Source organism: Endozoicomonas sp. SESOKO2 (assembly GCF_024606245.1).
Lineage (GTDB): Bacteria > Pseudomonadota > Gammaproteobacteria > Pseudomonadales > Endozoicomonadaceae > Endozoicomonas_A.
Genome location: NZ_JAHHPQ010000109.1, coordinates 1 through 57,671 on the forward strand (window position 1 = coordinate 1; position 57,671 = coordinate 57,671).

The following is a 57,671-nucleotide window of genomic DNA, read 5'->3' on the forward strand; positions in this document are numbered from 1 at the left end:
TCAAATAGCTGACTGAGGCTGGTCTGTTCATTGACCTGAATCACCAAAGGTGCTTCGAGATCATTGATCCAATGACTGGCCTGGGCTTGTTGCTGATACGTGATGGTCTTAAAGGCGGTCTGATCGCTCATTGAGTGCTCATCGTGTTCTGTCAATCCCAGTGCTTTTGGCTGCCGTTTTGAATGAGCCATCTGAAGTTGGGGCTCCAGGCCAGTGGTCTCGCGTATCGTCTGCAGTGAACCCAGCAAACGAAACCAGAGTGCCTCTGTAAGGGGAGAAGTGACGGTGACGACACCACCTGCCCGAACCTGTTCCAACAGAGAGTTGTTGGGAACTGCATAGCCCTCCGGGGCAATGGCAATCGGGTTCAGCCATTCGGCAATATTACTCTGGTTGATGATGATCGGGTTTCGTGGTGCGTTACCAGAGTGAGAAATGCTCCGGAAGAGTGAATGAAGCTCGTTCTTCCCTACCGGCATTTGATAAAACTGAACATCGTCGGGTAACTGACAGATCTTGCCATTACTCTCAAAACACTTTTGAACCAGCATCTGCCGAATCGTCTGTTCAAAGGCCAGATCCTGCCAGTTAGCTCCTTTCAGAATGACCCTCTGACCGGCTCTCAACGACTCAAGCCTGCCGGGAATATGCCGGATTCGCCCTTGTTTATCCACTCCGGGGCCACCCAGTAGCAAATGTCGCCAATTACTATGCCAGTGACAATCAATAAGAACAGTATCACTTTCATCCATAGCACTTTCCGTAGCACTTTCGGTGCTGGGGAATTCAGCCAATACAGGAGGGACTTTGTTGAAGTCCATCGCTTGGTCATTGCCAGTCTGTGGGTCGAACTGCCAGGTATTTCCCGGCCGATTAATTCTCCGCCAGAAATCAGCACCGGGAGCAACGGCTCCCGGAGCGACGGCTCCCGGGGAGTCTTCAGTTTGGCCAACCGATGCCAATTGTTTAGGGTCTGCCACGACCAGCAGAGAAACATGCTCGGCCAGGGGGCGTTTCTTCTGGCTGACTTTGTCGTACAGACAGGGGGTAGCCGGGTCCAGCAGATCGTTAAATTTGGGCAGATCCTCGCTGGTGAGCTTGCGGATATCGATCACCAGGGTTAATGGCTGTGGACTTTCAAACAGCTTGCCCGCTAGCAGAGTGTGGCGACCATCGTCAGCAATGTTCAACCGGCTCACCAGATTAGCCTGTGAGAGGTCATCGGGGTGGGAGATAAGTGTGACATCACGATTTTCGTCGATGGTCTGGGTCACTAGCAGCTGTCGAACCTCATCATCGCTGGCGACAAAACGAAAATCGAAGGAATTAGAGGTCTTACGGAACGAGGTATCTGTTGGGGATACGGTTCTCGCTTTGTCGGGAAAGGTAATCTGAGGAAACGATCTATTGAATTCGGTAGTGACATCAGAGCAGATGTCTACCTTTGACAATGAATCCAGCTTTGCTCTCTTCCTCGCTGGCACGTTATTATTTAGCTGTCCACTATCAAGAACGCGTTTGCTTTTTTCCACACCAATATGACCATCCATAGTCAATCTCTCTCCTTACATTCGAAAAACTGCATTAAAACTGCTTGATCGTTTGACCTTAAAATCAGGTTGAAGTTCCTTTTAGACATAGGTTGCTAGGGGGCTAGTTGGTTAGTTAGATACTTATTGCCGAAAGAGTATTTCTCAGTACGCTTGATTAATAGCTAATCCATTACTACTTTTGGAGGCAGTTAATTGAATAATTAAAGAATGCTGTGAATAACTTTTAGTACTGTAATGTGTACAAAAGTACCACTTATTAATAATTGGAGTGTTCAATTGTAGGTCTTGAGCATGCTCTTTAACAGACATAGCGACAGGGATTACTGAAGAGGCATTATACGAATTATTAAATTTTAAAAAATGACTAAAAATGGAACTTTCTTACTATGAAATTATTGATGTTTTTTTGCTGCTTGTTTCTGAATGCTTCGCACGTGCTAGCTTTTGGCTCACTTTCTCATGATAATCATCATAAAGTCTTAACTCCGGCGCTTAATGGGAAGTCTTTTTCTCAAATGGTTCCTATTGAAAAAAATAGTGCTGATAAAATGTTAGTTGATGCTTTTAAGGAAAAAGAAATAGCGATTTTTAAAGGCTGGAAAGACCCCTTTCTTGAAAGTAGAACAAACAAAGTGACAAAAGAGTTCCAGGAACTCGATTACAAAAAGAATACAGGTGTGTCTAAAAAAGAAAAGGATAATTTCTACCAGCCAGGCCATGAAAAAAATGAGGATGACAATAGCGCATCTGTCTTGAATGTTTTTTTACCTTTATTACTCGATACTGCTAACAATGTTTTTTTGAAAGTTGATACAAGTGACATACACGGAATTATCAGCCTCGGTAATTCAAAAAAAGAGGGAACAGCGAGTGAAAGAGGTGATCGGGTACCTGAACAAAATAGTGAACAGGCCAGGGGGCAAAACCAACAGGCATCATCGCGGGTGAAATCTGGAAAGCGCAAGAGAGATAAGGATGCAGAGCTTAACTTTGATGTATCGGACTTGTCACCTCAGGAGGCAGCCGGGCATTTTTTAGATACTGTTAATACACTGGCCAGGGAGCATGATTTATCCATCGAAAGAGTCATCGGACATAAGAAGTGGAAGAAAAAAGGTTTTTTGCGTATTTATACTGATTACGCCACTACCAAAAATAATGTTAAACAAATATTTGTAGATTTTATATTATTCACGGAAGGATTGTTAAGAGATCAGAAATTTATTTATAGTGACGAGGCAGATAAGTATCGTTCTGGCCAAACAATTAGTAAAGAACGAGTCGAAATAATAGATTCAGTATTGTCAGAGATATTTGCTCATCGACAAATTGAGGTGTCAAATAGATATGATAAAAATTATTATCTTGGAGAGTTATTGTCCGATTACCTTTATGAGAACTTCAAGGGCTATGACGATAGCAGGGACTATCGATTAGTTGGGCATAAGACATTTCAATTCTTTGAAAGGATTCTTTTTGGAGATGGCTATTTTTCAGAATATGATCAGTTTATGAGATTTATCGATCGCTACAAGAAAGAACTGTTTGATGAGATAAGAAAGAATACTGTTGAATGTAATGAGTGCAAGAATGCCATTATTGCTGCCCTGAGAATTAATGATGAACTTAGAATGACTTTTAATAAAGAAGTCATGGCATCGAAATTTGAAAGACGCTGGTTAGATGCTCTTCATGATATGTTTGAAGAAAAGCCAGATGCAGCTGGACAGAGTATTCCACTTAACAACTCTATTGATCTCAAATTTGGTGAAGAGTTGGAATATGATTTGATTTCTAAAGCTGAACAATGGGGTGGGCCAAGTTACTATTATCTTGAGATAGTAAGAGCTCATATGGAAAGATTAGGAGCAAATGAGGCAAGCTGTGATTCTGGAAGCTTTACTTTTGATGGACACTTCTATGTGACTCCTTTTTTAGATTATAGGAAATGGCTTGAGTTTAATTGTACGCCTTACCATGATGGTGACGCCGATGCGAACAATGCTTTAGAAAAAGTTTTTGAATTGGTTGACTCAATGATTAAAGATGAACTCATAGATCATGCTTCTGGCCACAAACATGTTGATGCGCTCTCTGCTACGCACGGTAACCCCGCTGTTCTTCTGGAATTACAGAGGGAGATTGAGAGCAATTCTTATCTACTCAGGGCATTCGGTAATAATGATCGAATTGTTAAGGATAATGAAAGTCAATGGTATAAATTGTTTTCTGATTATTCTGATATGAGAGAGTTAGCCATTGAACGGATAAATTGGATGATTGCCACGTATAACGAAAAGTTGGCTGCTTTCAATTATGAAGTCGTGAATGGCGATTGGCTAACGGACTCAGAAAAATTGGATAAGCTTAAACAGTTTGCAAAAATATATAGTCATTTTGTGCAAATGGCCCCTTTGCAACAGATGTTCGGTGAAGCGGGTAATATGATGTTAGAAAAATATATGGCTATATCTTTGATGCATATTCCGGGATCCGAGGTGATCGATCCTTATGCCACAATAGAGTTTCGCTTTTTCCGTTGTCCTGAAAATATGCAGGAATTGAAACTGATTAATCAGTTTTTACAAGCCTGGTTCGAATATATCCATGACCGTCGAATGCGAAATGAGCCGATTGAGGTTGTACCTCATGGCGTCAAAGCCAGTGAAGATTATACTGCTGAAGAAGTTGTTCATCATACTATTCAATACTTGCAGAAACTGGGACTGAACCCCGATGACTATCAGAGCTTCCTGAATAAAGTATCAAAAGGATTTAGCAAACTTTGAACACAGCAGGGGCTGCTGCTTCACCTGTGTTGTAGAGGCAGGATCATTTTTTCTTATATCAGATGCAGCTTCCCCTAACCCCGTTGTTTATTACGTGCAGGGAGCACAAAGCTCCTTTTACGCAGATCACGGATGGGCAAAGGCACTTCAGGAGGCTCTCTAAGAAAAGGGTAACCAAAAGGAACCCGAAGCTTGCTCGCCAGCTTCTGAGCCAGGGCATAAATGGACCGATTTTTGCCCTGCTCCCACTCAGCAGCTTTTCGGGCTTCTGTTTTAGCTTTCCCGCCAGATCCGCAGGAGCCATCCCGATACGTTCTCGCGCCCAGTGGACAATCTACAGATTGATCATGGCTTCGTTCATTATTGGCGTCTATCGTGTAATGTTCGGAATGGTATCATTGTCGGAACCGCACCAGAGCCATCTTAAGTACTATAGCCTCCCAGTATCTATATTAGGTATCTTTGAATGGGTCATGGGGTGGAAGTTGTTGAGTATAAAAACGGGTATACCTTTCTTATGGTTGGCCTGGCTATTTCTGGCCGTATTCTGTGCGTGTTCTACTGATTTGTCCGGCGATACCATTCCAGATAGCTCATCTTATTGTCCACAATTGTCTGTTCCCGGTGTCTCTGTCAGTTTTCCGTTAAACCTTGAAGATGTGGGGGCAGCGGCAGTTGTGCAGCTGGCAGTATCGTCTGCAATCGTGATATCAGCGTTAGTTTGTCAGGGTTCTGCCGCGTCGTGTAGTCCGGTTATCTATCCTGTTATGCAGGTTTACGGTATTTCGGCTGGTCTGCTGAACCGTTTTCTCTTGATTGATGCCTTACGGCAATGGGCTTCGTGGCTTGTATTTTCCGGTTCGCAGTGGAACCCCGTGAGAATACCCGATTCTGCCACTGCTGAGGCTGGAACCTTCAATCCGGTGCTTGGCTACCTGACTCTGGCAGAAGCTGATCCAAACTATCGGATACAGCAAGATGATTTTGCCAGCCTGCACAGTCTTGTGGCCTATGTTACTGAGCTTAATAAGCAGCTCGCACCCGGTCAGTCGGTCGTGAAAAGTCGTGATGGAAAAGCGGAACTGCAGGTTGTGCAACAGGATTCAACTACAACTGTATTCTCGGTCATTCTGCCAAACAGTGACAACACAACCAGCACTTACCAGGTGGGGAGTAATCGAGGCATTTTCTGGATAAAAAAAATCAATGACATTAACGTTGAGCGTTATCAACAGGTTGTCTGGAGCGAACCGAAAGAAGGCAGTACCACTACTTGTTTAACTGTCCAGCTTATTGCTCCAGAGAAAGCAAATGAGTCTGGGTTGCAAATTGCATTGACGGTGCCATCCTGGCTGACTCATCGGCTCCTGGCAGCCAGCTCTGCAAAGACCACAGCCGGGTTCAGCCGGTTGTTTCTGAATTGGTATTGGTCTGCTTATATCATGTCTGAACCGATGAAGGCTTTGATGCTCCGGCCATATCAAGAATTGGGCTTGCAAGGACTGACTCCTGTGGTTCCTGCCTGCTACTCTGACAATCAGCATTGTTTTGGTTGGATGACCATGCAAGCTTTCTCTGCTGGTCCTGTTCCACAGTCGTATATATTGGGTCCAGCTGCGGAGGAAAACAGGTTTTCCAGCAGCGGAGAAAGCTTCACTCTCAACAAAAGTGACGAAAGGGAGCCAGAGGGTTCCGGGGAGGATGAGGGCGAGGGGGCAGAAGGTGAAAAAGATAAGGACAAAGGTGCAGGCTCCCCATTTTCTGAAAAGTCCGGTTTGTCCCCTGTCGCATCAGCAGAGAGTCTACTGTGGCAGGCAACAAAGCAGTTTTTTTTAAACAGTGGATTGAGTGTGGGGCAGTCACCCGAAGCCGCTCTTCAGGATGCCTACGACTTAATGCGCAAGCTAAGCCATGCAGGCATGCTGCAGGTTTTGCCTGTTGAAGATCGTCAGCCGACGGAAGACTGGGCAATGGTTGTGAGTAACCGTCTTGCTCGTTATATCAATCACTCCATGAGCCCTGCAGGTGATACAGATCCACCTGCTTTTTCTGATCACTGTCGCAGCAGTGATGATGAGTACATTGTGCCCATGACGCAAGTTATGTTTAATCGTGTCGTTGATAGCTCTGATAAATATGGTCAGTTTGCTCAGACTATTATTAATTTGCGCGATGGCCTCAAGGATATTATCGAAGCCTTTTGTGTAGAGAAAAAAACGGGTAGCTGCCTGTATGGAGGAGAGTCTGTAAGAGCGTACATAACCAAACACGGGTTTGGACATCAGCTTAAATTCAAGGATAACGAGCCTGTGACGAATGATATTGATGTTCTGATGGCGTACGACAAAGTAGATGATTTAAAACAGTGGCTGGATACAAAACTGGATGGTTTTAAAGTATCAGAACCCCGCCAAAAAATGTTGTTTTCTTTCCCCGGGCAGGGGCCTGATCCTGAAGCCTATAACCTGTTTGTGTTTGATTTTACGGTTGAAGGCGGGTCAATAAACGCCTACCTCCCAAGCCTGGATGTCGCTATGGCGCTTACCGGGTCACAGGCCACTTTCCAGTCCGAGGAACTGGTTATTTATGAGAGCATCGTCAGGGGGCTAAACGGTGATGCGGCTAAGCGCGATACCTCTATTCGGAAGCAGGGCAAACATTGGCATCGTGCCCTCTATTTGAAAACGGTTTTCTCAAAGAATTATTTCTTCAGCATGCTTTTAGACGACATAGATCGGCGGTCAGGTGAATTACCATTACAGCCAAATCACAGAAGTACTCATTTCAAGTCAGCCAGGATTGAAGTGATGAAGGAGCGCATTGATGAACTGACCCGTGAATTAAATAATAAGGAACAAGAGTTAATGCTTTCGAAACAAAAAGTTTTGGATGCTTTAAAAGCTAATGAAATCAGCCTTGCCAAAAAGGAAGAGCAACGAAACCAATTTTTTCATGAATTTGAGAAAAAGCTGTCGAGGAAAGATAAAGAGATAGCTGACAGGCGGTCTGCTAATAAGAGAATGGGTGAAAAAATTGCGTCATTAAATAAGCTGGCTAAAAGCTATGAGGAAAAAAATGTAAGTCTTGATAAGGAACTAAAAAGTCTGGAGCAACAACTAAAAAAAATAAAGCAAGATCAAGCCCAAGATAAGAGTGAGGAAATTGATGGGTATAAAGAGAAAATTAGTCAGCTTGATCTTGAAGTACTCGATATTAAACGAAAATTGGAAGTATCAAATACCAAGTATACCGATTTGCAGGCAGATAATGAATGGCTTCAAAATGAAGTTTCAGAATATAAAAAACGGCATAAAAAACTCCTTGGAGACTATAATGAAGCCTCGAAAAATTTAAAAAAGTCGATTGAGGCTTTTAGCCACCGATTAGATGAAAATGATCAGTTAACCGGGAAAAAAACCAAGCGTAAAGCTAAATTAAAAGGCTCAGGAGGGTATGTGAATGAAGCGACTGGAAGGTTATTTTACAGAGGTTTTGTAGTAGGCATTGCAACTTATATAGGCTATAACCTACGAGGTATTCCTATGCAGGAATCCGCTAGTGATGGCATAGGGAGTCTTTGCCTTGATTTAGATGATTACACAGGACTAAATAGGGATATACTGAAGACAATGTGCGGTTTTGATAAAAGTTATAGAGTTGTTGATTATCAGATTTACTCGTTCATTCGTAAAAAATTAGCTCTTAATTTTATGAATAAAGAGACTTTTTTCGAGAACCAATGGGCACAAAAAATAAAGAAGGGAAGCAAGTTCTTATTAGCACATGCCAGACACTATCAGCTAAGTCAAATGACAAAAAAGCAACTGTTGCAGGTTGTCGGTGGCATCAGAGCTGGCAAGAAATCGGTCGGCGATAAACTTTCATTGAATGAAACCATCACTGGTGTCGTTGATTATTGTGGCTTGATGCCTGATATAAAATGGCAGTACGACTGTGGTCGTAAGGCAGTTCAAAGAATGCTTTCGAAGCAACTTGAGAATGAGTATTATGTTGTTGTCAATGGAAGAAGAGATATCAAGCTTGAAAATCCAGACCGGGTTATCAATTTCCTTCCTGTCTGGGACATAACTTCAGACCAACTGGGCTGGTACGATGTTTGGCCCTATCGTCTTGACAAAGAAGGATATACCATTCTGGGCAATTCAAATTCAAAACAAGATACCACATTGGTACTGCCAAAATGCCCAGGTGAACTCTATAAAGATATTCAGTTAAAAGTATTCACTGATTTTAAGTGGCACATCAAGGGTTTCATATGTTCTATGCCAACTGAAATAAAAGCGAAACATGATTCAGTCTATTGGTGGAATCATGATTACCCGGAGGCACATCGCAGTACAGCTGGGTCTAAGGATGAAAAGGGGCTGTACCATGGAGCGTGGAAAGATCCTGACAAGTAGTTACTCAAGGGGCTGTTGAGGTTTTAAGATAGGCTCAACAGCGCTGTTTTTTTATGAATGTCATCGTCAAGATTGGCAACACTTGTTGGAAACACCATAAGCTGGTGAGAAAACGATCCCAACTCATTGATTTTTGGCGTAAAGTGCATATGAAAACGAGGATGTTTTTCCAGCCACTCTCGCTTCTTCGGGTGTTTGTAAGTCGCATAGTTGTCGCAAATCAGGTGCAGCTCTTTGTCTTTTGCCGTTTCCCTATTTATCTGTTTAAGAAACTTCAGCCATTCCACATGAGTATGACGCTGCTGGCACTGACCGATGACAGCACCATCAAGCACATGCAAAGAGAGTGGTTCAGATCACCCAACCCCAAAATTTTACTCCGTGTAGATTTTTGTCCCGTAGTTCAATTGTTCAACAATGAGATCATCGGCAGTTCTCATGCCCATATAGCCTTCTGGGATTCTTGACCTGAAGATGGGCTTGATTGAGCACAACGCACTTGACGCACAATCATATTGTGCATATGTTTACCTTTAATGCACAACAATATTATGCGTAAAGGGCATGTATGTCTGTTGAGTTCAGAGATAAGTGGCTAGAGTCCTTTTATGAAGATGACAGGCAGGACAAACGGATACCAAAAAAGCTTGAATCAGTGCTATTCAGGAAAATACAAATCCTGGATGGAGCTTGCAAAGAATCGGATTTAAGGATACCGCCGGGAAACCGGTTTGAACATTTGACCAACAACCTCAGCGAATGGTGTTCAATCCGGGTCAACAGGCAATACCGCCTGGTATTCAAATGGATAGATGGCGTGGCTGTAGACACACATCTTGATCCACACACTTACAAGGGATAAGACTATGAGGGCAACCAAGAGAAGACCTGTATCCGTAGGCGACATGCTGAGGATGGAATTCATGGAGCCGATGGAACTGAAGATTATTGATCTGGCTGAAGCCATGGGCGTCCACAGAAATACTGTCAGTAATATTCTGAATGACAGAACGGTGCTGACAGCACCACTGGCCATCAAACTGGCGGCGGCTTTAGGTAATACTCCCGAGTTCTGGCTTAATATCCAGCATGCATGCGACTTATGGGATACCAGGACCCGGTATAACGAGGAGTCGAAGGCTGTGAGACCTGTCACAGCGTTCAAAAGACAAACAGCTTGATAAGAGCCACACTCAGGAAATCTCCACCAAATCCCCTTTAGCCTCAAGCCAGCTCTTGCGATCGCCAGCCCGCTTTTTAGCCAGCAGCATGTCCATCTCTTCACGGGTCAGTTCAAAGTCTTCCAGTGTCAACTGAACCAAACGACGAGTGTCGGCAGACATGGTGGTTTCACGAAGCTGTAACGGGTTCATTTCTCCCAGACCCTTGAAGCGCTGAACGTTGACTTTGCCCCGTTTCTTTTCGGCCTTGATTCGTTCCAGTACACCTTCTTTTTCTGCTTCATCGAGGGCGTAGTAAACGTCTTTGGCGACATCGATTCGATAAAGAGGTGGCATGGCTACGTAGATATGTCCTTGTTCTACCAGAGCTTTGAAGTGTTGTACGAACAGTGCACAGAGCAGAGTGGCAATGTGCAGACCGTCAGAGTCGGCGTCCGCCAGGATGCAGATTTTTCCGTAGCGCAGTCCGTCGAGTTTGTCTGAACCAGGGTCAACGCCCAGGGCGACAGAAATATCATGAATTTCACGAGAGGCCAGTACTTCGCTGGAATCCACTTCCCAAGTGTTCAGGATTTTACCGCGTAGCGGCAGAATCGCCTGATATTCACGATCCCGTGCCTGTTTTGCAGAGCCCCCTGCAGAATCGCCTTCGACCAGGAATAACTCGGTGTAGTTCAAATCCTGACTTGAGCAGTCTGCCAGCTTTCCGGGCAGGGCAGGTCCCTGAGTGACTTTTTTACGGGCTACTTTTTTGGATTTGCGCATCCGCTTCTGGGCGTTGTTGATACACAGCTCTGCCAGCAGCTCGCCCTCTGCATGGTGCTGGTTAAGCCAGAGACTGAAGGCATCTTTGGCCACGCCGGAAACAAACGAAGCGCATTCTCTTGAAGACAGGCGTTCTTTGGTTTGACCTGAAAACTGTGGGTCTGCCAGTTTGGCAGAGAGAACGTAAGAGCAATTTTCCCAGATATCGTCCGGGCTCAACTTAACGCTTTTGGGTAAAAGGTTACGGAATTCGCAGAATTCGCGAATCGCTTCCAGCAAGCCGGTTCTTAAACCATTGACGTGTGTTCCGCCAAGGGGGGTTGGAATTAGGTTGACGTAGCTTTCTGTCAGCAATTCACCGCCTTCAGGAAGCCATTGAACTGCCCAGTCTGCCGCTTCTTTTTCACCTTGCAGTGAACCTGTGAAAGGTTCCTGCGGCAGGGTTTCATAGCCTTGGGTCGAACCTTTCAGGTAGTCGGTCAGGCCATCTTCGTAGTACCACTCCTCGGTATCACCGGTGTGGTGATCAACAAACTCGATGTTGAGGCCGGGGCAGAGTACGGCTTTAGCGCGCAGTACATGCCTGAGCTTGGAAACCGAGAATTTGGCTGAATCAAAGTAGCTGGCATCGGGCCAGAAACGAACCATTGTGCCGGTATTGCGACGGCCACAGGTGTCGATCTCGTGCAGATCCTGATCTTTGTAGCCATCCTTGAATGTGATCAGGGATACTTTTGCATCTCTGCGAACGGTGACTTCAAGGCGAGTCGATAATGCGTTGACAACCGAGACACCCACTCCGTGAAGACCACCTGAGAACTGGTAGTTCTTATTGGAGAATTTACCACCTGCGTGCAGCCGGGTCAGGATCAGTTCTATGCCGGTTATTCCGTGTTCCGGATGAATATCCGTAGGCATACCCCGACCATCATCAATGACTTCCAATGAGTTGTCTTTGTGCAGGATAACCTTGATTTTACTGGCAAAGCCGGCCAACGCTTCGTCGACACTGTTGTCGATGATTTCCTGAGCCAAGTGGTTGGGCCGGGTCGTGTCTGTGTACATGCCCGGACGTTTGCGAACCGGGTCCAGGCCACTGAGTACCTCAATGGCTTCCGCTGTATAGTCGTTACGCATGAAATCCTTGTTGGGTCTGATTGCGCGTTAACTCATTAGTGTACCTAAAGCCTTGGCGTTAGTCAGTGTTGAGAGTGCTTAATATTGTTATGGGTATTTGTTCTGAGGATTTCAGTGAGGGAAGACCTTTTTTACCGTGAAAAATTTTTCATCTGAGGGTAACGAAAAATTGTTTCAGTCGCTCATGGCTGATTTATTTTGATGGAAGGCTTATGGGTTGTGGTGTCGTCGTGCTGAACTCGATGGTTGGGTCAGGGTGCCTGTTTTCCCAAAGCCAGAGGAGTAAGAGTAATAGCAGAGCCAGCAAGCTGGCACCGGCTAACAGTTGGAAGCAGGCATCCCAACCATAGAGGTCAAGCACTTTTCCCAGTAGCAGGTTGGCGGAAGTGGCTCCGAAAATATACCCAAAGAGTCCACAGAAACCGGCTGCAGTGGCTGCAAAGGGGAGAGGCACGAGATCAATGATATGAACGTGTACCAGCATGACAGGGCCGTAGATTAAAAATCCGGTCGAAATCAGTGAGAGTACGGCATAAGAGGTGTCACCCGGTGGTGAGTTCCAGTAGGCAATGACTGAAATGAGTACCAGTGCCATAAAGAGAGCATTCATGGGAGCACGCTTGCCTTTGAAATGCTTATCGCTCATATAGCCACAAATAAGGGTTCCGGGTATAGCAGCATACTCAAAAGCAAAAAAAGCCCAGCTCGAAGCATTGAAACTAAAGCCCTTGGTTTCTGTCAGGTAGACCGGAGCCCAGTCAATGACACCATAGCGAATGAAATAAGTGCAGGCGTTAACAATGGCCAGAATCCAGAGCGGGGGCATTGTCAGGCAATGCTGGCCGAAGAGTTGGAGCGTTCGGATAAAAGACGTTTTGTGCTGTTCTATCTCCAGCTCCTCCGACAACTCCGGAGAAGGCGGTGGTAAATGACACTGAGAAGGTCTGTCCCTCAGGAGCAGGTGCCCCATCATAGCAATGACGATGGCTATAAAGGCTGGAAAGTAGAGCTTGCTTTGCCAGGTGCCAAAAAGAGTGACTGCCAGGATGGCAATGGGCCCCAGCAGGCCGCAGCCTACATTATGCGACAAATTCCATATGCTCATGGCCGTGCCACGCTCTTGCCTGACGAACCAGTGGGCAATCAGTTTGGCACTGCACGGCCATCCTGAACCCTGTATAAAGCCATTGAGGGCCAGGGTCATCACTATCATAATCAGTGGGAACTGGAGCACCGGTGAAAAGCCAAGAAACAGAGAGAGCAGTGCTGAGCCCAGAAGGCACAGGGGCATTAGCTTACGGACATCAATCCGGTCTGCCAGGTAACCCATGAGCAGATTGCTGATCCCATAACTGAGAGCCAGTGCTGATAGAGCCACTCCGAGTTCAGATTTGCTATAGCCCTCTGAAATCAGGTCGGGCATGACCATGACAAAGTTTTTCCGAACCAGATAATAGGCCGAATAAGAAAGAAAAGCCCCGATCAGAATTTGCAATCTTAATTTTGAATAACGTTCGTGTTGTTTTTTGGAATAACCATCAGGGACAACAGAGCATTTTAAAAAAGATCTCATGAACACTTCCATGAATTGCTATGAAAAGGTGGAACGCGCTAGGAGAGAAGGGACTGTAAAAACGCAACTATCAGTGTTTTCATGGTAAAAAAGTCTTTTACCAGCAGAGGAGACGAAAGATCATCTTTGTCGTTCATCTGTTCAGTCTCTGAGTCAACTTAGGAAATAATGTAGCACCATTCAGAAAAAATGCCGGTCGAGTTACCGCCTTATTGTGGTTGATCAGGGAGGCTGCTTCCATGCAGCCACATTTGAATGACGGGTCAGTCACGCTCACGAAGGTGAACAAACCAATAGCTCAAACCCACCATGACACCACCACCCATGATGTTACCGATGGTGGCGGGAATGATGTTCATGACAATCATGTTGAAGATCGTGATATTGCTGAAATAATCAGCACTATAGCCTGTGGCTGCCCAGAATTCGGGCGAAGCAGTATTTTTGATCAGCCAGCCCATGGGGAGCAGGAACATGTTGGCAATGGAGTGCTCAAATCCGGCTGCCAGGAAGCAGGCAACAGGTAACATGCAAGCAAGCATTTTTCCGGCTGCAGAACGTGCGCTCAGGGTCATCCAATAAGTGAGACAGACGACAAGATTGCAGAGGATACCCAGCAGCATGGCCTGAATAAAATTATGGCCCATTTTGGCATTGGCAACATACATGTAGTTGATACCCACTTCACCCTGAGCGCCTTGGTATTGGCTCACTCCCATCAGCATGGCGACCATGAAAAAGGCACCGGTCATGTTACCGAAGTAGACAAGCGTCCAGTTCCTGGTGATTTGAGCAATGTTGAGGCGACGAGTGGCACGACCCATCAGCAACAGGGTGTTACTGGTAAAAAGCTCGGCTCCACAGAGTACGACCATCATCAGGCCCATACTGAAAGTCAATCCTCCGACCAGTTTTGCCATACCATAAGGCAGGCCCTCAGCCCCAGTGGTAACGATGGTATAAAACATGCCTGCCAGAGAGATAAAAATACCGGCCAGAACGGCCAGTACAAAGGTCACCTCAGGGTGTTTTTTGGTTTTACCCACAGCAGCATCTTCTGCCATACGGGCAATCTCAGAAGGAGGTACGCAGCCAGATTGTGGGGTGTTGTCGGTTTGCATATCAGGATCCGGGAGGGAACAAACTAAAGGGTCATGAGCGATTGAAACTATTTCTCATCACACTTGTTGATGAGGGCGATGAGAATTTTTTCATGAAGAGAAGATAGTTTATCAATAACGGCGTCAGATGATCAGACGGAAAATTCGTGAACTCATTTCAGGATTCACTCGTTGAATGGTTGACTTGCTTCGGCTTTTCCGGAGACGATAGGGGGAAGATCCCTGTTCCGAATCATGACTCCCGGAGAAAGGATAATGAACGGCGGTCCTTCAATTTTTGCAGTCTGTATGATGCTTTCCATAAATACTCTGGCAGATGATTCCGGCATTATTCCGGCAGAATCGGGCGGTGAGGTTGTCAGTGCCCAACAGGAAGCAAGCAGCCCTGCCTTTGGTCTTCGCGCTTATACGATGGTTAGCGATGATTTTTCCGCCCCCGATACCCATAGCTCTGCGACAAAAAATGGTTTGGTGATTGATTATTACCCCTTTGAGAGCGGCTTCAGGGTATCTGCAGGGGCTTTTTCGGGGGACTCGAAGAAACTGGGTAAGGCCTATTTCTCTGGTGAAGGGCAGCGAGCCTATGTCGGTGTTGGTTGGAAAAAGCTTCTTGATGATGCCAAACGGGTTGATCTCAGTGTCGACGTTGGTACTTTTCTGGACACAGGGCCTGAGGTGGCTGAGAGTACTGTTTTAGAGTCCACAGCCAGCACTCTGTTGCAACGCACCAAGTTTGACAGTAAAGAGCAGCCTGTCATAAGTCTGGGGATTGAATTCAGGTTCTGAAATGCGTTGAATCTATATAGCTATATATTTTGTTGGCTCATTTTTGAGGGCGCAAAAAAACCGTCTGGATGGCTCCAGACGGTTTTTTTGTATTCTTATGAATCTTAAAGAGTTGTTGCTGTCTTCATAGCCTCTTCAGGTTCTTTGGCTATCGCGGAGGGCTTTTTCTCATTCCGGATAGCATTGATGTGGATACCTTTAAGAACATTCAGAGCCTGACTTAACTGATAATCCTGCTCGGCCAGTGAACGAGATTCCTCCTTCTGCTTGCCTTTCTGCTGCATGCCTTTTTCTTGTTTGCTCTTTTCTTGTTTGCCTTTTTTTGCCTGTTTATTGCCGTTGGTGAGGTGACCCTGTAAGTCCGCTTCCTTGTAATCGGATACGTCTTCTTCAGGTGTCACTTTAGCTCTTGGTACAAAAATGTCAGGTTTGATACCCTCGGCCTGTATTGATCGGCCACTGGGAGTGTAGTATAGGGCCGTGGTGAGTTTCAGACCTTTCTCATCATTATTGCTCAGGGGCATTACCGTTTGAACGGAGCCTTTGCCAAAAGATTCGGTACCGACAAGAACGGCTCTGCTATGGTCCTGCAGGGCGCCAGCGACGATTTCAGAAGCCGAAGCCGAACCACCATTGATCAGCACTACCAGAGGAATACCTTCGGAAGGGTCATCTTTGTTGGCTTTAAAGCTCAGCTGTGGGTTGGGAGCACGTCCTTTGGTGTAGACGATCAGTCCGTCTTTGATAAAGGCGTCTACAACCCCCACTGCTGCCTGAAGAACTCCACCGGGGTTGTTTCGAAGATCAAGTACCAGCCCTTTTAGCTTCCCGTTCTGAGACTTTTTGAGTTTGTTGAGGTGTTCAACCACTTCCTTATCGGACTCAGTCTGGAACTGGCTCATGCGAATGTATCCGTAGCCGTCCTCCAGAATCCAGGATTTGACACTCTGCACCTTGATAATGTCGCGCTTGACGATCAGAGTGATGGGCTTGGGAGCTCCTTCACGAACAATCGTCAGCTTGATGGGCTCTCCGGGCTTGCCTCGCATTTTATCCACAGACTCCATCAGAGTCATACCCTTTACAGAAGTGTCATCCAGCTTGATGATCAGGTCGCCAGCCAGAACGCCAGCTTTCTGGGCAGGAGTGTCATCAATGGGTGCGATGACTTTGATAAAACCGTTTTCCATACCGACTTCGATACCCAGTCCACCAAACTTGCCGGAGGTATTGATTTCAAGTTCTTTGAAGGCGTCTGGCTTGAGGTAGGCGGAGTGTGGGTCCAGACCCGAGAGCATACCCTGGATGGCATTATCCAGAAGCGTTTTGTCATCTACCTCTTCAACATAGGTAGTTTTGATCAGTTGCATGACCTCGGTGAAGGTGCGCAACTCCTCCAGCGGTAGTGTACCTTTCTTCTCTTCTTTTGCCGGTTTAGCATCGGTTATTGGCCTGGCAGGCTCAACAGCTGCCGGGGCAGGCTTCTCTTCCTGATTAACCGGTGCCGACCAGCCTTGCAGGGCAACCCCGGATGCCAGGGCCAACACAGCGGCTTTTATCCATTGTGGCATTGGCTGTCGGGAAGTAGAAAAGGATTTTGTCATGAATTCTCCCTGCACATTTATGATGAAAATGCCGCTATTGCTGATTTTGCGACAATCTCCGTGGTTTGGGTGGCCCGGCACTCCGGTGGTCCGGCACTCCGGTGGCCCGGCACCCGGGTTATCCGGTATTGAAGTATAGGCAGCTTTATTTAACAGACTGCGCTGTTGTTTTGTCTGTCACCACTTCAGGTTTCGGCGGAAAAATAGGGGATAAGAAAACCTGATGCCTTCTGTTTTATCGGTTCACCCGATCGTTTCTGCAATCTTTTATCGGACGATGTTTTACGATCTCTCTTAAGATTTTGATAACCATGGAACCGGGTTCTGGGGCTTACCGTTGTGTCGGATTTCCAGATAGACCCCGGGCTCGTTCTGTCCTCCGGATTGACCGCTGAGTGCCAGCTCTTCTCCGGCCAGAACAGAATCACCTTCTTTCTTAAGTAACCATTGGTTGTGTGCGTAAAGTGACAGGTAGTTATTGCCATGGTCGACAATGATGAGTTGACCGTAACCTCTCAGCCAGTTAGAAAAAATGACAGTCCCGTCATGGATGGCGTTGACTTTGGTTCCGGCTTTTACCGAGATAAGAACCCCCTGCCAGCGAATTCGGGTATCTGGCCGCTGCTGGTTGAAACCATACACAACCCGACCCTTGACCGGCCAGGGCAGTTTTCCCTTGGACTGTTGGATGGGGGAACTGGCTGGTTTTCTGGCGGCGAGCCGGGCCAATACCGCTTGCAGCTGTTGCTTTTGTTGATTGAGGGCGTCCAGTTCCCGGTCATTGCTGTTGAATTGACGGTTGATTGTAGAGATTAATTGTTTCCGGTCACTTCTGGATTTAATCAAACGGTCCTGTTTTTGGGTAAGGTCCGCTTGCTGCCCTTCGAGTCTGTCATTCAGAGCCTGCTGTTGTTGCCTGTTGTCTTCTATATCGACCAGCGTTTTCTCAAAGGCTTCGATAGCTTCCAGCTGAGCTTTCTGGAGATGCCTCAGGTAGGTCAGGTGTCTGGATACTGCTTCCGGATCTTCCTGATTCAAGAGTAACTTCAGCCGGTTATCCCGGCTGGCAAGATAAACGGATCGCACACTGTTGGCGATGCGACTCTTTTCGTTATTTTTCTGCGCCGTCAGCGCCTGCTGACGGCTTTGAAGCTTTTTTACGTCGGCTTTTCCCTGTTCAAGCGCTTGTTCTATTTTACGAATAGAGTTTTGCAGCTGGCTCATTTCTGTTTCGGTGGATTGCAAATGCCTCTCGGCAGATGAGCGTTCTTTGTTGAGCTTCTCCAGCAGTTTTCTCAGATGTTCAATGTCTACGTTGATCGCCTCCAGCTGAGCTTGGGGAGTTTCTTGTTCCACGGATTCTGCGTGGGCCGTTTTGCTGTTCATAAAATTGAACAGAGTCAGGGTTACGGCGAACATCAGGGTTGCAGCCGTGATTCTCATACTCAAGCGCCATTGATTTTTTTGATGGAGGTTCCAGTATGCCTTGAATAATCAGGCTTTCACATACCTAAATGGCATTAAGTACCTGATGGAGACTTATATTCAGGTCGCATCCGATTTATTTTCCGTTCCCTGTAACGTGTTATGCTGTTTTAAAAGCAGAAAAACAGCAGAACCCTTTGGGGGAAAACTGTGCAGGTAAACGACAACTTTATGAAATTTACTTTTCTGGGAACCTCGGCAGGTTCTCCTACCGCAGACAGAAATGTGACCGCAATGGCTCTGGCTCTGGATGAAAGTCGAGACTGGTATTTGGTCGATTGTGGTGAAGGAACTCAGCAGCGACTGTTGGCGAAGAGCCCTCAGCAGATGGAGAGCCCTCAGCGGATGGAGAGCCATCGGGGAACCAGAAACCGTTACACGCTGTCCGGCCTGGCAGGTATTTTCATTACTCATGTTCATGGTGACCATATCTTTGGACTGCCAGGCTTGATCACCAGTGCCAGCATGCAAGGCAGGAAAGACCCTTTAACGATTTGTGCACCGGAAGGCGTAGAGAGTTTTGTCAGGCACTCTCTCAAGTGTGCTGCCGTTTGTAATATGCCTTTTGAGCTGAATTTTATTCGCAGTGATCAAGCGGACTTTCACTTTCAGGATCAGCACTTTAAAGTGACTTCCCATGAACTGTCCCATCGCGTTCCCAGCTATGCCTATCGCTTTGCGGAGCGGCCTGTTACGCAATCAATGGATCAAGACAAACTGGAAGCGTTGAACGTGCCAAGGGGGCCCCTTTGGGGTGAGTTGCAGAGTGGCAATAGTGTCACCTTACCAGATGGTAGTATTGTTCATCCTCAAGATGTCAGACAGCCGCTCCGGTCAGGCAGGGTGGCGATTATTGGTGGTGATAATGACCAGCCTGATCTCCTGATAGATGCCATGAAAGGTGTTGATGTTTTAGTGCATGAAGCCACTTTTACGGAGCCTGTTCTGGAAAAAGTCGGACCCCAATATATGCACAGTACAGCCAGAATGGTGGGTGAGGCGGCTGAAAAAGGTGGAGTGAGTCATGTCATCCTCACTCACATTAGTGGCCGTTATCGAAAACAGTCGTCTGACTTTGCCTTATCGGTTGAGGCGCTCAGAAGCGAAGCTCAATCGGTTTTCAGAGGGCAGGTTGAGCTGGCTGAAGATTTCGGTTGCTGGGCTCTGGACAGGGATAGAAAACTGACTCGAATGGAATAATGCTGGAGAAATGCATGGACATGGCACCTCTCCTGCTCAGTGAGCTCAGTGATTAGCCTGACGGAGTGAGTCGATCGCCTTCAGAGCTCCAGTCACTAGCAATTGATCAGTCTGCACTTTGTTAATGATAGAGTAGGTTAACCCCCACTCTTGCAGGTGCTTTCTGAACAAGGCATTGATAAAATCAATCCCGTTGATTTCGGCGTACTCCCCCAGAAAGTAAACATGGGGCGGATTGGATTTTCCCTTTTTCGCAGCTTTGGCAATCAGGCCAGCGGCACGTTTTTGTATCTCGTCCAGAGTGGGTTGCATGGTGGCTTGCATGTGGCCAATATACCAATCTTTGAGAATTGCCGGTGCCTGATATGAATCCTGCAGTCTGAGTAACAAGATTCTATGGCCCAGCTGGTTTGTTCTCTTGCCTTGGGCGTAGCGGTTAACGAACTCTTGGTCCGAGGTTGTTGGATCGATGTGTTTCTTCAGATAAATGAGGGCAGCGAGCTTTCCTGCCTCAAGTTTCACTTCTGCCAGACAGGACTTTGCATCGGCAAGGCAAGAAGATGCGTCTGAAGCAAGCTCCTTATACTCATGGTCAGACATATATTTTTCCGATCGTGCAAGCGTTACGTCACATCTCTCTATGATGTCTGTGCAATTTGTTTCGAAAAGGGTAAAAAACTGTTCACTGGCGGAGGCTCCGATGCTGTAAACGCTACCACTGGGAAGCTTCTTAACGGGTCTCGGTTGGACGGGGGTAACAGGGGGGATAATGCCAGGGATGTTAATACCGGGAAGTCTCTTGTCATCACCATAAGGCATTTTCATATCAACGGTTTTTAACTCGCCCTGTTCCATAGAACACACCAGATCGTAGGTGGTTTTAAGCACAAACAGCTCATCTTCTGCTTGCATCAATTTCATCGCTTCCCCGATCAGGACGGTATCCCGGGTAGTCAGTATTTCAGCCAAAGTTATCCCGCCCTGTTGAAAGGTTTCTTTTATGGCTGTTTCTGCCTGTTTCTGAATGTCGATAACATCCTGTGGGGCATAGTAAGTGTAAAGTTTATCGCCTTCTTTGGCCCTGGTGGCATCAAAGCCAGCTGCTGCATAGAGGAATGAAGCGGATGTTTTTGCTGGATCTATACCCCTTTGGGCCAGTATCAGCTTCTGCTCTTCAAGCATTTCCCGGGACATTTTTCTGGCTACAGCCGCAGTGTTTCGGGAGGGGTCATAATCGTCGCTCTTCATGGCTGTGTGGGTTCTTTTGGAAGCAATGTTCCCAACATGGTCCAGATAAGCTTCGTCGATGCTCATGTCCCGCCTGATCGAGGCCAGAAGCACTCCGGGCTTATCATTGCCCGGACGAAGAACCAGATACATCTCTGCTCGGGAGTTGAGGCTCCAGAGTACATAAACCAGCTCTTCCTGAGCCTGAAGGATGGCACTGAAGCTTATCGAAGACAGGACCACAAACAGGAGAACTGCTTTTCTGAACATCACGGTTCGCTCTTGACTGCTGATAAGGACAGTAATCTTAGACTGGACTTTCAGTGTGTGGGTTCCTTTTTTGTCAATAAGTCTGTTTTATCAACAGCATAAAGCTACTTTTACGGAGCCTGTTCTGGAAAAAGTTGGACCTCAATTTATGCATAGTACAGCCAGAATGGTGGGTGAGGCGGCTGAAAAAGGTGGAGTGTGTCATGTCATCGTCACTCACATCAGTGGCTGTTATCGAGAACAGTCGCCTGTGGAATAATGCCGGAGAGCTGCATGGACATGGCACCTCTCCTGCTTATTGAGCTCAGTGATGAGACTGGCGGAGTGAGTCCATCGCCTTCAAAGCTCCAGCGGCTACTAATTGATCGGTCTCTTGTTTGTTGATGTAGGAGTAGGTCAGCCCCCACTCTTTAAAGCGCTCCCGGAACAAGGTACTCACAAAGTCAATCTCAATGATTTCGGCGTACTCTCCCAGAAAGTAAACATTGGGCGGATTGGGTTTACCCTTTTCTGCCGCTTTGGCAATCAGGCTTGCAGCACGTTCCTGCACCTCGTCCAGAGTAGGTTGCATGGTGGCTTTCATGTGGCCAACATACCAATCTTTAAGAGCTGCTGGTGCCTGTGAGTCCTGCAGTCTGAGTAACAGGATTCTATGGCCCAGCTCGTTTTTTCTCTTGCGCTGGGAATAGCGGTCAAAGAACTCTCTGGGTGATGCCTCCGGGTCAATGTGTTGTTTCAGATAGAGATGGGCAGGGATCTTTTGTGCATTCATTTTCAGCTCTGACAGACAGGTCTTTGTTCCTTCAAGACAAGCAGATGAGTCTAAAGCAACCTCCTGAAACTGGTGGTTGGACTTGTATTCTTCCCATCGTGCCAGCTTTGCCTGACATCTCTCTAATGTGTCCCTGCAATCTGTTTCGAAATTGGAAAAAAATTGATCACTGGCGAAGGCTCCGATGCTGTGAACGCTACCACTGGGAATGGATTTGGGTGGTTTCGGTGGCCTGGGCCTGGGAATAATCATTGGCATGCCAAGGTTACCAGCGTGAAGCGCCTTTTTATCTTTATAACGCATTTTCATATCAACGGTTTTTAATTCGCCATGTTCCACGGAGCACACCAGATCGTAGGTGGTTTTAAAAACGAACAGCTCATCTTCTGCTTGCATCAGTTTCATTGCTTCCCCGATCAGGACGGTATCCCGGGTAGTCTGTATTTCAGTCAGAGCTATCCCGCCGCTTTGAAACGTCTCTTTAATGGCTGTCTCTGCCTGCTTCTGAATGTCGATAACATCCTGCGGGTCAAAAAAGATATACAATTCATCGCCTTCTTTGGCTGTGGCGGCATCAAAGCCTGCTACTGCATAGAGGAATGAAGCGGATGTTTTTGCTGGATCTATACCCCTTTGAGCCAATACCGGCTTTTGCTCTTCAAGCATTTCCCGGGACATTTTTCTGGCCACGGCCGCAGCGTTCAGGGAGGGGTCATAACCACCGGCCTTGACAACATTGCGGGCTCGTTTGGAAGCAATGTTTCCGGAATGGTCCAGATAAGCCTCGTCAATGCTCATGTCCCGCTTGATCGAGACCAGAACCCTGGGTTTGTCATTGTCCAGACGCTGAACCAGATACATTTCTGCTCGGGAGTTCAAGCTCCAGAGTACATAGACCAGCTCTTCCTGAGCCTGGAGAATGGCACTGAAGCTTATCGTAAACAGGGCTACGAACAAAATGGGTACTTTTCTGATAATCATGAATTACTCCTTATAAATTCATAAAGACTCAAATTTTAGACAGGAGTTTCAGGCTTTTAGTTCCTTTCCGGTCGACATTCTTGTTTTATCAACACTTATGGTTTTAAGTCTGAAGTCGGGCAGGTTCGTGGTACAATGGCCTTCTTTCGCCATGAGAATACTGAAAAGGCAGGCTTTTGGCGTCACCTTGAGCGATGTGAATCGCTTACACCAGTTTCACCCAAAGTGAATAATTGAATGTCTGAATATAAAAGTGTCGAAGAGCGCGTAAGCTATGGAATTGGTCGTCAAATGGGCGACCAGCTGGCCAGCAACCCTATTGAAGGCCTGTCCATTGATGCCGTTCTGGCCGGTCTGGCTGACTCCCTGAACGGGGCTCCAAGTGCTGTTGAGCATTCCGCTTTGCAGGAAGCGTTCAACGAAATGCACCAGCGCATTCAGGCTCAGGAAGCTGATAAAGCTAAAGAGTTGTCTGCTGAGGGTGAAAAGTTTCTGGCTGAAAATGCCAAACGTGATGAAGTGACTGTCACCGAGTCAGGTCTGCAGTATGAAGTACTGGTAGCAGGTGATGAGAATGGCGAAAAACCAGGACCCAACGCCACCGTTCGCACTCACTACCATGGTACCCTGCTCAACGGTTCTGTGTTTGACAGCTCTGTGGATCGTGGTCAGCCTATCGAATTCGCTGTTAACGGCGTTATTGCCGGCTGGACAGAAGCCCTGCAGCTCATGACCGTTGGCTCCAAGTGGAAGCTGTTTATTCCATACAACCTGGCCTACGGTGCCCAGGGCGCGGGTGGCGCTATTGGCCCATACGCCACTCTGGTTTTTGAAGTAGAGCTGCTGGCAATTTCCTGATAGCAGTCCCGGACTGGTAGCGTCCTGCTTCCAGTCCTGTTCTGTTTTCCAATGCTCTGAAAGCATCAGCCTGCCAGAGACTTACCGGTCATCTCTTCAGGCTGTTCGAGACCCATCAGATCCAGCAGGGTGGGAGCCAGATCAGACAGAATACCGTCTTTCAGCTCAATGGCTTTGGGACCAAAGTAAACGAGGGGAACCAGCTCGCAAGTATGAGCTGTGTGAGCCTGCCCGGTTTTGGGGTTAACCATCTGCTCAGCGTTACCGTGATCGGCGGTAATCAGACACTGACCACCGGTTTCATCCAGGGCTTCAATCACTCTGCCAATGGATTGATCGACCGCTTCCACGGCTTTCACAGCTGCATCAAATACACCGGTATGACCCACCATGTCGCAGTTAGCGTAGTTGCAGACAATCAGGTCGTGCTTGCCGCTCTTGATCTCAGCGACCAGCTTGTCAGTCACTTCCGGAGCGCTCATTTCAGGCTTAAGGTCATAGGTGGCTACTTTGGGTGATGGAACCAGAATTCTTTCTTCTCCTTGATAGGGCTCCTCACGGCCGCCACTGAAGAAGAAGGTGACGTGGGCATACTTTTCAGTCTCGGCGATACGCAGCTGTGTTTTACCCAGCTTTTCCATGTATTCACCCAGAGTATTAGGCAGCTCGAAAGGTGGATAGGCACATATTGTGTCGATGCTGGCAGCGTATTGAGTCAACATGACAAATCCGGCCATGACCGGTTGTTTGGTACGTCGGAAACCGTCAAACTCTTTTTCTACAAAGGCACGGGTGATTTCACGGGCTCTGTCTGCACGGAAATTCATGAACAGAACCGCATCACCGTCATTAATGGTGGCAGGACTTTCACCCAGGGTAGTGGCTTTTACAAATTCGTCATTCTCATCACGCTCATAAGCCGCGTGCAGGCCTTCTACAGCGGTTTTGGCAGAAAACTCTGCTTTGCCGAGAGTCATCAGGTCATAGGCCTGCTGCACCCGTTCCCAGCGGTTATCACGATCCATAGCGTAGTAACGACCGATCAGGCTGGCGACTCTGCCAATACCTTTTTCTTTCAGAATCGCGTCGGTTTTTGCCAGAGACGTTTCGGCGCTGCGTGGCGGTGTATCACGGCCATCCAGAAATGCGTGAACATACACTTCTTTAGCGCCACGCTTGGCAGCCAGTGCCACCATGGCATTGATATGATCTTCATGGCTGTGAACACCGCCGGGAGACATCAGCCCCATGATATGGACCGCTTTTCCCGTTGAGACGGCTTTGTCGATAGTGTCGGTAAACGCTTTGTTCTCGAAGAAGTCACCGTCCTCAATGGATTTTGTGATGCGGGTAAAGTCCTGGTAGACCACTCGACCGGCACCGAGGTTCATGTGACCGACTTCACTGTTACCCATCTGGCCATCGGGCAGGCCCACATCCATGCCGGAGCCTGAGACAAAACTGAAAGGATGTTCCTTCCGGAGACGATCCATGACGGGCGTATTGGCAGCCAGTATAGCGTTGGAGTCAGATTCTTTTCGGTAACCGTAACCATCGAGGATGATCAGGGCGGTGGTGGTGCGCTTGTCAGTCATGGATCAAACCTTGGGCATATTGGCCAAAAGCAGTGTCTTTGAAATACTGCTCTCAGAGACATTGCAGCTATTCTCAGAAACCGGATTGAGCAGCATCTTTGGCTCAGGGCTGTTTTGAGAGGTGAAGGCCTTGAATTCTACCTGCTTTACAGCTCGTTTCCAGAGACAGAGTGATAGAAATCAACTATTTGCAGGATAGAACAGATGTTGGTGTCAAAGCCTGATTTCCTCTATTGTAAGATGCTGATTGATGCCCCACGGCACTGATGCTCACTACCGTGTTCTTTTAGCGCACACAGTCGTAACTCTATTTAGCAGAATGTATACTTGTCGCCCTACGGCAATTAATTACGACAATTAATCACGAAAATGGGTGCGATTTTCACCATCAATGGTGAGAGGCTAAGCTGTTTTCCCCTCGTTAAGGCATATATTAGTACTGGTTCGGTATGGAACAGATTATTGAATTTATAGGTAACCACCCTCTGCTGGTGGGTTCTCTGGCAGCTCTGTTGTGTGTGCTGCTCTTTACCGAGATGCGCAAAGGTGGTCAGAGTGTCGGTTCTCAGGAAGTGACTCAGCTGATTAACCAGCAAGGAGCTATAGTACTCGACGTCAGGGAAAAAGCCGATTTTAGTAAAGGCCACATCGTTGATGCCATGAGCATGCCTTTTGGCAAAGTCGCTGAGCGAATCGGTGAGCTGAACAAACACAAAGACAAGCCGATTGTTATCGTAGACGCCATGGGCCAGCACAGTGGCTCCGTTGGCAAGCAGTTAAAAGACGCCGGGTTTGAGCAGGTTGTTCGACTGAAGGGTGGAATTGGCACCTGGACGGCAGACAGTCTGCCTCTGGTTAAGAAGTAAAGTAACAGGCCATGATTCACTCCCCAATGGGCGAGTGAATCATGGCCAGCATTATTGGAATAAAAATGGCTCCGGTTACCCTTTATATTTCTGCGTATTGCCCATTTTGCCATCAGGCGCTCAGGCTACTGGACAGCAAAGGGGTCAGCTACCAAACTATCAGCGTCGACGGCAAGCCCGATGTTCGTCAGGAAATGACGCTCAAAGCAGGTGCGCGCACCGTCCCCCAGATATGGATTGGAGACACCCATGTAGGTGGTTGTGATGATCTGTATGCTCTGGAATCTGCCGGGAAACTGGACGACCTGCTGAGGTAAAAACAGGCCCGCTTCCTCAACCTTCAGAGGCATGAGCCTGTTTTTGAAAGTTGCTAATAACCTCACTTGATACTGGTATTTTTATCCCCATTATAAGTGGGAAGCGAATTTAGAACCGACGTTTTTAAGGAAATGATAATGGCTGAGAATCAGCAGCAAGACCAGGCGCAGTTTGCGCTGCAGCGAATCTACGTAAAGGATCTGTCCTTTGAGTCGCCAAAGTCTCCGGAAATGTTTCAGGCGCAGTGGCAGCCAGAAGTTAAGCTGGACCTGAATACCACTAACCGTCTGCTGCACGATGATATGTATGAAGTCGTACTGTCTCTGACCATTACTGTTCAGAATGGCACTGAAGAAGAGAAAGAGACCGCATTCCTGGCTGAAGTTCAGCAGGCGGGCGTTTTCCTGGTCAAGGGGCTGAGTGATGATGAACTGCACCGTACGCTGGGTGCTTTCTGCCCGAACATTCTGTTCCCATACGCTCGTGAAGCCATTGATAACCTGGTTCTGCGTGGCAGCTTCCCTCCGCTGATGCTGGCACCTGTCAACTTCGACGCCCTTTATCTGCAGGCGCGTGAACAGCAGGACGCTACTGTTAACTGATAGTGAACTGAACAGTGCCGGACACTGACCGGCACACTCTTCTCTCATTTCCCTCCGGGAAATTCCAGCTGCTTCCAGGCCTCGTAGACCATAACAGCGACGGTATTGGATAAGTTCAGGCTTCTGCTTTCGGGTAGCATTGGTAAGCGCAGTACCTGATCCTTTGGCAGACTATTCAAAATGTCGATTGGCAAGCCTCTGGTTTCCGGTCCGAACATCAAAGCGTCTCCGGGCTCAAAGGCATGTTCCGAATAGCGAGTGGTGCCTTTGGTGCTCAAAGCCAACACCCTTGTGGGTTTCACTGTCTGAAGAAAGTCCTGATAGTGGTCATGAATCTGCAAATTGGCGTATTCATGGTAATCCAGCCCGGCCCGTTTCAGGCGTTGATCATCAAGATCGAATCCCAGAGGCCTGATCAGATGCAGGCGAAAGCCTGTATTGGCACAGAGTCGGATAATATTCCCCGTATTGGGAGGGATTTCCGGCTGGTATAGAACGATATCAAGCATATTGGCGGGAACTGATTCAGTACATCGAGGGTGAATTATAAGGCTATTCGCGCGATGACTGTCAGTGAATCTATACCCATCACTACATCTTCAAAGGCGATGGATACAGAAACGTTTGTTAACCTTTCAGACAGAAGCCTGAGCCAGTCCTGAGATCAGAACCATGGTTAACAAGAGAGCAACAAGGTTGCAGGTGCGTCCGATGCTACATTGCTTTTCATCGCAGCGACATTGGTCGTAGGGTGACAGATTCATCTTCAGAAGCCTCTTTAAATTCCCTGAGGGTTTGCTGATACACGCTTCGAATACTGCTCTGCCTTGGAAGCCACACAATTAATAGTAGTAAAGCTGGTCAGGGCCGAAAGAAAATTTCTTGCCCTTATAAATCTGTCGGAATAATACTATTTTTTCAGGGGTTTTACAGGTTATCTTGATAAGTGTTGCATTTCTGGCGTATTCGAAAAAATGTATGCTCAATTCATCCCAGCTCAACCCGGAGGAACTGTTTCATCTTTCGAAGCATAATATTCAGCAACCTTTTCATGGGTAGCAGCCATTGCCTGAAGAGTACCGCTCCACATCAGATTGAAGACACCTCCCATGGCAGTTGCATAGGCTAACTGGGCAGCAAAAACCTTAGGGTTTTTAGCGGCAGTGGCTGACAGTTGTCTGAAAACCTCCTGATGGGTTTTGCCCAGTATCCGGCCATTGGCGTGGGTCTTGAGGATATTGTTGATAAAACCTACCGTTGCACCCACACCAAACTGTGTTGCCTTCATTTCAAAATCACTCAGCTTCCCTTCATCCCGTCGTTTTACCTGCTGCCTGTCCATTGAATCCATCGAAAACATCAGCAGAGCGGAAAGACAATTGCTTGTAACGCCTCGAAAAGGCGATGTTAGCGTTCTTTTGAAACCCTGTTGCAGAATAGTTTTAGATCCCTGAGCTTTTTTTACACTGCGATCTCTCATCTGCTGTTTAATTTGCATCGCTGCAAAAGGCTGGCTGGCGACTGTTATTAGTGTGGCAGTGGTGCCGTTGACTGCAAAATTAGCTTTACCCTGGGCGTCTTCGGGCAGCTCCATTGTAGAAGACACGCCATAAAGCAATTGGGCAGATGCTGTTCGAACCGTATCGGCCATCACATAACGAGTAACAGTGCGGGCAATAGCTGGCGTCCAGCCGGCCGTAGATAAAGCCGCCGACAACTTAGGCAGCTGACCGGTTTGCTGTGACTGAGCCAGCGGCCGGAGTAGGGAGGAAGTCGCAGGTGTATTCAATACAGCAGGGAGAAGCATATTGTCTTTAGCAAACTTACTTACGTACAAAAGTAAAGGAGTACCCTTCAAAGCGGGTTCAGGAGGCAGCTCTGTTTTTCGGCTTGCAAGTGATGTTTGGCTGCCTGTTTCTGCGTGACTGGCGTCAGGAAGGTACTTTGACGATTCAATGTTAGCAGAGGGTTTATTATCAGGTGAGACAGTACTCAGGCCCGGTGGTTGCTGTGTGTTGCTGGTTAGTGGGTCCATTATCAACTCCCGTTTAATTCATCAAGCAAACGATCCATATCAAAGTCGTTTACAATCGGGCTGTTACGACCGGCTTCTATTTTGTCCCTCAGTGCCTGTAATCTGGCTTCGTATTCCTGTTCTTCTTTCTCAGTTACCGATGTTGTTCTAGCTCCGCACCATTTGTGTTAATAATTAACGCAAAGTACTACATTCTGGCGATTCTGCTTTTATTCTTTTGTTGAGCGGTACGCATAGGAGATGAGCGCAAACACACTATAAAATGAACTTTTTACCGGCGAGGGGGGGGCGGGTAGTTGCGATCACATTGACGACCTGAAAACAAATGTCTATCTAAAAAAGTCTGCTCAAAAGTTTGATATATAAATTTATATTGATGAATCCGCTTACATTTATGCGTGGAATACCTGTTTTCAAAACCTTTAAATATGAGATGTTGACATGGGTCAATATATCTCTAATAGGTGTTTTTGTGAGCAATTATTTATGTTAGCCTTATCGGAAAATACGTACATTAGTGAGCTTTGAGCTGACTAAAGCGTGTAGAGAGTAAGAAGTATCGGTTTCAGGGAAAGTCAGTCATAAGAATAATAAAAAGACAGTGGTTGTTTAATTCTTTTTGTATTCTCCATGTCTGCCTTGTTGTTCCGAAAGAAGTGTGAAAAATGGCTTCGAGATCAGGGTGTTGGAAAACACCTGAAGCATAGAAAAATAGACAACGGACTAGTTCTGAATATTGGAGAAAGTGATGGAATTTAAAAAAGTAGCTGTGGCTATAGCACTGTCTGCAGGGCTGGCCTCTGTTGGGCTTCAGGCGGCTGTCAATCCTGGTACACCAACTGACAACTCATCTACAGGCACCTTTGATATTACTCTGTACAACAACAGTAAGATTCAGATATACGGCCTTGAAGATGTTGAGATCAATGATACTGATGGTCTACCTGGTACAACAGATGCTACTGGTTCTACACCAGTTTGCGTTGCTGCCAATACTGATCAGTTTAACATTTCAATGAGTACTGCAGGCGGTACATTTGAACTCACCAATACTGATTCAGGTTCTGGTGCTGCTAATATTCCATACACATTGCAGTTGCAAGATAGCGCTGGTTCGGATGTTACCGATGGTCTCTGGGGTGTCGGGGGAAATAGTAGTGGTGTATTGAGTAGTGAAGATCTGGACGTAACAACTAATGATTTCAATAATGTGTCTGCCTGTTCTGGAGCGAACTCTTATAGTATTGTTGTAGCGCCAGACTATACAAGTGCAGATCCTGGCATTTATACAGGTACAGCTATTGTAACTGTCAGCCCAATTTAATCTCAAACAAGTCAGCGTAGTCGATTTCGATGTCTTCGCTGACCCTCCTATAAATATAAAAATAGCCGTGGGTGACAGCCCAAGCAAACCCACGGTAAAAGAACCAGAGCAGTAACAAAAAGGATTTCTCCGGGCCATGACTAGGTGGAAATGCATTGACATTTTATGTATTGCATTGCCCATGGTTTTTGTTTTCTCGAAAGCTATGGCCAGTCAGTCCCTTTTCCTTGCGCAGAATAAAGTCCCCGAAGGTTTTGAAACGCTCAGTGAGCCCCAGCAGTCGCTGGTGGATATCTATTACGGTAACCGCTTTTTAACTTCCCAGCTGGCCACCTTCCAACCCGGTAAAATCACCCTTTCCAACGTTAATGAAGTGGTTCGCCTTATTGGTTCGGTGAATGATCCCGCTTTTTTGACGACGGCTTTGTCGGGCGAGTTGAATACCCATGCCGAGGCGATCTGTCCGCCCAATGTCACCAGAGATTGTGGTGTTCTTAATCCTCCCATTGCCGGTGTGATTTTTGATGAATCCCGATTCCGGGTCGATGTGTTTGTGAATCCCCGCTTCTTGTTGACCAGAGCTGCCGATGTCAGAAAATATCTGCCGCCTTCCGATGCAGGCTTTGCCATGATGCAGAACTTTTCGGCAGCGGCCACGGGTACATCGCAAGACACTAATGGCAGTGATTACACTTTGAATGGTCTGACACTGTTGTCTTATTATGAAAACAGTGTCTTGTGGAGTTGGGACTATTCAAAGTCTCAACAGTTCTCGGTCAATCAGCTTTATGGTCAGAGGGAGTATGAAGGCTTTGAATACAATCTTGGCTTGCTCTCAAGTCAGGGGTTTGGCCTGAACTTTACGTCCGATCAGCCTCTTGTGGGTGCTCGCTTTCAAAGTTCGAATAACACCCGAAACGACACCGACTTCAGTGGCGGTATGCCGGTTGAAATCTTTATGCCCCTCAGGGGCAGGGTTGAAATCAGAAAAGATGGGCGACTGATAGCGTCTTATTTCCATGAAGCCGGTCTTCAGGCTCTGGATACCACTAACTTTCCCAGTGGCGCCTACGACATAGAAATCAGGATTCTGGATGAGCAGGGTAACTTGCAGTCTCAGGAAACTCGTTTCTTTTCCAAACAGTATCAAATCCCCCCCGAAGGTGAATGGCTGCTTTTTGCTGAGACAGGGCGTGTGATGACATCGGTTTTTGATGGCGCTCTGCCTCAAGGTACCGAGCAGTGGCTGACCCGGGCCGGTGTGAGTCGAAGAATTTTCGATACTATGGCAGGAACTCTCTCTGCTGCCGCGACTTTAGATACTTCATTGCTCGAGCTGGGTCTGTTTAACCTGGGGTATCGTTATGAGTTATCACCGTCAGTGATGGTAGCCGATAACGGCAGCTATGGTATGACCCTGACAGGCAGAACCTGGCTGGGTAGCGTCTCTTTGAATGGCAGTTATCGCCGACTCTGGAGAGATGACAGTGAAGAAGAAAACACAGATCGCCCGGCACTGATCGGTGATGCCTTTGAGCAAGGCAGTTTTTCTGTTTCTGCACCTGTCTGGAGGGGCAGTGCCAATTACCGGTTCAGCAGCAACAGAAATAATACCGATGGCAGAACAGAAACTCACGGAGTGAGTTATACCGCTACCGTTTTCAGAACACTGGATTACGATACCAGCGCGACGTTCAGTTTGAGTGAGTCCGAAGGTAACACCGTTGCACTGCTGAGTTTTGAGTGGCGATTCCGTCAGGACCGATGGAATTTCCGGGTTAACCCCCGGGCAGAGATTCAAAACAATAACGGCGTCAGAGACAAAACAGAAAAAATGAGGTTGTCAGCCTCCTGGGATGATGGTGATCTTTATGATGGTCAACTGACGTCCAGTGTCTCCGCAGAGGCGGGCAGTGGCGAACGCAGGCTCGACGGCACTTTGCAGTACGGTAACCGGTTTGGCAGGGCAGCATTATCGGTTAACCATAGCTCAACAGAGGCTGGCCAGATTACTAACTATAACGGCAGTTTCAGTACCAGCTTCCTGACTGATGGCAGTGTTGTGGCCATGGGAGGCGAGCAAAGAGCAGAGAGTGCTCTGGTGGTCAATCTTGATGGACGTGAAGGCGACGTTTTTGATGTAAAAATTGATGGTCAGAGAAGAGGTTATGCTGTAGCGGGCAGACCGTCGGTGATTCCGCTGACACCTTTTGAACAATATACCGTTACCTTGTCGCCTTCAGGGGATACCCTGTATAGTTTTGATGAGCGGGAGCGTCGTTTCACTCTGTATCCCGGAAACGTCGTGACACTCGACTATGAGGCTATACCCCTGCAACTGCTCTTTGGTCGTTTGTTGGTGAACGGTGAACCTCTGGGCAGAGCCCGGATTACCGGTGGACTTTATCCCTCCAGCTCAGATGATATTGGCATGTTCCAGATAGAAGCCCGCTCAGATATTAATGAGTTGAGGATTGAGCTGGAGAATGGTTGGCAATGCTCTGTCCCCGTTGAACCGGATGACGAGCAATACATACTAAGAATGGGAACTCTGGAACTATCCGAGTCTGATTGTGTTCCCGAGCTGGAAGGTCAGTTGGCCATCGGCAAACGGGACGATTCCTGAGCAGGATGCATTTTCAGGAAGTAATGGATATAACAATAATGGAGTCCTGCCGTGTTCAGGGTCATTGATTACAAGAAGGCCGTTTGTTCAAAGGCCCGGGGTTGTTGACATTGAAGTATTTTATCAAAGTGTTTTTTTCGGCACTGATACTCTTTTCGACAGAGGCATGGGCTTTCTTTGAATTCTCTGGTTATGTCGCTGATCCACTTAACGTGACCTCAGGAAATGCAAACCCCACCTACAATTTCACGGTGTCCTTCAGGGCATATTGTGATTCGGGCTGTGAAGGTCAGGATTATCGTCTGGCTCTTTCAGATTCAGATCCCGGCAGCCAGAGCCCTTCGAGTAATGTTCCTGACAGCTATCAAGCCGACGAATTGTCAGAGTTTTTGATCAGTGCCCAATACAGTCAGAATGGAAATCAGGGAAGTTTAGTACCCGGAGAATGGACGCACTCTGATAGCTCTTCCTCATTTTATCAGACCACTACCAATGGGACGGTAACGGGCTCGTTTACATTTACCTTCAATCAGAATCGACTGCTACAGCTTGAGGCTGGTACATACGACTTCAGCTTCTATATAGCCGGTGAAGATATGTACAATACGCGCCATCTGGATAGCATTCTGGTAACCATTCCGATCGTGGTACCTGAGTTTGTACAAATATCTGGCTTGGAAGATGTGGCTCTGGATGCTAATGACTTGTCCGGAAATAATCTTGATGCTGACTTTGGTGCCTGTGTGTTCAGTAATACGGGTGAAGTCTCTATAGACTTTGATAGCAGCAGTAATCCAGGGGATGACTTCATGCTCAGTAAACAGGGTCAGTGTGTGAATGCATCGGATTGTGTTAATTATCGCATGAGGATCAGGACTCCCAGTGAAAGCTGGACCACTTATCGCAGGCAGGGGCAACGACCTAACAGGGGCTGGACTGCCAGTACTCAGCAGGATTGCGGTGGTCAGGACAACATGACGTTGCGGGTCAGGATCAAAGGCAATGATCTTGATAATATTGACTCGGGTGTTTATAGCGATACCATGACAGTTACCATAAGGGCCCAATAAAGACAGACTGGAATGTCTTTCTCTCTTCTGTGCTGCGATTGAATAATCCGTACTCAACCTCGGTGTTGCTACTGAGAATTTTCAATGTTCAGCTCTTTCTGGAATACAGTCGTTTAATCTTTAATATAAAAATACTGACTCTTTGGCTTCATAAGATTTTTCCATTACGCATTACAGAATGAATCAACAATAAATATAAACGACAAAGTTATATTATTCGTTAAATCTATTGAGGCCGTGAGCTTCTTTATGTCTGCTACACTGTTCCAATGACGCTTGGAGAGAGTCTTCAGGTTCAGGATCCCGTTTGGCATCTGAAATACAGAAGCAAAGCGGATTACGAACTGGTTGGATAAAGGGGAAAGCAATGGAGTTAAAGAAGTAGTTGTAGCTGTTGCTTTATCTTCAGGATTGGCCTCGTCATGGCTCCAGGCTGCTGTAAACCCAACAGAGCCGACTGCGGACTTGTCTTCTGGCAACTTTGAAATTACTTACAGAAGAAAGGTTCAGATACAGCTCTTTGGTCTGGAGGACATAACATTCGATAAATCCGCTGCTTCTAAAGGAGATCTCGAAGGTTCAACCCCTTCTTGTGTTGACTCGAACATTGAACGCTACGAAGTCAGTCTGGACAGCAGAAATGATTTTAATTTGACTGCAGGCCTGGGCCCGGGATCGGACAAGATCCCTTATTTATTGACCTATTCTCAGAAAAAAGGTGCAAAAGACCAGGTATGGGGAGCTGGCAACCTCGGGCCTGGCGTTACAGCGGGCAATTTTGCAATAGACGGTCCCATTGACAGTAAGACTTGCGACCCTGCTCTGGACTCTAAAATCACTGTGGACATTAAAGAAGCGGATTACACCGGTAAGCCTGAAGGCGTTTATTCAGACACGGTTACAGTGATCGTCTCATCAATTTAATTCTTGATAGTCAGTGGAGTTGGCACCAGCCTCTATGCTGGCTGTACGAAAAATATGAAACGGCTGTGAGTAAGAGTCCCGAGCCAGTCCACGATATAAACAAGCAATGTAGTTTTTTGTTCCGGGTAGTTCATAAATCCACGAGTAATACGACAAATGTAAATTATCTAGATAAACGATAAAGACTGATTAATAGGTGTATCGATTGAGTTCAGGTATGACTCCATACGTCTGCTACACTGTTGCAATCAAAGTTTGAAAAGAGGCATTGAACTCAGGGTGTCTTAAAGTACTTGGGGCGCAGAAACAAAACGCATTAAAAACAGCTTAGGTAAAGGAGAAAGAGATGCAATTAAAGAAGTAGTTAAAAGTGTGGCGCTATCGGCAGGGCTTTTCTCTTTCGGGCTTCAGGCAGCTGAAAACCCAACAGGACCGACTGCAGACTCATCTACCGGCAAGTTTGATATCTTTCTTAGAAACGAGGTTCAAATGAGGCTCTTTGCTCTGATGGACGTAACTTTCAATACCACCTCTGCCACTACCGGTGATCTCACTGGTTTCACTCCTTCCTGTGTTGATTCAAATGTTGAACGATACGAAGTCAGTCTGGCAAGCGACCATAATTTTACATTGGAACCATCAGGAGCAGGTCCTGCAGACGAAATCCCTTATTTGTTGACCTATTCTCAGAAAGGTGGTGCGGCGGATCAGGTCTGGGGAGCGGGTCAGTTGGTGTCGGGTGCTGTGGCAGGTGATTTTAAAAGAGATGGCCCTATTGGAGGTAACACTTGTGATGCTGCTCTGGACTCTAAAATTACTGTAGACATTAAAGAAGCGGACTATAAAGGTAAAAGTGTAGGCGTATATTCAGACACTGTCACAGTCGTAGTCACAGCTATTTAATCCCTAATGGCCGGTAAAGTTGACTCTGGTCTGGTCACTGGCTTTCCAAAAAATATGAAAGCGGCGCTGAGTAACAGCCCTGAGTCGGCCCTCGGTGTAAAGTACCTCTGTCAGGTAATTAAGTATCAGAGCAGTAACGAAAATGATTGTTTCGGGCCATGACAAAATGGAAATGCGTTGACATTTTATGTGTTGCGTTGCTCATGGTTTTTGTTTGCTCGAAAACTATGGCCAATCAGGCGCTTTTTCTTGCCCAGAATAAAGCTCCCAAAGGTTTTGAGACCCTTAGTCAGCCTCAGCGATCGCTGGTGGATATTTATTATGGCAACCGCTATTTAACCTCCCAGCTGGCTACCTTCCAACCCGGTGAAATTACCCTTTCCAATGTTAATGATGTGGTTCGCCTTATCGGTTCGGTGAACGATCCTGTTTTTTTGGCTTCGGCTTTATCCGGCGAGTTGAATACCCATACTGAGGCTATTTGTCCGCCCGGTGTCACCAAAGATTGTGGTGTTCTTAACCCTCCCGTTGCCGGTGTGATTTTTGATGAATCCCGCTTCAGGGTCGATGTGTTTGTTAATCCCCGCTTCCTGTTAACCCGAGCTGCCGATGTCAGAAAATACCTGCCGCCTTCTGACTCAGGCTTTGCCATGATGCAAAACTTTTCGGCAGCAGTAACCGGTATATCTGAAGATGCCAATGGCAGTGACTATACTTTGTACGGCCTGACGCTGCTCTCTTATCATGAAAATAGTGTGTTGTGGAGCTGGGACTATTCAAAGTCTCAAGACTTCTCGGTCAATCAGCTATACGGTCAGAGGGATTTTGAAGGCTTTGAGTACGATGTTGGCCTGCTTTCAAGTCGGGGGTTTGGCCTCAATTTTACGTCTGATCAGCCCCTTGTCGGAGCCCGGTTTCGGACTTCTGATAACACCAGAGAAGATACCGATTTCAGTGGCGGTATGCCGATCGATATCTTTATGCCGCTCAGGGGCAGGGTTGAAGTCAGACGAGATGGACGACTGATTGCGTCTTATTTTCTTGAAGCGGGTCTTCAGGCTCTGAATACCACTACTTTTCCCACGGGTGCCTACGATATAGACATCCGGATTCTGGATGAGCAGGGTAACCTTCAGTCTGAGGAAACCCGTTTCTTTGCCAAGCAGTTTCAACTACCGCCTGAAGGTGAATGGCTGTTTTTTGCTGAGACCGGGCGTGTGATGACATCGGTTTTTGATGGGGTTCTGCCTGATAGTACTCAACAGTGGTTGACCCGGGCCGGTGTGAGTCGGAGAATTTTTGAGACGGTGGCAGGGACTTTGTCTGCTGCCGCTACTTTAGATACTTCATTGCTTGAGCTGGGGCTATTCAAGTTGGGCTATCGTTATGAGTTATCACCCTCGGTGATGCTGGCAGATAATGGCAGCTATGGTATGACTCTCATAGCCAGAACCTGGCTGGGCAACGCCTCTTTGAATGGCAGTTATCGACGACTCTGGAGGGACGATAGTGAAGTGGAAAATTCCGATCGCCCGGCATTGATCGGTGATGCTTTTGAGCAAAGCAGTTTTTCTATTGCAGTACCCCTCTGGAGAGGCGCTGCCAATTACCGATTCAGCAGTAATAGAAATAATAACGATGGCAGAACAGAAACCCACGGAGTGAGTTATACCGCTACCGTTTTCAGAACGCTGGATTACGATACGAATGTTACTTTCAGTTTCAGTGAGTCAGAAGGTAACTCAGTAGCATTGTTGAGTCTGGAGTGGCGATTTCGTCAGGATCGATGGACTTTCCGGGTTAACCCCCGGGCTGAGGTTCAAGACACTAACGGCCTGGAAGACAGAACAGAAAAAATGAGGCTGTCAGCCTCCTGGGATGATGGTGACCTTTATGATGGTCAGCTGATTTCTACTGTCTCTGCAGAAGCGGGAAGTGGCGAACGAAGACTTGATGGTGTCTTGCAATACGGTGACCGTTTTGGCAAAGCAGCATTGACGGTTAACCATCGTTCAACAGAGGCCAATCGGGTTACTAACTATAACGGCAGTTTCAGTACCAGCTTTCTGACCGATGGCAATGTTGTGGCTATGGGTGGAGAGCGAGTGGCAGAGAGTGCTCTGGTGGTCAATCTGAAGGGTCGTGAAGGCGACGTGTTTGATGTAACCATTGACGGTCACAGAAGAGGTTATGCCGTGGCAGACAGACCGTCGGTGATCCCGCTGGCACCTTTTGAACAATATACCGTAACCCTGTCGCCTTCAGGGGATACGCTCTACAGTTTTGATGAGCGGGAGCGACGTGTCACCCTGTATCCCGGCAACGTCGTGACGCTGGACTATGAGGCTATACCCCTGAGACTGCTTTTTGGTCGCTTGTTGATGAAGGGTAAGCCTCTGGACGGAGCTCGGATTATTGGAGGACTTTATCCTGCCAGTTCGGACGATATTGGCATGTTCCAGATAGAAGCCCGCTCAGATACTCATGAGTTGAGGATTGAACTCGAGAATGGTTGGCAATGCACTGTGCCCGTCGTACCGGATGACAAGCAGTACATACTAAGAATGGGAACCCTGGATCTTTCCGAGTATGATTGTGGTCCCGATCTTCAAGGCCAGTTGACCAATGGCGAACGGTAAGGCTCCTGAGTATTAATGATACTCGGTTATACAGCGATACTTCGATGGTTAAAGTTGGGGTCCGGTCAAAATAAAGCAGATGTTGTTTTCTTATGATGTTTCTCAGAGGAGTACTTGCGCTAATTGCACTGACATTAGCTAACACAGCTTCGGGCTTTTTCGTTTTTGGTCAGCCTCAGTATACTGCGCCGCTTGTTACCTGGGCCGGTGGGGATGTTGACATCGACCTACCTTTGCAGTTGCAGTCGTGCAATGGCACCGGTCTTGGGTCGCGCTTTCCTCGCTGTGGCTGGTTTCGACAATCTGAAGATTACACCATTGAAGCTTCTGGTTTTGATTTCATCTCTTCAGGGAGTGCTCCTGCTATAGAAATGTCCCGGGTGGTCTTTGAGCAGGGGGTAAATTCATTGTTGCTAAAAGATGGTAGCAATATTCCGGATACGAGTTCGACATTCCTGGCTCCGGGGACTTGGAGACAGGTTGGAGGGCAAGTATCGGTCAAGGTGAATGCTATCGAGTTAGAAGGGCGTCAACCCGGAAATTATCAGGCGGTATTAAAGCTCAAAGGCATGGAGAGTGGTGGTTTTATTCCTTATACCGATAACACTGACCTTATCTTTGAGCTGAAAATTCCTGATCGCATCCAGATCAGTGGCCTTAAAGACATGGCGCTTAGTGACAAGAATCTTCAGGGTAATATGGATTTTTGTGTATACACTCAAAGCGGATCTGACTTCACTGTCAGAGCCACTGGGTTGACGGGTGCTTTTCTTTTATCAGGTCGGGTGGGTTATCAGTTAAGAGTTGGGCAAGGGGGCTCCATGGAAACTCTGGTGCCGGGAGTGGATGGGCAGCCCTGGAAAGGTTCTACTCTGCAGTATTGTGGCGGTGGCTCCAATATGAATTTTGAAATTACCGTACCTTCATCAGAAGTATCCGGGCTCGAACCCGGCATCTACAAAGATACGGTAACGGTGACAGTATCAGTTCATTAAATCAGAACGTCTTTCTTTCCTCAGTGCTGCCGTTGAACAAACCGTATTCGACTTCAGTGTTGCTGCTGGGGATTTTCAATGTCCAGCTCTGCCCGGCATAGAGCCGTTTAATATCATCAATGTCAGTGCACTGACGCTTGCCTTTCTGGCCTGAGCAGAATTGCCCATTTCGTAATACCACATTAATGTTGCCACTGTTGGTAAAAGTGATTGAGTCTCTCTCTCGCTTGGCTGTCACTTTGTATTCCGGATTTTCCGGGCGAACAAAGACCAGCGCCTGGTATGCAATCAGCAGTTTAATAGCGTTCTGAGTGGCTTCCAGGTCACCGACGACGGGTTTGAAGGTCACCCTGTAGACCGACTCTACTTTTTTTGGTGTTTCAAGGCTGACCAGTCGAACTGTTTTTCGGCTGTTGGGGGCGACAATGGTTTTCTGTGGCGTGCTGAGTAATTTCAGCTCGGAGGGGTCGGTAATACGAACCCTTTCTTCCTGATCAGTTCCGGGGTTAACGACTTTGTAGACCTCAGTCTGCAGATACAGATTTTCCTTATCCGGATTGGTAACGACTATGTCCTGACGAGGGGATTTGTCCGGCTCGAAATAAACGATCATTTTATCCAGAGACATGGCACCATAGGTATTGAGGGACATAGCCAGAGATACCATAGCCAGAGATGCCATAGCTAATAATTGAGGTAAGCGAGGAAGTTTAAGCCATGACCGCATCTGTTGGGCCCTTGTGTTTCTGTAATCTGGTCCAGTCACTCAAGTGATCTCTTTTTCATCATCACTATGAATATCAGGCAATAGTCTTGGGGTTCCATTTTACGGGCACTATTGCCTGTGGTAAACCATCTTATTCGGCATTGATAATCAAGTTCAGTTCACCTTTGAGGGGCTGCTGAGCGACGTCTTGAGGTAGCTTCACCATAAAACCCGTTCGACTGCTATCGCAGTCTGAGTTGCCTGATAGTGCATTGATCGGGTTGCTGTTCTGACCGCTGTTAAGGGCCTGGGCTTCCTGATTAGAAGGCCACAGGTCGACTTCATAGTTATAGGATCTTTGATCATTTCTCAGAGCATAGGAGCCACCCGCTCCTGAACCTTCTGTGACAACAGAATACTGATTAATCCCTGTGCCCCTGATGCAAATAGGCTCCACTTCATTGAATGTGGCAACGGTTGAAGTCGCATCATTGAGGTTGGGAGCGTTTGAATCAGCGTCATCCGTTTGAGATATGGACGGGGTTGCTATGGAGGCTTGCAAGTTAGGCTTTATGACCAGGCGAATACCGAAAGAACCTGTGGAGGTTTTTCCAATGCTGCCTTGCTGTGCAGAATAAGTCGAAGACGTGATTAGAATAAACAACGAGGCAACTAAGCCTCTGCAGACCATTGCTGAGAGTTTCATATTACACCTACTTCCTGTCTGGTGTTACTTAAGTCGAGTATAGAAATTCTCAGAAACTTGATTGGCAGGACAGTTTAACGGGTGGCAGAGCAAGATATTCGGGCGTGTTGATGTGCTCAGAGGGAGAATAACGTCAGAAACGGCTCTCCCTGGTTGTCACAAACGTTATTCTGTCAAAGCTTTGTCAGACATTTTCAGCTCTTTCATTTTACGGGTCAGGGTGTTTCTTCCCCAGCCTAAGAGCTCGGAAGCATCTCTTTTTCGACCTCCCGTATGTTGCAGAGCTGATTCAATCATGATCTTTTCAAAAGCGGGGATCGCTTTGTCCAGAATGCTGCTGTGACCGGCCGCAAGCTCTCTGTCTGCCCAGAGACGAAGCTGTTGCTCCCAGTTGCCTGGCTGGAGCGTCACTGGGCCACTGTCGGGCTGGCTTAACAGTTCAGGTGGAAGGTCAGAGATCAGTACTTCCCGGCCTGAAGCCATTACCGTCAACCAACGACAAGTGTTCTCCAGCTGTCTGACATTGCCGGGCCATTCCAGACTGGCAATAAATTTCGCCGTTTCCTGGGTCAGTACTTTGGGTTCAACGTTCAGCTCCTTGGCGGCCCTGTCCAGAAAATGTCTGGCCAGAACAGGGATATCTTCTGAACGCTCTCTCAGTCTCGGCAGGTGAATCCGAATAACATTGAGTCGATGGAATAAGTCCTCACGAAATGTGCCTTCCTCAACCAGCTTTTCGAGATTCTGGTGAGTGGCTGCAATAATACGGACATCGACTTTAACCGGGGTATGGCCACCCACTCGATAGAACTCACCATCTGCAAGTACCCGAAGCAATCGGGTTTGTGTTTCTGCGGGCATGTCCCCTATTTCATCAAGAAACAGTGTGCCATTCTGGGACTGTTCAAAGCGTCCCTTGCGCATGGCTCCGGCACCAGTAAACGCCCCTTTTTCATGACCAAAGAGTTCTGATTCAATCAAATCTCTGGGTATGGCTGCCATATTGAGGGCAATAAAAGGATTGCTGGCTCTGGGGCTATGCTTGTGCAGTGCGTGGGCAACCAGTTCTTTACCTGTACCGGATTCACCATTGATGAGTACGGTAATATTCGATTGCGATAACCTGCCAATGGCACGGAAGACTTCCTGCATGGCGGGTGCTTCACCGATAATCTCAGTGCCGTTATCAACCGCCTCGATCACCTGTTCTGTCTTTTTCTGACAACTGTGCTCAATGGCGCGTTTGGCCAACGAAACGGCGTCGTCTATATCAAAGGGTTTGGGAAGGTATTCAAAAGCGCCACCCTGATAGGAAGAGACAGCACTTTCAAGATCAGAATGGGCAGTCATAATGATGACAGGCAGGTCCGGGTAGGTTTCGTGAACTTCCTTGAGAAATTCCAGCCCATTGGTACCAGGCATTCTGACATCGCTGATAATAGCTTCAGGCTGAGAGTATTGCAGCTCCCGCAGAGCCTTATCGGCAGAATCAAAGACATCGGCTTCGATCTGTTCTCCGGCCAGTGCTTTTTCCAGCACCCAGCGGATAGAACGATCATCATCAATAATCCAGACTTTAGAATCCGTACTCATTAATTACTCCTGTTGTTTATCCGCTCAAGACTGCCTGAGGTAAGAAGGTTGGGATGTAGGCTCATTCACCGTTAGCGGGAGATAGACGTGAAAGCAGGTCTGCCCCGGTTTACTGTCACATTCAATTAACCCCTGATGCTGGCTGATAATGTACTGAGCCATTGGTAGCCCCAGGCCGGTTCCTTCCGCTCTGCCGCTGATCATGGGATAAAAAATATTTTCCTTGAGGTGTTCGGGAATGCCGGGACCATTGTCAATGATGGACAGATGACAAACAAGCTTCCGGCGTTGATTGCCAATTGTGAACTGTCTGGATATACGGCTTTGAATGGTTATTTGACCATCACTCAGAGGCATATGTTGCTCTATGGCCTGCATGGCGTTTCGCACCAGGTTGAGGATAGCTTGAATCAACCGCTCTCTGTCTGCAGGAAGATCAGGAATACTGGGATCATAATCTTTGACAACAGACAGCTGGCCGCCGGTCTCTGCATGTATTAACTGGATAACCCTTTCCAGCACTTCATGAATATTCAAACTGTTCATACTGGGAGGCTTGATGGGGCCGAGCATCTGGTCAACGAGATCTCTGAGCCTGTCCGCTTCCTCAATAATGATCTGTGTGAACTCGCTGAGTTCTTTGTCATCCAGTTGTTTGTCCAGCAGCTGGGCTGCGCCCCTTATACCTCCAAGAGGATTTTTGATTTCATGGGCGAGTCCACGGGCAAGAATACGAGAGGTTTCCTGTTTGGCGATCAGGGATTCTTCACGAGTGATGCGCTGCAACCTGTCTCTTGGGTGAATCTCCACTAACAGGCAGGCGTGCTGGTTTTCTATGGGGGTAATGGTGTAATCAACCAGTACCGAGGTTCCATGAATGACGATTTCTGATTCTCTGCGGGTAAACTGCTGGTTCTGTTCCAGGGCACGCTGCAGATCTTTCATCATAGAGCCATGGTCAAGCGACTGCGATGGTGGCAATTGCAGGCCACTTTTTTCGCTGATATCCAGGAGTGCTTCAGCAGCATGGTTCATGAAAGCGACACGAAGCTCTTGATCCAGAGCGATAATGGCCGTGTTTAGATTTTCCAGTACAAATTCATTGATCACCGACTGACACCCGGATAAGTGGTGGTTGTTATTTCGTTGTCTGATAAAACATAACGCAAGAATTGAACCAACTGTTGCCAATCTCTTTCAGTACGTGACCTTTTTGCATCAGGTTGCACTTCTGAAAAAAATTGGGAGAACTGGAATTATAAGTCAGTTTGTTTGAGTGCACCAAAATAGTGCGACAACAGTCTTCAAAGGGCTGGCGCTGGTACCGGTACGGGAGGTCTGAAAACTGTTCTCTGTACGTGCACAGTGCTGTTGGCGGTTTTTAAGGTCTTGCCGTTTCGGTCAAGAATAGCCACTGATAACTGGTGAGTACCCCGATCGACATTTTTTAGTTTGAACTGAGTTTTTCTCTGTGGTTTGCCCTGCTGAACACCATCGATTGACAAGGACAGACTATGACCTGAGGCCAGCCTCGGTTCCAGACTGACTTCAACTGTGAAGTTGCCATTATCTCTGACGGTCGAATCATTGGCAGGCCTGGTAATCGTGAAGACTGGATAAATGTCTTCTTTATGGTCATCCAACACCTTGATGGTCGAATGACCCGTTGTCTGGGTCGGAGGTATGCTGGTAATGGGGGTGAGCTGCACAGGTTCGGCCTTTTTATTGGCACCAGGGCTGTCAGTGAATGTGACATTGCCATTCTTATCGACTGTTCTATAAATCTCAGAGGTCTGTCCAGGCAGGGGTAGGGCCAGCAATAAGATAACTATTATTCTTTTCATGATGGTCTGCGACTGATTCCGGATTTTCCTAGGTTACTTTAGAGCAGGCTTGTTTGCATCCGTTCAGTGAAGAAAGGGTGATGAAAGAAGTTTATTTCGGGTTTGCTGAAAGGCTTGCTAATTTGGGGTGCGAAAAATAGAAAGGTCTAAATAACAACCGGAGTGCTGTCCATGGGGACAGACACTCCGGCTTTTGGGCTGTTGAAGTGTTGATGACAGGTGTCGTTCCTGCCTTGCTTGCTTACACGCTGTAGTAGAGATCGAACTCAGCTGGGTGAGTGGTCTGGCTGACCTGTACGCACTCTTCTTTCTTCAGTTCGATGTAAGCGTCGATCATGTCGTCGGTGAATACACCGCCAGCAGTCAGGAACTCACGGTCGGCATCGAGAGCAGCCAGAGCTTCTTCGAAGCTTTCTGCAACGGTTGGGATCTCAGCCGCTTCTTCTGCAGGCAGGTCATAGAGATCCTTGTCAGCAGCATCGCCTGGGTGGATCTTGTTTTTGATTCCATCCAGACCAGCCATCAGCAGGGCAGCAAACGCCAGGTATGGGTTAGCCGTTGGGTCAGGGAAGCGAACTTCCACGCGGCGGGCTTTAGGGCTGTTTACGTAAGGAATACGGATGGAAGCAGAGCGATTACGGGCGGAGTAAGCCAGCATAACAGGTGCTTCAAAGCCCGGGATCAGACGCTTGTATGAGTTGGTGGAAGCGTTGGCAAAGGCATTAATCGCTTTTGCATGTTTAATAACACCGCCAATGTAGTACAGAGCGTTTTCGCTCAGACCGGCATAGCCGTCGCCAGCAAACAGGTTTTCACCGTCTTTGCTCAGGGACATGTGAACGTGCATACCGCTGCCGTTATCGCCTACCAGAGGCTTGGGCATAAAGGTCGCAGTTTTTCCGTATGCGTGGGCAACATTGTGTACGGCATATTTCAGGATCTGAACTTCGTCAGCCTTGGCTACCATGGTGTTGAATTTAACACCGATTTCACACTGGCCCGCGGTACCTACTTCGTGGTGATGTACTTCAACACCCAAACCCTGAGCTTCCATTGCTGTGCACATGGCAGCACGGATGTCGTGCAGGGAGTCGACGGGTGGAACCGGGAAGTAACCGCCTTTAACTTTTGGCCGGTGGCCGGTGTTGCCACCTTCGAAAGACTTGTGTGAAGACCAGGCCGCTTCTTCAGAGTTGATTTCGTAAGAAGCGCCGGAAATGTCGACATTCCACTTAACATCGTCAAATACGAAGAACTCTGGTTCCGGACCAAAGAAAGCAGTGTCAGCAATACCGGTTGACTTCAGGTACTCTTCAGCGCGCTTGGCAACTGAGCGTGGATCACGCTCATAGCCCTGCATGGTAGAAGGCTCGATGATATCGCAACGAATGTTCAGGGTGGTTTCGTCAGTAAAAGGATCGATGACGGAGCTGCTGTCATCAGGCATCAGGATCATGTCGGATTCGTTGATGCCTTTCCAGCCGGCAATGGAGGAACCGTCGAACATTTTACCCAGCTCGAAGAATTCGGCATCGACTTCGCTGACCGGCAGGGAAACGTGCTGCTCTTTACCACGGGTATCAGTAAAACGAAGGTCAACCCATTTTACATCGTGATCCTTGATCAAGTTCAGGGTCTTGGACATTTATTATTCCTCCAAAGGACTTATAGCTCTCGTTGAGCACCGCAGGTCGATCGTGAGGCCAGAGCCTTGTCAATCGGTATGGCGGTTTACCAACATTTACTAGTATCGTGCCGCATTGGCGGCTGTTCCGACACCGTCTCAGCAATTGCTGTGCCAGTATCGAAAACCGGTTGATTTTTCTGCGTTCTATAACGTGGCCATGCCTGAGCATAAGCCGAATGTGGGTAGTCGCACCGAAAAGAACCTCATTAAATTCAATAGATGCACAAAAAAAGTGCGCGTAGTTTCTTTAATGTCTCGGTTTGGTGCGCTTGCCCGTTGCTTATCCATAGAACCATTCCCAAGCGGGGCCCAGTGTAGCGTGAATCTGCAGAGACTACTAATAACCTTGTGGTCTTTACGGAGTGTTTAAGCTGATTGTCTACTGTTAGCCGGGGTTACCGGTGTCTGGGAGTCTTCTGTATAATCGGGTGGATTGGTTTCTTATTTTCCTAACTGGCATCTGGACCGGTTCTCTTCGTGGCTTGTGGCGGCGCTTTTCTGTGCTGACACTTTTCTGATGGCGGGGGCCGGGCATACAATTTTATGAAGTTCATCATCAAGCTGTTTCCTGAAATCACGATTAAAACGCCTCCGGTGAGAAAGCGTTTTATTAAGCAGCTGCGCAAGAATATTCGTAACGTTCTCAAACGGGTCGATGAATACGTCGAGGTGGCTGGCACCTGGGATTTCATCGAGCTGGCAACCAGTCATGATGATCCCCAGCTGGTGGCTCAGGTCTCCGATCTGTTGAGCCACATTCCTGGTATCGCGTACTGGCAAAAGGTGGTTGAGTATCCGCTGACAGATCTGGATGACATTCTGGATAATGCTTTGCACGTCAATCGTGAACTGCTGGCCGGGAAAACCTTCCGGGTCACCTGTCAGCGCACAGGTAAACATGATTTTCAGTCCATCGATGTTGAACGATATGTTGGCGGTGGACTGAATACTCGAACTGAAGCGGCTGGCGTCAAGCTTAAGAATCCGGACGTTGTCGTAAAAGTTGAGATCAAGGGAGATCGTTATTTCCTGGTCACGAACCGTGGTAATGGGTTGGGTGGTTACCCACTGGGTTCTATGGAGCCAGTGTTATCGTTGATCTCGGGTGGTTTTGACTCGACGGTTTCCAGTTTCCTGACCATGAAGCGAGGTATCAGAACCCATTTCTGTTTCTTTAATCTGGGTGGTCATGCTCATGAACTGGCAGTTAAAGAAGTGGCTTACTATCTCTGGAGCCGCTTTGGCTCTTCCCATAGCGTCAACTTTGTTACGGTTCCTTTTGAAGGGGTCGTCGAGGAGATTCTGACCAAAGTAGATAACTCCCAAATGGGGGTTATTCTCAAGCGAATGATGTTGAGAGCCGCAAGCCAGGTTGCAAAAGAGATGTACGTTGAAGCCGTAGTGACTGGAGAAGCTGTCGCTCAGGTTTCCAGCCAGACACTCACCAATCTGGCGGTTATTGATTCTGCTACGGACCATCTTGTGTTGCGTCCGCTTATTGCCATGGACAAGCAGGACATCATTGATATCTCAGTCAGGATCGGTACAGAGGAGTTGGTAAAAAATATTCCTGAGTACTGTGCGGTGATCTCAAAAAATCCAACCACCAGAGCCAGGCCGGAAAAAATTGCAGCGGAAGAGGCCCGTTTTGATTTTTCCATTCTGGATGCAGCGGTTGCCGATCGTCGTAAAGTTTCCGTTTCTGATATCATTGCCGATGACTTGACTCGTGAAGAAGTCGAGGTAGTTGAGACCACGAAACAAAACGACATTGTTATTGATATTCGTCATCCGGATGAAGAAGAGATCAAGCCCTTCGGCCTTGCTGACCGTGAAGTCCTGACGATTCCCTTCTATCAGCTCAGGACAAAATTTGCTGAACTAAACAAAGATAAGCACTACCTGCTGTATTGCGAAAAAGGGGTGATGAGTCAGTTGCACGCCATGCACCTTCGTGACGAAGGGTATGAGAATGTCGGCGTTTACAACCCAGGGAAAGAGTAACCGATAAGATTATGAAAATTGCGATGATTGCCGCTGTTGCCCAAAACCACGCCATTGGCATCAATAATAAAATGCCTTGGTACTTGCCTGGAGATCTTCGTTATTTTAAGGCTGTCACCATGGGCAAGCCCATTATTATGGGACGAAAGACGTTTGATTCACTGCGCAAGCCTCTGCCGGGACGAGCCAATATTGTTATTACCCGTGACAAAAACTGGCGTCATGAAGGGGTTAAAGTGGTGCACAGTCTTGAAGACGCCATTTCTTTGGCGGAAGAAGTAGCCATGATTAATGGTAATGAAGAAATTATGGTGATTGGTGGTGAGCAAATTTACCGTCAAGCCCTGGACAGGGCCGAAAGGCTTTATCTCACCAAAGTCTTCAGATCGTTTGATGGCGACGCTTTTTTTCCAGAAATTGATGACAGTGAGTGGGATATTATCGCCCGGGAAGATCAGGTCTCAGAAGATGAACAGGCTCTGGAGTTCAGCTATCAGGTACTTGATCGCAAGCCTGTCTGAGGTTTCTCCACACTTGCCTTTTTGGGCCAGCCAAACTGGCCCTTGTCCTCTAGTGAAGAGTAACTCCGTTTTCCTCGCTTTGCCCTGTATGTACTGTCTTCGGCAGCATTGAGCGCAATACAAAATCACAGCAGCGCCTGAGGCAGCTATAGTTTAAATATTGTTGTTTTCTTATTTTTTTATTCGAATCAAAAATTTAAGTTTGATTTCTCATAATCTTATCCAAAAAAACGAACATTTTTTTGTTTAACATCTTTTTCTCAGGGATTGAGAGGCATGCCACCAGGGATTCAGAACCAGAGAGGTTCTTCTCTCTCTGCTACAGAGCGAAAAAAGATCGCCACAGCGTCAGAAGCTTCCAGCCTGGGTCAGATTGATTACGGTCGATGGCGCGGTCGTATGGTCTCTGTTTTCTCGGGCATTGGCGGTTTTATCAAGCGTCTTTTTGGTGGAGGTTCCTCATCAGCAAAGGCTCTCAGGGTTTACGATTCTTTCCGTTATGCTGCTCACGCAGAATTCTCTTCCCCTATCCAGCGCAGCCTTCGTGACTACCATATCGCCTGTGCCATGGCATATCACGATGTGTGTGTGCTAGGTGAAGAGAAGAAAGGTGAGGAAATGAAACTGGTGTTGTCAGGAGGCAGAGAAAAAATCAGTGAACAGGTTCTCAATGAAGTCAGAAAAACCGTTTCCTCTTCCACCGTCGAGCTGACTTATAAATACCTTGCAGAAGATCGAGCACTGCCAGTTGGCTTTTTGAAAAGGGCTCTGTTACCGGATTTAATTCAGAGCACAGCGAAAGACTTCAATGTAGATGCTGTCACAGCCGAAGCCACGGTTGCCAAACTGGCACAAGATGCAGGGCTTCTTGACGATACGGATATCACTTTTGAACGCATCCTTGAAATCAAGAATGCGTTGCGCTGGCGGTTTGCACCGGAGACTCATATACCGGTCAAACAGGTAATGGCCAGAAAAGGAAGAGATCCTGTCAGTGGTTTTGATGCTTCTAATCCTGCTGCAACCCCTCCCGGACTTGATAGACCCAAAGCTACACGTTATCACCTGGATGAAGTCGACAGGACTCATATTCAGAATGTTGTGGATAAAGGTGGTGGTATCAAGCTCAAGAATACGGATACTCGTGACAGGATCAAACGTCATTTTCTCAGGAACAAGAGGTACTTTAGTCTTAACTCCGCTGCCATAGTAGTTAGTACCGTGCTAATAGGTCTGGTGTCGGGAGGGATTGCCGCTGCGGCGGCTCTATTCAGCTATATTGCCTGGTACGGTGCATGGAGTGGTGGTACTGAGCTGATTCGGATGACCAAGGCCATTAGGGCATTACAGAGGGCTGAAGCATCTGCTGATTACAAGCTGGAAATGAATGACCTGGGTGTTCTGTCAGAGATGGATGACAAGAAGTTTCGCGTGTTCCTGAAAAGCCTGAGATACATTTGCAGTCATGAGACCTTAACCCGCATCTTCAATGCCTATTCTGCGCTGGAGAAAGACGCTCAGTTGAGACTGGAGATGGAAAGAGAAAAAGATGAGAGCAATCTTGAAGCCGTGATTCGTCTGGAAGAGGGCAAAGCCCGATACCTGTACCGCAGACGCAACCTGCAAGATGCTTTCAAACTCTATAAACGTTTGTACACAGCCGCAGTCAGTGACGTTGAAAGAATGGATCAAGAGTGGGAGCCGGTTCTGGATCAGCTGTGGAACTGTAAATTCAAAAACATGGATCCTGAGAAAAGAGAACGCTTGTTCAGTGATGCGGCGAATGATCCTCGAGTGATCGGTAAGTCTTACCACTTCAAGACCAAACAGACGGGGTGGTTGCAAAAAGTCTTCCCTAAAATGACTGATGATTTAACCAGTGATGGCTCTATTTCTTCCAAAGAGGCTGTGGAAGAGCTGGAGCGGGTGTTGAAAGAGGAAATGCCCGATCTGGAGCTCACTGAAGAAGAAAGGAGTCGTTTTAACACTCATGCCAACAGGGTGGCAAATGCCCTGATACTGGCTGAGAATGGCGTTAGAAGTTATTTGAACGTCTGGTTGAAGGGAGCCATTAAATCAACCATGCTACACGGCTTTAAAGTGGTCTGGCATGCTTCCGAAAGTGTGCCAAAATTGGAAATTTCACCTTATCTGCCCAGGCCCACGGTGGATGGATTAATTATCTTTGGTTTTTTCTTTCTGGCAGATCTTTTTGTTAACCGTTATAACGAGGCTATTAATAAAGAACGATTTGAACGTATTATCGGAAAGAAGACAGGCAAAAGTGTAGTCTGGGATTGGCAGGGTCAGGAGGCTAGAACCGGGCGGGAAGAAATGGGCACCATGAGAAGGCTGGCTAAAGATCAGCTGGAAGATTTTGTTGATCGTATTCTGAAACTGCATGAATCCCATAAAGATGTTATGAAAGAAGTCAGGCTCCAGGAGCAACTGGCCCAGGTCAACCCCAACTCGCCCATGTTTGACCATATGGATGATCGGGAGGCGGCTGTGTTAATTCTCCGACGCCAATATCATCACCAAATTATTTCTGAAATGATGGTGGGGGCTATTGGTAAATACTATGAAAGTGTCATGACCAAAACCGCGTTCTGGGATCAGCAAATGAGCTACCTTATTCCTCCCCAGACTTCGATTTAACTGTTATAGAACTTCCGTAAACCTTTATCTTGTGCCTCAGAGTTTCTTGAGCAGAATTCTGGATTGTCTCTCCTCATTGTATTGGTTGCGCTTCTCCTCAGGCAGAGACTTTTGGGTGGATTCAGAAAAACCTCGTTCAACAAACCAATGGCTGGTCTGAGTCGTCAATACAAACAGGGTATCCATACCCTGCTGGGCAGCCTGTTCCTCTATAGCACTCAGGAGAAGGTCACCACGATTTTTCTCCCGGTAGTCAGGGTGGATCACCAGACAGGCCAGCTCTGCAGCTTTTTCTCCCGAAAACAAATGGATAGCCGCACAGCCAATAATCATACCGTCCAGAGAAATGACCCGGAACAGCCGAATTTCGCGTTCCAGCTCTTTTCTGGAACGTCTTCTGAGAATGCCTTTTTGTTCCAGAGGCCTGATGAGCTCAAGAATCCCCCCCACATCCTCAATACTGGCAGCACGAATTTCTTCATAACGGTCACGCGAAACCATTGTGCCAGAGCCGTTACGGGTAAAGAGCTCCAGTAGCAGTGAACCGTCCTGCTCATAGCTGATCAGCTGTGCGCGCTCCACTCCACCGTGACAGGCAGTGATGGCTGAGGAAAGCAGTCTCCTGTCCTCACCATCAAGATTCTGGAGTAATTTTTCAGCTTCCTGGGGGGAAAGACGACTGATCTGTTGACCATGCCGGTTCTGGACGCCATCAAATTGTGAGTACAAAAGCAATTTTTCGGCTTCAAGGTGGATGGCCGTATGGGTGGCGACTTCTTCCACCGCCATGTTGAACAGCTCGCCTGTCGGTGAATGACCGAGGCAGGAGAGAAGCACTATGTAGCCACTGTCTAGTTGCTGCTGGATAGCTTCTTTATCTATTTTGCGAATCGCACCGGTGTGGAGAAAATTCTGTCCATCGATCACACCCAGAGGTTTTGCAGTCACGAAATTGCCACTGATAACCCGAATGCTGGCCCCATGCATAGGAGAGTTAACCAGGCCGAGTGAAAGCTTGGATTCAATTCGTGCACGAAGATTACCCACAGCATCCATGACGCATTCAAGACACTGACGATCCGTAACCCGTATTTCATTATGAAATTTGGACTCAAGGTTCCTGGCACTCAGGCGTTCCTCTATCTGAGGTCGCGCGCCGTGGACAAGAACCAGTCGAATGCCCAGACTGCTCAGCAAGGCAATATCGTTGATGATATTGTTCAGATTAGGGCTTGCCAGAGCTTCACCGCACAGAGTAATGACAAATGTTTTGCCATGGTGGGCATGGATGTAAGGTGAACTCTGCCGGAAAAATTTTACGTAGCTCTTATTCAAATTCATGACTGTTTTTATCTTCATCCTGGCGTTAATCAGAGGCAGAATCGTCGTATCAGAGATCTCAGTAGCTCAATGGTTGGATGAATTCTGTCCATGGAAAGGTACTCATCAGGTTGGTGGGCCTGATCAATATCACCCGGCCCCAGCACCACTGTATCCATTCCCATCCGGCTGAAGAAGGGCGCTTCCGTAGTGAAAGCAACGGATTTTGCTGAATAGCCTGTTAAACTTTCGCAGGCTTTGATCAGGGGAGAGTCAACAGCGCCCTCAAATGGATCAATACTGTCGTGAATAGCCGCCAGAGAAAATTTTACATTGTCGGCTCTGGCGATGGGGAGAAGACGCTGTTTCAGAGTCTCTCGCAGCTCCCGGCTGTCCATGCCGGGCAAGAGACGCACGTCGAAATCCAGATCGCAGTGGCCACAGATCCTGTTAGGATTGTCGCCACCATGAATGCAACCAAGATTGATGGTAGGCGTAGGCACAGCAAATCCGGGATTATTGTATTTATGGGCCAGTTCTTCCCGGAACGTCATGATTTCAGTAATCACTTTATGAGCTGTTTCCATAGCATTCCTGCCAAGTGCCGGGTTGCTGGAATGACCGGACTGCCCGAGAATCCGGATGCGTTCCATCATGATACCTTTATGCATGTAAACAGGCTGCATGCCTGTAGGTTCACCCACTACAGCGTAACGGCCCTTGGGTTTGCCAGCAGCTGAGAGGGCTCTGGCACCGTTCATTGAGGATTCTTCGTCCGCTGTTGCCAGAATAATCAAGGGAGCCTTAAGGGGGGCTTTAAGATAGTCTTTCACTGCCTCCATGACGAGACCAAAGAATCCCTTCATGTCGCAGATCCCCAGACCATAAAACCGGTTATCGGATTCGTTGAGTGAGAAAGGATCGAACTGCCAGAGATTTTCATCGTATGGCACGGTATCGGTGTGCCCGGCCAACACCAGCCCACCCGGACCTGAACCCAGGGTGGCAATCAGATTGGCTTTCAGCGGTGTTTCCGGAATGGGCATGATCTCACAGCAAAACCCCATGTTTTCGAGCCAGCCAGCCAGTTCATGAATCACTGGCATATTGCTCATATCCAGCTCAGGCTGTGTGGAACTGACAGAGGGAATCTTTATCAACCGCGACAGGACTGCTTTCAGATCAGGTTGCTGGATTCCAGTCATCATCGGGCCCTTGATTCTAAATGTTGGAAAATTGGACAGAAAAAAACAAATATGCCAGATCATCTGACTGTCAGACTCCTGATACTGAAATCAACAGCCTTTTCAGCATGATAACAGCCCTTCTTATGGATAGGTACGTGAGATTAGGCCTCGGGCTCAAATACTGCAAAGGGCTCGCAGAAGAGCCCTCTCGTTAACCAAAAATAAATTTCAAGATATGGAAGAAGACAATAGCAAGGAAGGCCCCGGCGGGCAGCGTGATTAACCAGGACATAAAAATAGTGCCAATCACTCTCAAGTTAAGAGCACCAATTCCTCTGGCAAGACCAACACCTAACACGGCACCCACCAGAGTATGAGTGGTGGAAATGGGTAGTCCAGTGCCTGAAGCCAGCACCACGGTGGTTGCTGCTGCCAGTTCTGCTGCAAAACCTCTGCTGGGGGTTAGCTCAGTGATTGCTGTACCTATGGTCGCCATGACTCTATATCCATAGGTGGCCAGACCCACCACAATACCTCCAGCCCCCAGAAGCAGTGCCCAGCTTGGCATGGCCGCTTTACCGGTGATTTCACCGCCACTAATAACAATACTGGCCACAGCAGCCAGAGGGCCTACCGCATTAGCGACATCGTTGGAGCCGTGGGCAAAAGCCATGGAGCAGGCGGTGAATATCATCATTACGCCGAAGACTCTCTCGACACTGGAAAAGTGGAAAGCTTTGTCGGCTTGTGCATCTTCCTTGATTTTGGAAAGTGCCATTTTTCCGGCCAGCATGACCAGCAGACCAATCAATAGCGAGAGCAGGCTGCTTTCCTGATAATCCAGAGGCAGACCAATATGCTTGAGCCCTTTAGTCAGGGTCACCATGGCCATCATAAAACCAACCAGAAACATATAGATTGGTACATAACGTTTGGCATTTCGGAAAGGGTTGTCTGTATCCAGTATGAGTTTCTGGACGCTCATGAAAATCATGAAGGAAATAAAGCCAGACATGATCGGGGAGACAACCCAGCTGGCAACGATTGAGCTGACTTTTCCCCAGTTCACGGCATCTACCGAGATGCTGACAGCCGCAAAGCCGACGATGGCACCAACAATGGAGTGTGTAGTCGATACCGGCCAGCCGTAATGGGTGGCAACCAGTAGCCAGGTTCCCGCAGCCAGCAGGGCTGCCATCATGCCGTAAACCAGCAGCTGTGGATTCTCCAGTAGTGCTGGCATGTCGGGATCAATGATCCCTTTTCTGATGGTATCAGTAACCGATCCTCCGGCCAGATAGGCGCCCAGAAACTCGAGGCAGATGGCAATGATAATGGCCTGCCTGATGGTCAGAGCCTGGGAACCGACCGAGGTTCCCATGGCATTGGCGACATCGTTAGCCCCCACGCCCCATGCCATGAAGAAACCAAACAGACAGGCCAGAACCAGCAGTATCGTTCCATACTCAGCGATAATGCTCATGGATGTTATTCCAGTCAATAGAGTTAACGGGCAAGCAGCAATTGAAGATAACTGCCAACTCTTGATGCTCGATCTGCCAGGTCACCGACCCAGTCAATAATTTTGTAGAGGAAAATGACATCCACAGGTGGGAGGTCTTTTTCCAGTTTGAATAGAATTTTTCTGACTTCAATCTGATGTTTGTCGGTATCGCTTTCTATTTGGTCCAGCTCTTCAATGAGTTCTTCGACCAGACTGACTTCCCTTCCCCTGAAGCCGGTCTCAAGCAGCTCATCAAGTTCATCCATGGCTCTGACTGCCTGAGCAGAAGTGGCGATGGAGCGCTTCAGGTAGTCAAGAAAAGCCTCTCTCATTTCCTGGGGTATCATCATTTGTCTGCCCAGCACAATGCCTGCAATATCCTTGGTCCTGTTCGCTACTTTATCCTGCACTGTCACGATCTCCAGAAGATCATTTCTGGGCACTGGCAGAAACAGGCTTTTGGGCAGGGAGAGGCGAACATTCTTTTTGATGACATCAGCCTCGTGCTCCAGTTCTACGATGGTTTGCTGAATACTTTCAACTTCCTGCCAGTCGCCTTCAAATGCTGCTTTGAAAAACGGTTCCAGCTGTATGGCGCATTCGTGCGCTTTGGCTATATGTTTTTGTATCGGGCCAATAGGAGAGCGGCCAAATACACTTGATAGTAGGTTGCTGGTTGGCATAGTCGCAGACCTTTTGGGTTGAATTTATGATGGGCATATTGCCCGTCGTCTATGGCGAACGACTTACAGAACTCGCTTCCTATCCTGTCCACTGGAACAGGATAGCTGATCAAAAATTATAGGAGCTGACTAAAATTTGTATACTGTAATGCCTATTGCATCTCAAGTATTTCGACCATTCACGCGCTCGTTTCTCATAACAAACTTTTCTGCTTAGAGTTAAAATGAACCTTTTCAAGTCGTCGGTCAGCTAACCCATGAGTACTGAAACAGAGTTAAAGTTGTCGCTGCCACAGGAGCAGATACCTGTCCTTAAGACACTACCTTTCTGGAAAAAGTTCACCAGCTCGGCACCTGAAACGTTTCATTTGGGCAATACCTACTTTGATACGGCTTCTCTGACACTAAATCAGGCACGGGTTGCTTTGCGTATCAGAGAGAAAAATGGTCAATTTTTTCAGACGCTGAAAACCAGAGGCGAGAGTATTAACGGGCTGACTCGCCGGGGAGAGTGGGAGTGGTCAATAGAACGCCCGGAACTGGATATTGCGGGTTTACAAAAGGTTTGGCCAGAAGCATTGGGAGCCTTGACTTCAAAGGACCTGATACCGCTCTTCTCAACCGATTTTGAGCGAACCTGCTGGCGGGTAGAGTGGTCTGAGCCGACAGCCAGAGTTGAGGTTGCTTTGGATTACGGTCATATTTGCTCAGGTGATGAAAGCAGTGTCATCTGTGAGTTGGAGCTGGAGCTGGTGACAGGTGATGAAAATGCGCTTCAAACGATTGCTGATCAACTGGCAAAAGCCATTGATTTGAAGCCGGCAGACAAGAGCAAAGCAGAGAGAGGGTTTGAATTGCTTCAGCGAAGCTGAGGTCTCTTCGCTCAGATACTTATGAAGCTGGCCAGTACCAGAACGGTTGCCAGCCCTGACAGAGCCTGAAGCAGCGTGGCCAGGGTGAACGACTTAAACCCCGTGGCCGGACTGATTCCGGAAAACTGGGTCACTACCCAGAAATAACTGTCATTGGCATGGGTAACCAGCATGGAGCCGCATCCTGCCGACAAAAAGGCCAACAGTCGACCATTGTCGGAGTCCAGGCCCAAGCCAGGCAGTAAGGGATCAAGCATCGACGCGGCACTGATTAAAGCTACAGTGGAAGAGCCCTGCGCGGTTTTGAACAGTGCTGCTATGAGAAATGGCAAAATCAGCCCAAGACTCTCTGGCAGCCCTTCAGCAATTCTGGCAATGTGTCCAGTCTGAGCCAGTATTCCCGCAAGTGCGCCACCGGCTGTAATGATCAAAATAATCATTGCGCATGAGTGAATACTCTCACTGAAAATCTCAGTGAACCCGTTCTTGCATTGGCGAATCAATGGCAGGCTGGCCAGCAAACCCAGAAACAGCGCATTGGCAGGTTGTGAAAGGAAAGTAGCCCAGCTCTGCTCTTTATTGCCTGCTTGAAAGTTAGCCAGGGACATCAGTAGCAAAGGTAAAAAGATAGGGATAGTAGCTGCCCAGACGTTTTTGTGATGGGGAAGGTCTGATTGAGGGGGAGTACCAACCATTTGGCCCTCATAATCAGAAGCTGGCTCATTCAGCCAGCGGGTGACCCAGTTGCCCCACAATATGGCTACAA

General features: G+C 47.6%; 44 protein-coding genes and 2 pseudogenes (1 of these 46 running past the window's edge). 22 read left to right on the forward strand and 24 right to left on the reverse strand.

Translation table 11 applies throughout. The annotated features are described in order from the left end of the window. The coding region (locus KDK17_RS02780; RefSeq protein ID WP_257287295.1) for a hypothetical protein at positions 1-1,550 on the reverse strand (1,550 nt) is incomplete at its 3' end. A gap of 389 nt (positions 1,551-1,939) precedes the next feature. Between KDK17_RS02780 and KDK17_RS02785 the strand changes: the two genes are divergently transcribed. Beyond that, complete coding sequence (locus tag KDK17_RS02785) at positions 1,940-4,342, forward strand: hypothetical protein (RefSeq protein WP_257287296.1); 2,403 nt, start codon at positions 1,940-1,942, stop codon at positions 4,340-4,342. 347 nt (positions 4,343-4,689) lie between these two features. Next, positions 4,690-8,763, forward strand: coding sequence for a hypothetical protein (locus KDK17_RS02790; protein ID WP_257287297.1), 4,074 nt, complete (start codon positions 4,690-4,692; stop codon positions 8,761-8,763). Positions 8,764-8,897: 134 nt separating this feature from the next. Here the strand turns inward: KDK17_RS02790 and KDK17_RS02795 are convergent. Further along, positions 8,898-9,059, reverse strand: a pseudogene (locus tag KDK17_RS02795) (IS630 family transposase); the annotation flags it as partial. A 272-nt stretch (positions 9,060-9,331) separates the two neighbouring features. Between KDK17_RS02795 and KDK17_RS02800 the strand changes: the two are divergent. Together KDK17_RS02800 and KDK17_RS02805 are read left to right on the forward strand one after the other, a co-directional pair. Further along, positions 9,332-9,625: a type II toxin-antitoxin system RelE/ParE family toxin gene (locus tag KDK17_RS02800; protein ID WP_257281239.1), complete on the forward strand. Its 294-nt coding sequence runs from the start codon at positions 9,332-9,334 to the stop codon at positions 9,623-9,625. Between the two features lie 4 nt (positions 9,626-9,629). Beyond that, the gene (locus tag KDK17_RS02805; RefSeq protein WP_257253663.1) at positions 9,630-9,944 is read left to right on the forward strand and encodes a HigA family addiction module antitoxin; all 315 of its coding nucleotides are present in this window, start codon (positions 9,630-9,632) and stop codon (positions 9,942-9,944) included. A gap of 12 nt (positions 9,945-9,956) precedes the next feature. Here the strand turns inward: KDK17_RS02805 and parE are convergent, their stop codons facing one another. The 3 genes from parE to focA all read right to left on the reverse strand — a co-directional run bounded on the left by parE (position 9,957) and on the right by focA (position 14,540). Further along, on the reverse strand, positions 9,957-11,846 hold the full coding sequence (gene parE / locus KDK17_RS02810; RefSeq protein WP_257281238.1) for a DNA topoisomerase IV subunit B: 1,890 nt from the start codon (positions 11,844-11,846) through the stop codon (positions 9,957-9,959). A 193-nt stretch (positions 11,847-12,039) separates the two neighbouring features. Continuing rightward, positions 12,040-13,419, reverse strand: a complete 1,380-nt coding sequence (locus tag KDK17_RS02815; RefSeq protein WP_257281237.1) for an MFS transporter — start codon at positions 13,417-13,419, stop codon at positions 12,040-12,042. 263 nt (positions 13,420-13,682) lie between these two features. After that, on the reverse strand, positions 13,683-14,540 hold the full coding sequence (gene focA / locus KDK17_RS02820; RefSeq protein WP_257281236.1) for a formate transporter FocA: 858 nt from the start codon (positions 14,538-14,540) through the stop codon (positions 13,683-13,685). A gap of 255 nt (positions 14,541-14,795) precedes the next feature. Between focA and KDK17_RS02825 the strand changes: the two genes are divergently transcribed. Beyond that, positions 14,796-15,326 (forward strand): hypothetical protein, encoded by a 531-nt coding sequence (locus KDK17_RS02825; protein WP_257287298.1) that lies wholly within the window; start codon positions 14,796-14,798, stop codon positions 15,324-15,326. 104 nt (positions 15,327-15,430) lie between these two features. Here the strand turns inward: KDK17_RS02825 and KDK17_RS02830 are convergent, their stop codons facing one another. Both KDK17_RS02830 and KDK17_RS02835 read right to left on the reverse strand, forming a co-directional pair. Then, positions 15,431-16,930 carry a S41 family peptidase gene (locus tag KDK17_RS02830; protein WP_257281234.1) on the reverse strand — a complete coding sequence of 500 codons (1,500 nt, stop codon included), beginning with the start codon at positions 16,928-16,930 and terminating at the stop codon, positions 15,431-15,433. A 294-nt stretch (positions 16,931-17,224) separates the two neighbouring features. Next, positions 17,225-18,373, reverse strand: coding sequence for a murein hydrolase activator EnvC (locus tag KDK17_RS02835; RefSeq protein WP_257287299.1), 1,149 nt, complete (start codon positions 18,371-18,373; stop codon positions 17,225-17,227). Between the two features lie 213 nt (positions 18,374-18,586). On the opposite strand from KDK17_RS02835, the gene KDK17_RS02840 reads away from it, so the two are divergent. Continuing rightward, positions 18,587-19,615, forward strand: coding sequence for an MBL fold metallo-hydrolase (locus KDK17_RS02840; protein ID WP_257287300.1), 1,029 nt, complete (start codon positions 18,587-18,589; stop codon positions 19,613-19,615). Between the two features lie 45 nt (positions 19,616-19,660). Here the strand turns inward: KDK17_RS02840 and KDK17_RS02845 are convergent, their stop codons facing one another. Beyond that, positions 19,661-21,112 carry a hypothetical protein gene (locus tag KDK17_RS02845; RefSeq protein ID WP_257287301.1) on the reverse strand — a complete coding sequence of 484 codons (1,452 nt, stop codon included), beginning with the start codon at positions 21,110-21,112 and terminating at the stop codon, positions 19,661-19,663. A gap of 70 nt (positions 21,113-21,182) precedes the next feature. Here KDK17_RS02845 and KDK17_RS02850 point away from each other — a divergent pair, with 70 nt between their 5' ends. Further along, entirely contained in the window at positions 21,183-21,371 is a 189-nt protein-coding gene (locus KDK17_RS02850; RefSeq protein WP_257287302.1) for a hypothetical protein, read from the forward strand. 45 nt (positions 21,372-21,416) lie between these two features. Here the strand turns inward: KDK17_RS02850 and KDK17_RS02855 are convergent, their stop codons facing one another. After that, positions 21,417-22,865, reverse strand: coding sequence for a hypothetical protein (locus tag KDK17_RS02855; protein ID WP_257287303.1), 1,449 nt, complete (start codon positions 22,863-22,865; stop codon positions 21,417-21,419). Between the two features lie 237 nt (positions 22,866-23,102). On the opposite strand from KDK17_RS02855, the gene KDK17_RS02860 reads away from it, so the two are divergent. Then, a complete protein-coding gene (locus tag KDK17_RS02860) occupies positions 23,103-23,723 on the forward strand; it encodes an FKBP-type peptidyl-prolyl cis-trans isomerase (protein WP_257281229.1) in 621 nt (206 codons plus the stop codon). Between the two features lie 65 nt (positions 23,724-23,788). Here the strand turns inward: KDK17_RS02860 and gpmI are convergent, their stop codons facing one another. Next, positions 23,789-25,318: a 2,3-bisphosphoglycerate-independent phosphoglycerate mutase gene (gene gpmI, locus KDK17_RS02865; RefSeq protein ID WP_257281228.1), complete on the reverse strand. Its 1,530-nt coding sequence runs from the start codon at positions 25,316-25,318 to the stop codon at positions 23,789-23,791. Positions 25,319-25,767: 449 nt separating this feature from the next. Here gpmI and KDK17_RS02870 point away from each other — a divergent pair, with 449 nt between their 5' ends. The 3 genes from KDK17_RS02870 (at position 25,768) to secB (ending at position 27,104) form a co-directional block, all read left to right on the forward strand. Next, positions 25,768-26,184 (forward strand): rhodanese-like domain-containing protein, encoded by a 417-nt coding sequence (locus KDK17_RS02870; RefSeq protein ID WP_257281227.1) that lies wholly within the window; start codon positions 25,768-25,770, stop codon positions 26,182-26,184. A 65-nt stretch (positions 26,185-26,249) separates the two neighbouring features. Then, positions 26,250-26,501: a glutaredoxin 3 gene (gene grxC, locus KDK17_RS02875; RefSeq protein ID WP_257281248.1), complete on the forward strand. Its 252-nt coding sequence runs from the start codon at positions 26,250-26,252 to the stop codon at positions 26,499-26,501. Between the two features lie 138 nt (positions 26,502-26,639). Further along, entirely contained in the window at positions 26,640-27,104 is a 465-nt protein-coding gene (secB, locus tag KDK17_RS02880; RefSeq protein ID WP_257281226.1) for a protein-export chaperone SecB, read from the forward strand. 44 nt (positions 27,105-27,148) lie between these two features. On the opposite strand, the gene trmL is transcribed toward secB, so the two are convergent. The 3 genes and pseudogenes from trmL to KDK17_RS19455 all read right to left on the reverse strand — a co-directional run. After that, the gene (gene trmL / locus KDK17_RS02885; RefSeq protein WP_257287304.1) at positions 27,149-27,613 is read right to left on the reverse strand and encodes a tRNA (uridine(34)/cytosine(34)/5-carboxymethylaminomethyluridine(34)-2'-O)-methyltransferase TrmL; all 465 of its coding nucleotides are present in this window, start codon (positions 27,611-27,613) and stop codon (positions 27,149-27,151) included. A gap of 488 nt (positions 27,614-28,101) precedes the next feature. Continuing rightward, positions 28,102-29,139 (reverse strand): hypothetical protein, encoded by a 1,038-nt coding sequence (locus KDK17_RS02890; RefSeq protein ID WP_257287305.1) that lies wholly within the window; start codon positions 29,137-29,139, stop codon positions 28,102-28,104. Positions 29,140-29,141: 2 nt separating this feature from the next. Then, a pseudogene (locus KDK17_RS19455) lies at positions 29,142-29,243 on the reverse strand (type II toxin-antitoxin system ParD family antitoxin); the annotation flags it as partial. 644 nt (positions 29,244-29,887) lie between these two features. On the opposite strand from KDK17_RS19455, the gene KDK17_RS02895 reads away from it, so the two are divergent. From KDK17_RS02895 to KDK17_RS02925, 7 genes are all read left to right on the forward strand, one after another. Next, complete coding sequence (locus KDK17_RS02895) at positions 29,888-30,463, forward strand: hypothetical protein (protein ID WP_257287306.1); 576 nt, start codon at positions 29,888-29,890, stop codon at positions 30,461-30,463. 136 nt (positions 30,464-30,599) lie between these two features. Then, positions 30,600-33,089, forward strand: coding sequence for a TcfC E-set like domain-containing protein (locus KDK17_RS02900; RefSeq protein WP_257287307.1), 2,490 nt, complete (start codon positions 30,600-30,602; stop codon positions 33,087-33,089). A gap of 110 nt (positions 33,090-33,199) precedes the next feature. Then, entirely contained in the window at positions 33,200-34,159 is a 960-nt protein-coding gene (locus KDK17_RS02905) for a hypothetical protein (RefSeq protein ID WP_257287308.1), read from the forward strand. Between the two features lie 348 nt (positions 34,160-34,507). After that, on the forward strand, positions 34,508-35,083 hold the full coding sequence (locus KDK17_RS02910) for a hypothetical protein (protein WP_257281220.1): 576 nt from the start codon (positions 34,508-34,510) through the stop codon (positions 35,081-35,083). A 489-nt stretch (positions 35,084-35,572) separates the two neighbouring features. Then, the gene (locus KDK17_RS02915) at positions 35,573-35,986 is read left to right on the forward strand and encodes a hypothetical protein (RefSeq protein ID WP_257274801.1); all 414 of its coding nucleotides are present in this window, start codon (positions 35,573-35,575) and stop codon (positions 35,984-35,986) included. Between the two features lie 203 nt (positions 35,987-36,189). Beyond that, entirely contained in the window at positions 36,190-38,625 is a 2,436-nt protein-coding gene (locus KDK17_RS02920) for a TcfC E-set like domain-containing protein (RefSeq protein ID WP_257281218.1), read from the forward strand. Positions 38,626-38,717: 92 nt separating this feature from the next. Continuing rightward, positions 38,718-39,620, forward strand: coding sequence for a hypothetical protein (locus tag KDK17_RS02925; RefSeq protein WP_257274998.1), 903 nt, complete (start codon positions 38,718-38,720; stop codon positions 39,618-39,620). 1 nt (position 39,621) lies between these two features. Here the strand turns inward: KDK17_RS02925 and KDK17_RS02930 are convergent, their stop codons facing one another. From KDK17_RS02930 to glnA, 6 genes are all read right to left on the reverse strand, one after another. Then, on the reverse strand, positions 39,622-40,386 hold the full coding sequence (locus KDK17_RS02930; protein ID WP_257274999.1) for a fimbria/pilus periplasmic chaperone: 765 nt from the start codon (positions 40,384-40,386) through the stop codon (positions 39,622-39,624). A gap of 91 nt (positions 40,387-40,477) precedes the next feature. Next, a complete protein-coding gene (locus KDK17_RS02935) occupies positions 40,478-41,032 on the reverse strand; it encodes a hypothetical protein (RefSeq protein WP_257275001.1) in 555 nt (184 codons plus the stop codon). 165 nt (positions 41,033-41,197) lie between these two features. Continuing rightward, positions 41,198-42,625: a nitrogen regulation protein NR(I) gene (glnG, locus tag KDK17_RS02940; protein WP_257275003.1), complete on the reverse strand. Its 1,428-nt coding sequence runs from the start codon at positions 42,623-42,625 to the stop codon at positions 41,198-41,200. Positions 42,626-42,649: 24 nt separating this feature from the next. Beyond that, positions 42,650-43,735 (reverse strand): nitrogen regulation protein NR(II), encoded by a 1,086-nt coding sequence (gene glnL, locus KDK17_RS02945; protein ID WP_373690926.1) that lies wholly within the window; start codon positions 43,733-43,735, stop codon positions 42,650-42,652. Between the two features lie 194 nt (positions 43,736-43,929). Continuing rightward, the gene (locus tag KDK17_RS02950; protein ID WP_257275004.1) at positions 43,930-44,469 is read right to left on the reverse strand and encodes a DUF4124 domain-containing protein; all 540 of its coding nucleotides are present in this window, start codon (positions 44,467-44,469) and stop codon (positions 43,930-43,932) included. 241 nt (positions 44,470-44,710) lie between these two features. Next, positions 44,711-46,114, reverse strand: coding sequence for a glutamate--ammonia ligase (glnA, locus tag KDK17_RS02955; protein WP_257275005.1), 1,404 nt, complete (start codon positions 46,112-46,114; stop codon positions 44,711-44,713). A 585-nt stretch (positions 46,115-46,699) separates the two neighbouring features. Here glnA and thiI point away from each other — a divergent pair. The 3 genes from thiI to KDK17_RS02970 all read left to right on the forward strand — a co-directional run bounded on the left by thiI (position 46,700) and on the right by KDK17_RS02970 (position 51,339). Further along, positions 46,700-48,160: a tRNA uracil 4-sulfurtransferase ThiI gene (gene thiI, locus KDK17_RS02960; RefSeq protein WP_257275006.1), complete on the forward strand. Its 1,461-nt coding sequence runs from the start codon at positions 46,700-46,702 to the stop codon at positions 48,158-48,160. Positions 48,161-48,171: 11 nt separating this feature from the next. Next, on the forward strand, positions 48,172-48,681 hold the full coding sequence (locus KDK17_RS02965) for a dihydrofolate reductase (RefSeq protein ID WP_257287309.1): 510 nt from the start codon (positions 48,172-48,174) through the stop codon (positions 48,679-48,681). A 276-nt stretch (positions 48,682-48,957) separates the two neighbouring features. Further along, positions 48,958-51,339: a hypothetical protein gene (locus KDK17_RS02970; protein WP_257287310.1), complete on the forward strand. Its 2,382-nt coding sequence runs from the start codon at positions 48,958-48,960 to the stop codon at positions 51,337-51,339. Positions 51,340-51,375: 36 nt separating this feature from the next. Here the strand turns inward: KDK17_RS02970 and argA are convergent, their stop codons facing one another. From argA to KDK17_RS02990, 4 genes are all read right to left on the reverse strand, one after another. After that, positions 51,376-52,680 (reverse strand): amino-acid N-acetyltransferase, encoded by a 1,305-nt coding sequence (argA, locus tag KDK17_RS02975; protein ID WP_257275009.1) that lies wholly within the window; start codon positions 52,678-52,680, stop codon positions 51,376-51,378. Between the two features lie 29 nt (positions 52,681-52,709). Further along, positions 52,710-53,867 (reverse strand): acetylornithine deacetylase, encoded by a 1,158-nt coding sequence (gene argE / locus KDK17_RS02980; RefSeq protein ID WP_306670729.1) that lies wholly within the window; start codon positions 53,865-53,867, stop codon positions 52,710-52,712. 190 nt (positions 53,868-54,057) lie between these two features. After that, a complete protein-coding gene (locus KDK17_RS02985; RefSeq protein ID WP_257275010.1) occupies positions 54,058-55,329 on the reverse strand; it encodes an inorganic phosphate transporter in 1,272 nt (423 codons plus the stop codon). Between the two features lie 23 nt (positions 55,330-55,352). Then, complete coding sequence (locus KDK17_RS02990) at positions 55,353-56,033, reverse strand: TIGR00153 family protein (protein WP_257275011.1); 681 nt, start codon at positions 56,031-56,033, stop codon at positions 55,353-55,355. Positions 56,034-56,290: 257 nt separating this feature from the next. On the opposite strand from KDK17_RS02990, the gene KDK17_RS02995 reads away from it, so the two are divergent. Continuing rightward, positions 56,291-56,905 carry an inorganic triphosphatase gene (locus KDK17_RS02995; protein ID WP_257275012.1) on the forward strand — a complete coding sequence of 205 codons (615 nt, stop codon included), beginning with the start codon at positions 56,291-56,293 and terminating at the stop codon, positions 56,903-56,905. Between the two features lie 11 nt (positions 56,906-56,916). On the opposite strand, the gene KDK17_RS03000 is transcribed toward KDK17_RS02995, so the two are convergent. Beyond that, on the reverse strand, positions 56,917-57,671 hold the 3' portion of the coding sequence (locus tag KDK17_RS03000; protein WP_257275013.1) for a GntP family permease. Its footprint extends 550 nt past the window's final position; only the last 755 of its 1,305 coding nucleotides appear in the window; its start codon lies beyond the right edge, outside the window — the gene reads right to left on this strand; its stop codon occupies positions 56,917-56,919.

What these genes read in the sequence shown, in the direction of transcription:
- KDK17_RS02785 (WP_257287296.1), top strand. Translation starts at nt 1,940, where the DNA reads ATGAAATTATTGATGTTTTTTTGCTGCTTGTTTCTGAATGCTTCGCAC.
- KDK17_RS02790 (WP_257287297.1), top strand. Translation starts at nt 4,690, where the DNA reads ATGGCTTCGTTCATTATTGGCGTCTATCGTGTAATGTTCGGAATGGTA.
- KDK17_RS02800 (WP_257281239.1), top strand. Translation starts at nt 9,332, where the DNA reads ATGTCTGTTGAGTTCAGAGATAAGTGGCTAGAGTCCTTTTATGAAGAT.
- KDK17_RS02805 (WP_257253663.1), top strand. Translation starts at nt 9,630, where the DNA reads ATGAGGGCAACCAAGAGAAGACCTGTATCCGTAGGCGACATGCTGAGG.
- parE (WP_257281238.1), bottom strand. Translation starts at nt 11,846, where the DNA reads ATGCGTAACGACTATACAGCGGAAGCCATTGAGGTACTCAGTGGCCTG.
- KDK17_RS02815 (WP_257281237.1), bottom strand. Translation starts at nt 13,419, where the DNA reads ATGAGATCTTTTTTAAAATGCTCTGTTGTCCCTGATGGTTATTCCAAA.
- focA (WP_257281236.1), bottom strand. Translation starts at nt 14,540, where the DNA reads ATGCAAACCGACAACACCCCACAATCTGGCTGCGTACCTCCTTCTGAG.
- KDK17_RS02825 (WP_257287298.1), top strand. Translation starts at nt 14,796, where the DNA reads ATGAACGGCGGTCCTTCAATTTTTGCAGTCTGTATGATGCTTTCCATA.
- KDK17_RS02830 (WP_257281234.1), bottom strand. Translation starts at nt 16,930, where the DNA reads ATGACAAAATCCTTTTCTACTTCCCGACAGCCAATGCCACAATGGATA.
- KDK17_RS02835 (WP_257287299.1), bottom strand. Translation starts at nt 18,373, where the DNA reads ATGAGAATCACGGCTGCAACCCTGATGTTCGCCGTAACCCTGACTCTG.
- KDK17_RS02840 (WP_257287300.1), top strand. Translation starts at nt 18,587, where the DNA reads ATGAAATTTACTTTTCTGGGAACCTCGGCAGGTTCTCCTACCGCAGAC.
- KDK17_RS02845 (WP_257287301.1), bottom strand. Translation starts at nt 21,112, where the DNA reads ATGTTCAGAAAAGCAGTTCTCCTGTTTGTGGTCCTGTCTTCGATAAGC.
- KDK17_RS02855 (WP_257287303.1), bottom strand. Translation starts at nt 22,865, where the DNA reads ATGATTATCAGAAAAGTACCCATTTTGTTCGTAGCCCTGTTTACGATA.
- KDK17_RS02860 (WP_257281229.1), top strand. Translation starts at nt 23,103, where the DNA reads ATGTCTGAATATAAAAGTGTCGAAGAGCGCGTAAGCTATGGAATTGGT.
- gpmI (WP_257281228.1), bottom strand. Translation starts at nt 25,318, where the DNA reads ATGACTGACAAGCGCACCACCACCGCCCTGATCATCCTCGATGGTTAC.
- KDK17_RS02870 (WP_257281227.1), top strand. Translation starts at nt 25,768, where the DNA reads ATGGAACAGATTATTGAATTTATAGGTAACCACCCTCTGCTGGTGGGT.
- grxC (WP_257281248.1), top strand. Translation starts at nt 26,250, where the DNA reads ATGGCTCCGGTTACCCTTTATATTTCTGCGTATTGCCCATTTTGCCAT.
- secB (WP_257281226.1), top strand. Translation starts at nt 26,640, where the DNA reads ATGGCTGAGAATCAGCAGCAAGACCAGGCGCAGTTTGCGCTGCAGCGA.
- trmL (WP_257287304.1), bottom strand. Translation starts at nt 27,613, where the DNA reads ATGCTTGATATCGTTCTATACCAGCCGGAAATCCCTCCCAATACGGGG.
- KDK17_RS02890 (WP_257287305.1), bottom strand. Translation starts at nt 29,139, where the DNA reads ATGGACCCACTAACCAGCAACACACAGCAACCACCGGGCCTGAGTACT.
- KDK17_RS02895 (WP_257287306.1), top strand. Translation starts at nt 29,888, where the DNA reads ATGGAATTTAAAAAAGTAGCTGTGGCTATAGCACTGTCTGCAGGGCTG.
- KDK17_RS02900 (WP_257287307.1), top strand. Translation starts at nt 30,600, where the DNA reads ATGACTAGGTGGAAATGCATTGACATTTTATGTATTGCATTGCCCATG.
- KDK17_RS02915 (WP_257274801.1), top strand. Translation starts at nt 35,573, where the DNA reads ATGAGGCTCTTTGCTCTGATGGACGTAACTTTCAATACCACCTCTGCC.
- KDK17_RS02920 (WP_257281218.1), top strand. Translation starts at nt 36,190, where the DNA reads ATGGTTTTTGTTTGCTCGAAAACTATGGCCAATCAGGCGCTTTTTCTT.
- KDK17_RS02925 (WP_257274998.1), top strand. Translation starts at nt 38,718, where the DNA reads ATGATGTTTCTCAGAGGAGTACTTGCGCTAATTGCACTGACATTAGCT.
- KDK17_RS02935 (WP_257275001.1), bottom strand. Translation starts at nt 41,032, where the DNA reads ATGAAACTCTCAGCAATGGTCTGCAGAGGCTTAGTTGCCTCGTTGTTT.
- glnG (WP_257275003.1), bottom strand. Translation starts at nt 42,625, where the DNA reads ATGAGTACGGATTCTAAAGTCTGGATTATTGATGATGATCGTTCTATC.
- KDK17_RS02950 (WP_257275004.1), bottom strand. Translation starts at nt 44,469, where the DNA reads ATGAAAAGAATAATAGTTATCTTATTGCTGGCCCTACCCCTGCCTGGA.
- glnA (WP_257275005.1), bottom strand. Translation starts at nt 46,114, where the DNA reads ATGTCCAAGACCCTGAACTTGATCAAGGATCACGATGTAAAATGGGTT.
- thiI (WP_257275006.1), top strand. Translation starts at nt 46,700, where the DNA reads ATGAAGTTCATCATCAAGCTGTTTCCTGAAATCACGATTAAAACGCCT.
- KDK17_RS02965 (WP_257287309.1), top strand. Translation starts at nt 48,172, where the DNA reads ATGAAAATTGCGATGATTGCCGCTGTTGCCCAAAACCACGCCATTGGC.
- KDK17_RS02970 (WP_257287310.1), top strand. Translation starts at nt 48,958, where the DNA reads ATGCCACCAGGGATTCAGAACCAGAGAGGTTCTTCTCTCTCTGCTACA.
- argA (WP_257275009.1), bottom strand. Translation starts at nt 52,680, where the DNA reads ATGAATTTGAATAAGAGCTACGTAAAATTTTTCCGGCAGAGTTCACCT.
- argE (WP_306670729.1), bottom strand. Translation starts at nt 53,867, where the DNA reads ATGATGACTGGAATCCAGCAACCTGATCTGAAAGCAGTCCTGTCGCGG.
- KDK17_RS02985 (WP_257275010.1), bottom strand. Translation starts at nt 55,329, where the DNA reads ATGAGCATTATCGCTGAGTATGGAACGATACTGCTGGTTCTGGCCTGT.
- KDK17_RS02990 (WP_257275011.1), bottom strand. Translation starts at nt 56,033, where the DNA reads ATGCCAACCAGCAACCTACTATCAAGTGTATTTGGCCGCTCTCCTATT.
- KDK17_RS02995 (WP_257275012.1), top strand. Translation starts at nt 56,291, where the DNA reads ATGAGTACTGAAACAGAGTTAAAGTTGTCGCTGCCACAGGAGCAGATA.